Raw genomic sequence first — 57,671 nt, forward strand, 5'->3', positions numbered from 1 at the left:
AGCCGTCAGCCTGCCGAACGCGGCGTGACCTCGTGCTCATCACCACGAGCCGTCACGATCCGCAAGCTCGGCCCTTCAAGGTCGAGAAGCTGACCTACCACCGGTTCTGCGCGCAGCGATGTCGCCATGGCGCACGCCGACTACGGCAACCCGTTCCCGAACGGCTAACAGCACCCCTGGTGTGGGCGGCGTGCCCCGCCCACCCCGGGGTCCGGCCGGGTCCGGGGGAACGACGGGACCCGGCCGGCGCACGGCCTGACACCCCCGGTCAGGCCCGGCCATCCGGCCAACGCAGCGGATCGGCCGGCCCGCCCCCACCGCCCGGACTGGAGGCTGTCGCGAAAAAGCCCAGAAATTTGGGCCGTCACGGGATCACACCGAAGACGGTGACGGAGTAACGTACGTCACCGGAGAGGCCGCTCCCCCCGTGGCGGCCTCTCCACTTTTTTGCCCGCCAACGCACTGCCCGCGCGGGTCATCCGGGCGGCGCGGCAGGGTCCCCGGTTACCGGGTGACGCAAGCCCGGGTGCCCGGGCGGCAGCGACCGGCGCAGCAACACCCAGCTCACCGCCAGCGCCGCCGCGACCAGCGGCCAGGTCAGCGAGACCCGGGCCACGACCAGTGCGAGCACCTGCCCGCTCAGGTACAGCGGCACGAACACCGCAACCCGGAGCACATAGGTCGCCGTCCACACCCAGCTCGCCCGGGCGTACCCGCGCAGCAGCGCCGGGTCGCGCCGCCACCGGGAGCGCTGGCCCAGCGCCGCGCCGACCAGCACCCCGAGCAGCGGCCAGCGCACCACGATGCTGACCGCCCAGGCCAGCGCGCTGGCGGCGTTGGAGAGCAGCTGGATCAGGAAGAAGTTCTCGGCCCGGCCGGTGCGTACCGCGATCAGCGCGGCGACGCAGACGGCGAGCAGTCCGATGAGCACTGAGCGGGGCCGGTCACCGCGACGCAGCCGGACGCCGGCCACCACCGCGCCGACGGCCAGCGCCGCGCCGACCCCGGCCCAGATCGACTCTCCGCCGAGCAGCCAGCCGGCGGCGAACGCCAGCGGTGGCAGGGTGGCGTCGATGGCGCCGCCCCGCCCGCCGAGCAGGTCCGTCAGCGATTCGGCCCGGGCCGGCCGATCGGGGCCCGTGTCGATCCCGCCGTGCCGGTCGGGGTCGGGCGCGGCCTGGCCGGCGTCGCGCTCCGGTGTGCCGCCCACCGTCACCTCCTCGCCTCCGCTCCAACCTAACCGCCGGCCCCCGGTGGGCCACCGGCCGCCCGGCGGACGCCGGCCGCTACGGTGTGCGGATGCGCGCGACGGCAAGGGGTTGGACCGCGGTCTGGTTGGTCGTCATGGCCGTCGTCCAGGCGGCTGCCTTCCTCGTCGTCTGGCGGGTGGCTGTGCACTCCGAGATCGGTCAGTGGATCGACACGGTCGCGTTGACCGGCAACCGGATCGGTCAGGATCGCATCGACGGACCGGTCGACAAGCTCCTCAACGCGATGTCGGTGGTCTCCCTGCTGGCCGCTACCGCGACGATCGGGTTCATCGCGCTGATGCGGGGGCGGATCGCCCTCGCGATCACCGCGACCCTGCTGATCGCCGGCGCGAATGTCTCCACCCAGCTGCTGAAGTACGGGCTGAACCGGCCGGACTACGGCCTCGACCCGGAACGCGCGGGGGTGGGCAACAGCCTCCCCAGTGGGCACACCGCGGTGGCCGCGTCGGTGGCGGTCGCGCTGATGCTCGTGCTGCCGCCCAAGGTGCGGGCGGTCGGCGCCTTCCTCGGCGCCGGCTACGCGGCCGTCGCCGGGGTGGCCACCCTCTCCGCCGGCTGGCACCGGCCCAGCGACGCCGTCGCCGCGTACCTGGTGGTGGGCGTCTGGGCGGCGCTGGCCGGGCTGGTTCTGCTGGTCACCCAGCGGGAGCGGGCGAAGGTCGCCCCCGGCGACGCGCACCGGCTCGCCGCCCTGCTGCTCGGCGCCGTCGGCGTGCTCGCCCTGATCGGCTGCGTGCTGGCCCTGTCCTGGCTGGTCGAGCTGCGCGACACCGGGCCGGACGAGCTGACCCGGCGGCCGCTCTTCGTCGGGTACGCGGGCAGCGCCGCCGGCATCGCCGGCACGATGGCGGTGGTGATGGCGCTGGTGCTCATCGTCGTGCACCGGCTGGTGCCACGGGTCAAGGGCTAGAGCTGCCGGTGGATCCCGTCCGCGTGGCGTTCCGCGCCGAGTGCGCCCGACTCACCGAGATCCTGGCCGAGCTGGACGACGCCGACCTCGACCGGCCGACCGGCTGCCCGCCGTGGACCGTCCGCGAGCTGATCGCGCACGTGCGTACCGGCGCCGGCCGGCTGACCGACATGCTCGCCGCGCCGGCCCCGCCGCGCGCCGAGGTGGACGCCGCCGAGTACTTCGGCGCGGCGAAGTTCACCCCGGAGGTGGACGCCGACCGGATCGCCGGCGGCCGGCGGGACGCGCTACAGGTGGACCGGGCGGCGCTGGCGACCGAGTTGGACCGGGCTTGGCGGGCCACCGACGCCGCGGTCGCCGCGGCCCCGCCCGAGCGGCTGGTCCGGACCCGGCACGGCGACGCGATGCGCCTCACCGAGTTCCTGCGGACCCGGGTCCTCGAGGTGGGCGTGCACGGGCTGGACCTGGCCGCCGCGCTGGACCGCCCCCCATGGCTCACCGCCCAGGCGGCAGCGGTGATCGTCGACCTGCTCACCGACGGACGGCCGGCGCCGGCCGAGTTGCGCTGGGACCGGCTGACGCTGATCCGCAAGACCACCGGGCGGGTGGCACTGACCGGCCCGGAGCGGGCCACGGTCGACGCCGCCGGGTTCCGCTGGCTCGCCTTCGGGAGCTGACCCGGGTCAGCTCGCGGAGCGGGGCGCGGGCACGTGCGGGGCGACGCCGCGCAGGTGCGTCAGCACCACCGGGTCGATCCGCCCCGGCACCAGCCGCTCTTCGAGGTTCTCCAGCCCGGCCCAGGAGATCAACGCGCCCTCCGGCCCGTCGTCGGCCACCGGGTGACCCAGAGCCCTGAGCAACGCCGCCACCTCGTCGGCCACCGCGCCGCTGAGATCCAGCAGCGTGGCCGGGTCGGGCCGGCTGAACAGCAGGGTGTGCACGGCGAGCAGCCGACCCAGCTCGGCCACCGGATCGGGGTGGTCGTCGACCCGCAGGTCGATCAGCACGTCGCTCCTACCGCCGTACCCGCCGTCGCGCTCGACCACCAGCAGACCGGCGCTCTGCCGGCCCCGCCGGTCGCCGCCGGCGTCGTCACCGGCGCGCAAAGCGGCCACCAGCCGCTCGGCGAACGGCAGCGCCGAACCGGCCAGCCAGGCCTCGCCCAGCGCGTCGACAACCTCCGGGCCGGTGAGCACGTTGCCCTGTGCGGCCCAGCCGTCGCCGGTGCGCCCACCGGCCCACGGGTGGCAGGCCGGCCCGGTCCAGCTGGCACCCGGACCACTGACCCCGACCACGCCGAGCTGGCGGTGCTCCCGCTCGGCGTCGGCGGCGATCAGGCCGGCCACCACATCGGCGGCCGGCACCCCGGTGCGCAGCAGGGTCAGCCCCTGCGGGCGGTAGGCGAGGTTGACGTGCGCCTGGGTGGCCAGCGCGCCGACCTGGGCCTCCGCGGCCGGCACGAGCGCCCCGGCGGCGAGGAACTTGCTGGCCACGACGACGCCGTGCAACCGGCTGTCGGCAGAGCGGGCCACGAGGGAGAAGGTCACCTGCCGAGATTAACCTGCCGCGCCGCCATCATATCGGCGTACCCCGATGGCTCAGAACGGCGTCTTCGGCGCCTCCGGTGGGGCGCCGCGCGCCCGCCGGGCGTCGGCGACCGCGACGGCGGCCAGCACCAGCACCACGACGGCGGTCGTCGCCACACCGGGCAGGAGCAGCAGCGGCGCCGCCACCACCGCCAGCGCCAGGAGGGCGATCCACCGCGACGGCGAGACCCGTCCGAACACCTCGTACTCGAAGCGGGCCCGGCCGGCCAGGAACAGCGCCGGCCCGCCGAGCACCATGGCCAGCCACGGCCCGGGCATCCGGTCCAGCGGATGCTCGATGATCAGCTCATAGCCGACCGCGGTGCCGGCCAGCCCGATCACCATCAACCGGTGGGTGTCCGCCGCCGAGCGGCCGATGTTGGCCGGGTGCCGGGCCTGCGCCACGGCCTCGCCCAGGATCTGCCCGGCGCGCTGGAAGTAGATCCGCCACAGCGTGATCGTGGTGGCCAGCGCCAACGCGAACGCCAGCGCGTGCCCCGACCGGTACGGCCCCTTGCTGTACGCCAGACCGGCCACCAGGATCGTCTCGCCCAGCGCGATCAGAAAGAACTGCTGGTAGCGCTCGGCCAGGTGCTTACCGGCGATGTCCCACTTCGAGATCGTCGACCGGCCCAGCCCCGGCACCGGCCAGCCAGCCCGGTTGGCCGCGTACTCGATGACCAACGCCGCCGACCACGCCACCACCTGCTGGTTGGTGGTCAGCATCGCCCCACCGATCCAGAACACCCCGCTGGTGGCGTACACGATCGCCATCCGCACCTTCAGCCGGCGGGTACGGATGCGGCCCCAGCGCGATCGACAGGATCAGCGGCCGGGACACCTGCGCGACGACGTACGCCACCGCGAACATCAGCGCCGTCTCGGTGAACGCCCGCGGGATCGCCACCCCCATGACCATGCTGCAGACCAGCGCGGTCATCACGACGGCCTGCAGCGGCACCCGGTACGGGTCGTAGCGGCTGGTCGTCCACGCGGTGCCCTGCCAGAGCGCCCAGAGCGCCAGCAGCAACAGCAGCGTCTTGCCGCCTCCGGTGACCGCCGCCCAGCCGTGCTCCCGACCCGGATCTTGGGCCAGGTCCTCGAAGACACGGGTGGAGATCCGGGTGAGCGCGAAGACGTAGACCAGGTCGTAGAAGAGCTCCAGGAAGGTGGCCCGGTTCGGAGCGGCCCCCGCCGATACCGGCTCCAGGCGACCCGCTGCCCTGGAACCCACGGTCAGCCGCCCGCGCGGTCGGTCCGGTCCACCTGGCAGTCGTAACACCGCCGGACCGGTCGGGCGGACCGATGCCGGCAAATCCGCCCGGTTCGGGGATCTTGCTCGCGGACCCGGTCAACGGGCACGATCGATCGGTGACGAATCGATGGGGCATGACGGTCCCGCTGGGCGGGATCCCGCTGGCCGACCACGCCGCGGTCTACGCGACGCTCGACCGGGCCGGGTTCACCGACGTCTGGTCGTCCGAGGTCGCCGGGACCGACGCGTTCACCCCGCTGGCGCTCGCCGCCGCCTGGCAGCCCCGGCTACGGCTGGGCACCGCGATCACCCCGGTCTTCACCCGGGGACCCGGGCTGCTGGCGATGAGCGCGGCGGCGCTGGCCGAGGCCGCGCCGGGCCGGTTCGCGCTCGGCATCGGCGCGTCCTCGCCGGTGCTGGTCCGCGACTGGAACGCCGTGCGGTTCGACGAACCGTTCCGGCGCACCCGGGACGTCCTGCGCTTCCTGCGCGCCGCGCTGCGCGGCGAGACCGTGGACGAGGTCTACGACACCTTCACCGTGCGCCGGTTCACCCTGGAACGGCCGCCAGCCGTACCGCCGCCGATCCTGCTCGCCGCGCTGCGCCCCGGCATGCTCCGGCTGGCCGGCGCGGAGGCCGACGGGGTCATTCTCAACTGGCTCGGCGCCGACGACGTGCCACGCGCCCTCGCCGAGCTCGGCGAGCGCCGCGCCGGCTTCGAGGTCGCCGCCCGGATCTTCGTCTGCCCCACCGAGGACGCCGGGTACGCCCGCAAGCTCGGTCGCCGGCTGATCACCAGCTACCTCACCGTCCCGGCGTACGCCGAGTTCCACCGCTGGCTCGGCCGTGAAGAGGCGCTGGCGCCGATGTGGGAGGCGTGGGCCGCCGGTGACCGGCGCGGCGCCAGCGCGGCGGTGCCGGACGAGGTGGTCGACGCGCTCGTGCTGCACGGCTCGCCGGAGCACTGCCGCGCCGAGGTGCGCCGCTACGCCGACGCCGGCGTGGACGTGCCCGTCCTCGCGCTGCTGCCCACCCCCGAGGTGACCGCCGGCGGTGCGGCCGCACTGACCACCCTCATCGCCCAGCTGGGCACCGACCCCGTAGGAGCGTCGACGTGAACCTCACCGACCGGATCGTGGTGGTCACCGGCGGCGCCGGCGGCATCGGGGCGGCACTGTCCCGCAGGTTCGCCGCCGAGGGTGCCGCCGCCGTGGTGATCGCCGACCTGGACGGCGACGCGGCCCGCGCCGTGGCCGAGGGCATCGGCCCGCTCGCGCACGCCAAGGCACTCGACGTCACCGACGAGGATCAGGTCCGCGCGCTGGTCGACGACACCGAGCGGCGGTACGGCCGGATCGACCTGTTCTGCGCCAACGCGGGCGTGACCACCGGCGGGGGAGTGGAGGTCGACGACGCCGGCTGGGACCGCGCGTGGCGGGTCAACGTCCTCGCCCACGTCTACTCCGCCCGCGCGGTGCTGCCCGGGATGCTCGCCCGGGGCGGCGGCCACCTGCTGCACACCTGCTCGGCGGCGGGCGTGCTGACCGCGGTGGGCGACGCCGCGTACACCGCGACGAAGCACGCGTCGGTGGGCTTCGCGGAGTGGCTGGCCATCACCTACCGGGACCGGGGCATCCGGGTCAGCGCGCTCTGCCCGCAGGGCGTCGACACCCCGATGCTCGCCGACGGAATCGTCGAGGGCCACCTGGGCGCCCGGGTGATCGCCGCCTCCGGTGCGGTGCTCACCCCGGACCAGGTCGCCGACGCGACCATCGCCGGGCTGGCCGAGGAGCGCTTCCTGATCCTGCCGCACCCCGAGGTCGCCGACTACGCGCGCCGCCGCGCCGAGGACCCGGACGGCTGGCAGGCAGGCCTCCGCAAGCTCATCCGCCGCCTGACCGCCTGACCCCTCAACCCCTGAACCAAGCGCAAGGGCCATCCCCCAGCTGCGGGACTGCATTCACTTCTGCTGGGGAGGAGGAGTGCGTCCATCGCCGCAGATCATTGGTTCATGAGTGTCGCTGTGTGGTCGCCAGGTTCCGGTGTGCCGACACGGCGCTGCGCGTAGGGGGCGACATGTCAGACCGTTCCGCTCGTACTCACCGATCCGCAGCGAACGACGCGGCCAGACCGTGGGCGATGGCATGCGTCGTCTTCGTCGTCGGTGAGGTGGCTCTGCGTCTGTACTGGATCGCGGGTGGCCGGTGGGGGTACACCGCCTGCGACCGCACTGATCTGGTCGATCCGGCGGGTGGATGCGGCGCGGACCGCGTGGAGACGCTGCCGTTCTGGGCGGGACGGGGAGCGGTGGGAGTCGGTGTCGCTCTCGCAATGATTGTTGTGTGCGCCATCCGGTTCCCGGGCCGCGCCGCGGCCGCCGGGAGTTGGGCGGCGAGCGCGCTGCTCCTGGTCGTCGCGTTCCCGCTGCATCTGCTCTTCGAGGTCCCGGCGGCGTTGGCGGGGCGTCCCTCGGACTGGCGTGACCTCGGCGCCCGACTCGCGTTGGTAGCGGGTGGCGTCCTGTTCGCCGGGCTTGCGAACGCATCCGGTCCCCAGCGCGGAGCGGTGAGTTCCGGCTACCAGCCGGTGCCGCGGTGGACGCGCCTCTGGGCGTACGCGGCTGTCGCGCTGCCGGTGGTCGGCTGGGCCGTGCCGCACGCGCTCTGGGTGCTCGGCGTTCCGTTCGGCATATCCGAGCGGGAACTGAATGACATCCACCTGAATCTCTCGACGCCGACGGGCGTGGCGATCACTCTCGTCCCGCCGCTCGCCGGCCTGCTCGTTCTCGGGTTGGTACAGCCGTGGGGGCAGCAGTTCCCGCACTGGGTGCCGGGGCTGCACGGTCGACGGGTTCCCCGGCTGCTGGCGGTGATCCCGGCCGGGGTGGTGGCGCTCGCGCTGGTCACCTACGGCGTGTTGAGCGTCGCGGTGTTCGTCGGCCAACTACTCGCGGGTGACCTGCGTTGGTCGGACGTGTGGGAGGGGTGGGCGGTAGCCACCACGCTGCTGGTGTTCCTCGGCTGGGGAGTGTCGCTGGGCGTCACGACCACCGGCTATGCCCTCGCCACCTGGCCGCGTCAGGAGCAGACAGACGCCGCCAGAGTCCCAACGGCTCTGGCCCTCGAAGATCGGAGCACCGATGGGCCCCACTGACTCTCACCGCGCCTGGGCCGCCGCCCCGCCACCCTGGGCCGTCTGGGCCGCCTACGCCGTCCCGCTCTGCGTCCTGCCGTCCGCGGTCTGGCGACTGTCCCTCGTGTTCACCGACGATGCCGTCACCCCGTGGTACATGATCTTCTTGTCCGCCCTGTCGATGGGGCTGGCGCTGTTGACACTCGGGCTGGTGCAACGCTGGGGACAACGACTTCCGCACTGGGTACCGCTGCTCGGGGGCCGTCCGATTCCGGCGCGCCCAGTCGTGCTCGTCGCGCTGATCGGCGGTTCGGTGCTCGCCGCCATCTGCGTGTATCTCTTCTTGAACAGCAGGTTCCATTTTGTGGAGCGCGGTTGGGTGGGGATAGGCCGCGACGAACCGGCACATCAGGCTCCGGGCTGGGAGGTGCTGTGGTTCTACGCCCCGATGGTCGCATGGGGGCCCCTCGTCATCGCCGTGGCCGCCGACTATGGTCGGCGCGTCGGCCGGGTTCGATCACCGGCTCGATAGCGTCTTTCGACGCGCAAGCAGATTGCGTCCGAGGACCGGTGATGCGTCCTCCAGCGCTTGGACATGACCCCCGCCCCCGGACCTGCCTCCGGTGATCAAGAGGTTTGCGTCAGGAATGGGTCCGCAGGCGACGCAAAGTTCTTGATCACCGCGGGGACCGGCGGGCGCGGTGCAGGGGGGATGGGTGGACGGACCAGAGCAGGCGGCGCCACCAGGGTCGGGCGGAGCGCAGGGTCGCTGTGTAGACGGTGGCCAGCTCGGCGGCGCGAGCCGCTTGGTCGGCCGTTGCGGCGCCGGGGGCGAAGCCCACCTGATTGAGCAGGGCCGCCAGCTCGTCGACGGCCGGAACGTCGCCGGTTGTGCCGTCGCCGGTCGCGCCCGGTCGGGCGTCGGCGAGGGCCTGGCGGGCCCGCCCGGCCACCTCGGTGGCCGCCAGGTCGGCGCCGACCGGTCGACCGGCCAGCCGCAGCGCGTCGGTGACCTCCCGCCAGGCGCCGGCGATGCGCTCGCCGGGGTCGCCCCGGCCGAGCCGGGCGCGGGTGAGTGAGCGGCGCATCGCCAGCAGAGTGAGCAGCAGGGCGCCCACCACCAGCAGCAGGCCACCACCGCCGCCCGCGACCAGCACCGGGGTGGACACGCCACCCTGGCCGGCCGGCCCGTCGGCGACGGACACCGGCTCCGGGGAGGCGGTGGGCTCCACGGTGGGCTCCGGCGCCTCCGACGGCGGCGGATCCTCCGGCGTCGGGCGGAAGTCCTCCTCCACCGGCCTCGGCTCGTTGTCCGGGCGGGGCAGCGGGTCGAACGACACCCAGCCCAACCCGTCGAAGAGCACCTCCGGCCAGGCGTACGCGTCGCCGGCCCGCACCGGCCCCTGCCCGGTGGACCCGAAGCCCACCACCACCCGGGTGGGCAGCCCGGAGAGCCGGCCGAGCACCGCGAACGCCGCGGCGAACTGCTCCGAGGTGCCCCGCTGCCCGCCGCCGTTGCGCGGGCCGAAAAGGAAGAAGCCCAGGTTCGGGTACGCGTGCCCGCTCGGCGCGTCCGCCACCACCCGGTAGTGCTCGACCAGGAACTGCTCGATCGCCGCGGCCCGCGCGTACGGGGCGCCGTTCTCCTCGGCGAGCTGCGCGGCCAGCCGGCGCATCGGGTCGGGCACCCCGTCGGCGACCCGCAGCACCCGAGCCACCTCCGCACCGGCGGGCACGTTCGCGGTGGCCAGGAGGTTGCTGTCCGGGCGTTCGCGGGCCGAGGTCACCGTGTACCGCAGCCCCGGGGTCAGCCCCTCCGGCCGGATCAGCGTCCCCGTCGCCGGGTCGTACGCCACCCGCGCGCCGCTGACCTCGCTCGGGGTCGCCACGGCCGGCAGCAGCCGGCCGCTGAGGTCGGCCACGGTGATCTGCTGCCGGACCGTCTCCACCGTGCTGTCCCGGGCCGGCGTCGCGGCCGGCAGGATCCGACCGGCGTTGCGGTAGTTGGCGCCGACCCGCCAGGTCACCCCGTCGTAGTCGCTGAGCACCGCGAGGCGGATCCGCACACTGTCACCGGCGTCGTCCGCCGGCTCGTCGTCGGTGCCGCCATCCGGCCCACCGCTCGCGGTGCCGCCGTCCGGGGGCGTCACGCCGCCGGGACGGACCGTGCTCACCTCGAGCAGCTTCTGCTCGGGGTGCAGGGCCCACCCGGAGATCCGGATCAGCGGGTTCTCGTCCAGCGTCTGCACCTGCGGCGGCTCCACGTACCGCCGAGGGTCCACCGGCCGACCGTCGACCTGACCGGCGACGACCGGGCCGAGCAGCGCCACCAGCCCGACCACCAGGGCCACCCCGAGCGCCGCGGTGGCGGCGAGCCGGACCCGCACCGCCGCGCGGACCCGGGGGGCGAGGCCGGCGGCCGGATCACCGCCGGTCGACGGTGACCCGGCGGGCGCCGCCAGACCCACCGCGGCGATCGCGACGAACGCGAGCGTCGCCCCGATCGCCGGTTCGGCGTTCGGCCCGACCACATAGAGGGCGGCGGCGAAGAGCCCCGCCGCCGGCAGGTAACCCAACAGCACCCGGCCGGTGCGCAGCGCCACCTCGGCGCCGGCCAGCCCGGCCAGCCACGCGGCGACCACCGGCATCAGCACCGTGTCCGGCGTGGGCTCGACCGGAATCATCGCGGTGAGCAGCCGGGGGATGCCGTTGCGCGCGGCGTCCGCGGTCACCTCCAGCAGGCTGCCCGGCAGCTCGGCGCGGGCGGCGGCCAGCCGCAGCGACCAGAGTGTCCAACCGGCCATCGCGGCCACCGACACCGGCGCCACGAGCCACGAGGGCAGCCGCCGGGCGGCCACGCTGACCAGCACCGAACCGGCTGCGGCGCCGATGACCAACCGGGTCAGCAGGTCGCCGGCGTACACCCGGCCGAGCACCACCCCGGCGAGCGCGGTCAACCCGATCAACGCGAGCGGGACGACGGCGGCCCGCAGTGCCCGCCACACCCGCCCGGGCCAGTCCCGCTGTGCCGAGCCGTCGATCGGCGGCGTGCCCGGACTCGTCCCGGATCCCGCCGCGCCGGCGGTGGTCGCAGGGCCCGGTCGCTGCTGGTCGACGCCCGTCACCACCGGCGCACCCCGTCCCACTCGGCGGCGAACTGCGCGCCGTCCGCCGCGTCGACCACCACCAGGCCCGCCGTACCGGCCGGCGTGGGCTCGGCCGGGCCGAACACCCCGACGACCACCGACGGGTACGCGCCGCGCAGCGCACCCACGTGCCCCAGGTCGGCGCGGCCACCCGGCCCGGTCAGGAAGATCAGCGTGTCGCCGAGCCGGTCCTGGCGCAGTCGGGTGGTGGCGGCGCGCAGCGCGTCGTCGTCGCCGGAGAGTTCGGCGGCGGCGAGCCGGTCCAGCGGCCCGAGCGGGTGGCCTTCGCCGTCCACCGCACCGTCGGCCCGGTCGCCGCGCCCCCGCTCGACCGACGTGGCGGGCTCCGCGGCGACCAGTACCAACAGCACCGGCAGGTCCGCGCGGTGCGCGGCGGTGACGATCGACGCCGCCGCCTCGCAGCCCGACTCGAACGACTCCGCCACCCCTCGCACCCGTGCGGGGTGCGCGGCGGCGCGGTTGTCCAGCAGCACCACCAGGCGGGGGAGGCTGGTGTCCACGTTCTCCCGCACCATCAGCTCGCCGACCCGGGCGCTGGTGCGCCAGTGCACCCGGCGCAGCTCGTCGCCCACCACGTACTCCCGCAGCGAGTCGAAGGTGATCGACCCGTGCGGCACCCCGTCCACCCGGCCGTCGAGGCTGCGCCCCGCGCCGGTGGGCACCGCCGTCAGCGGGTGGACCCGGGGGTGCACCCACACCGGTGTGCTCGCACCGTACGGGCGGGTCAGCGCCACCAGGCCCAGCGGGTCCCGCCGGGTCACCCGCAGCGGCCCGACCGGCACCACCCCACGCCGATGGGTCGGCACGTCGTAGCGGACCTCGGTGTCCCGGCCGGGCCGCAGGCGCAGCAGCGGCACCGGCACCGTGCGGTCCCCACACCGGTCCTCGGCCAGCAGGTTCGCCGAGCGCAGCCGGCCGGTGTTGCGGACGGTCAACGTCATGCTCGCCGGCTCGCCGCGGGCCACCCGGTCCGGGTCGGCGCGGCGGGCCACCACCAGCCGGGGCCGCCAGGCCGCGGTCAGCGCGGCGTATCCGACGGCCGCGCCGGCCGCCGCCCCCAGCAGCGTCAACTCGGGGTACGCGAACCGGAAGCCCACCCCGAGCAGAACGACGGCGGCGACGAGCAGCCCGACCCCGCGGGCGGTGATCCCCATGCGCTGCTGCCGGTCAGCCCTGCACCGGCGCCGGCTGCCCCGACGGCAGCGGCACCGGCACCGAGGCGATGGCCTGGCGCAGCACCTCCGCCGCGGTCATCCCGCGCACCTGGGCGTCCGGGGTGAGCAGCAGCCGGTGGGCGAACACCGGTTCGGCGAGCGCCTTCAGGTCCTCCGGCATGATCCAACCCCGCCCGTCGATCAGCGCGTACGCGCACGCGGCGCGGGTCAGCGCGATGACACCCCGAGGGCTGACTCCGACGCGTACGTGCTGGTGGGTGCGGGTGGCGGCGGCCAACCGAACCGCGTACGCGTAGAGCGGCTCGGCGATGTGCACCCGACGGGCCATCCGGACCATCTCGCCCACGGTGGCGGTGTCGGTGACCGGGGTGAGCGCCTCGGGGGAGCGGACGGTGGCGCCACGCAGCACCTCCACCTCGACCGCCTCGTCCGGGTAGCCGACGGAGAGCTTGACCAGGAAGCGGTCCAGCTGCGCCTCGGGGAGCCGGTAGGTGCCGTCCATCTCCACCGGGTTCTGCGTGGCGACCACCAGGAACGGCGCGGGCACGGGATGTCGGACCCCGTCCACGGTGACGGTGCGTTCCTCCATCACCTCCAGCAGCGCCGACTGGGTCTTCGGCGACGCCCGGTTGATCTCGTCGGCGATGACGATGTTGGCGAAGACCGGCCCGGGATGGAACTCGAAGTCCCGGGTCGCCTGGTTGAAGATCGTCACACCGGACACGTCGGAGGGGAGCAGGTCGGGGGTGAACTGGATACGCCGCCACTCACCCTTCACGGTGGCGGCGATGGCCCGGGCCAGGGTCGTCTTGCCGACCCCGGGCACGTCCTCCAGGAGCACGTGACCCTGCGCGAAGAGCGCGGTCAGCGCCAGCCGGACCACCTGCGGTTTGCCGAGCACGACCGCGTTGACGTTCTCGGCCAGCCGGGCGGCCAGTGCGGCGAAGCCCTGCACCTCCGGCTGGGTGAGCGGCTCGTGGGTGTTCACGGTCGGTGGTGCTCCTTGCCTGGGTGCTTCAGCAGGTGGGCAGGACGTTGATGTTGTCGCCGCCCTCCAGGTTGAGCCAGGCCCAGGGGATGTAGTTCTTCCCGCTGTACTCGACCTGCACCCACCAGGTGCTCTGCTTGTTGTTGTTGTAGATCCACGAGTCGACGTTCCCGCCGGACTTCTTGCAGTACGCCTTCAGCCGGGTGCCGGGCTTCGCCCAGCCCACCTGCTGGTCGTTGTCCTGCCGGGCGACGGAAAAGATCTCGTTGCCGTTGCGGCCGTCGACCTCTTTGTTGCAGTAGGTCCGCTGGTCGCCGTCCGGCCCGTTGTTGCACGTCGCGATGCCGTAGAGCACCTCGGTGGTCTGGGCCCGCGTCGCGGTGCCCTTGCCGGCGGCGTTGGTGGCGGTCACCGTGAACGTGTACTTCGTGCCCGGCGTCAGACCCGGCACCGTGATGCTGGAGCACGGCCCGGCCTTCGCCGGCTCGCCCGGCGTGTTCACCGAGCAGGTGGCCTTGCCGCCGCCGGCGTCCACGGTGAACGTGACGGTCGCCGAGGTGGCGGTCGCCGACGAGCCGGTGACCGTGACCCGTGGCTCGGCGACGGTGCGGGCGGTGGTGGTGGCCTCCGGGCCGGGCCCGGCCTCGTTGACCGCCTTCACCTTCACGGTGACGTTCTCGCCGTTGCCCAACCCGGTGACGGTCGTGCGGGTGTCGGTCACCTCGCTGCTGCGCCCGCCGACGTCCACCAGGTACTTCGTCACCGGCCGGCCGTTCGCCTCGGCCGGCGCCCACTGCACGGTGATCGCGCCGGGCTGGTCGGCGACCGTGCCGGCCCGCAGGTCGACCGGTCGGCCGGGCGCCGCGAACGGCACCACCGTGTTGCTGACCGGCGAGGCCGCCGAGCCGGCGCCCTTGTCGTTGACCGCGACCACGGTGAACGCGTACTGGGTGCCGAACTCCAGCTCCCCGGCGGGCACCACCAGCTCCGTCTTCGTCGACTCGCCGGCCGGCGCGTTCGTCCCCGCCGAGCTGGCCGTCACCGCGTACTTCGCGATCTTGTTGCCCTGCCCGTTCGCCGCCGGCCACTTCACCAGCACCGTGCCGTCCGGCCGCTCCTGAGCGGTGACGCTCGCGGGCGGATCGGGCACGGCGGCGGTCGGGGTGACCGGGTTGCTGCTGCGCGACGGGCCGTCGCCCTTGGCGTTCACGGCGTGCACCGCGAACCGGTACGTCTCGCCGTTGGTCAGCCCCTTGACCTCCACCGCACGCTGGTTGGCACCGACCTCCAGGCGCTGGCCGGCGCCCTGCACCACGTACTTCATGATCTCGGCGCCGTTCGCGGCGGCCGGCCGCCAGCTCACCCGGGCCTGGGCGTTGCCGGCGGCGGCGGTGACGCTGCGCGGCGCGCTCGGCTTGCCCACCCGGGGCTTCTTCGGCGGGGGCGGCGGCGGGGGAGTCGGCGGCGGGTCGCCGCCGAGCACGTCGTTGGCGTACTTGTTGACCTCGCGCACCTGGTGCTTGTCGTCCACCACCCGGGCGGTCGCCGAGTCGGGGGAGTTGATGAAGAGGTGGTTTTCCCGCACCTCCAGCTCCAGCGGCCCGTTCGCCCGGCCGCGGATGGTGTCGACCAACTGGCCGCCGGTGTCGAAGGAGTAGATGGCGCCGGTGGCCTCGTCGGCGCAGTAGAACCTGTCCGCCCAGGCCACCGCCGGGCTGAGCCGGTCGCCGTTGCCCGGCACGGTGAACGCCCGCTCCTCGCCGGCGTCACCCACCACCAGCACCCGCCGCTCGGCCGACACGGTCACCGGGACGCGCGGACCGCTGGTGCGGGCCGGCAGCGCCGCCGGGCCGGTCAACTTCAGGGGCGTCGGGTGCACCTCGCCGCGCTGCACCCGCACCAGCTTCCCGGCGGTGCGGTCGAGCACCGCGACCCCGTCGTCCAGCGTGGAGACCACCAGCTCGTGGCTGGCCTCGGCGACGTCGTACGTCTCGACCCGCTCGGGGCTGAGCCCGCCACCGGCGGGCGCGGCCGAGGCCGGCGCGGACGGCAGCTTCGCGGCGGTGACCGCCGACACTGTGCCCTCGCTGGGCACCGCGACCCAGAGCCGGCCCTCGCCGTCGAAGGTGCCGCCGGTGATGCCCGGCGGGTAGCGGACCGGCTCGCCGACCGGGGTCAGCGACCGCGGGTCGAGCTGGCGCACGATGCCCTGCGCGGCGTCGACGACGAACGCCGCGTCCTCGTGCAGGGCGACGCTCACGCCGAGCCCGGGGGTGGTCCGCGTGGTCGCGGTGAGCTGCAGGGTGGCCAGGTCCAGTGAGCTGACCTGCCCGGTCTGCAGGTCGCGCAGGATCAGCAGCCGGTCGGTCTGGGTGACCTGCATCAGGTGGCGGCGAGCGTTGGGAACCTCGGTGCGGGTGTCGACGCGGGCGGTGACCCCGTTGACCCGGGCTAGCTCGCTGCGCGCCGCGCTCCACAGCCAGGAACTCGCGTCGTAGTTGGCCACCGCGTTGTCCGCCGCGCCCAACCCGAGGACGGTCAGCCCCATGGCCGCCAGCAGCGCGGTCACCGTGCCGACGGTCACCAGCCCGCCGCGCAGCCGGGACCGCGAACGGGGGGCTTCGGTGCGTGCGGCGTCCTCGATGCTGGCCACAGCCGGCTGCCTCCCCTGAGTCGTGGCAGGTGGCGCGCCTCGCGGCGACCCCTCCCCTAAGCCGGGTGCCATCATATGGCTCGGCAGGTGGCGGGGGAACCCGCACGGTCACCCCTGTGGATACCGAGCGTGTGCGGTGTGGACGAGCAGCTCAGCTCGGTGGGGTGCTGCGCTCCCGCTCGGTGCAGACCTGCCCCGAGGTGGCGAAGCTGTCCGTCGAGTAGACCGCCAGCACGGTGAAGCAGTAGTCCACTCGGGAGTTCAGGCCGTTGACCGTGTAGCTGGTCCGGCCAGGGTCCACGGTGGCCATCACTCCCAGCGCCTGCCCGGCCCGGCCACCGGCGACCATGAACGGCACCGCACCCTCGGACGGGTCGGTCCAGGTCAGCGTGATCGTGACCGAGTCGTCCCGCAGCTTCAGATCACCCGGCGGCGGGCCGGCCGCCGTCGGCGCCGCCGCGGTCGGCGCGGTCCCGGTCGCCGGTGGCGCGTCGTCGCGGTTCAGCAGCACCGCGCCCAGGCCGCCCACCGCCACCACGGCCACCCCGGCGGCCACCACCGCGCCGATCAGCGTCGCCCGGCCGCGGCCCGTCGACCTCTCATCGGTGTACGCCGGCCGATACCCGTCCTGGCCCGGGTGGTACTGCTGGCCCGGGTACACCTGCTGACCCGGTTGGTACTGCTGGGCCGGGTACCGCTCCTGGACCGGATACTGCTCGGGAGCGCCCGGCGGGTAGGTCGGGGCTGCGGTCGCAGGTGACGCGAAGGGACCCGGAGCAGCCGCTTCCGGCAGGGTCGACTCGGGGTACCCGCTGGAGATTTGCGTGGTCGGAGCCGGGTCAACACCCGGTGACCAGGCGGACGGTGCTGTCTCAAGCGGCGCCGCGACGGGGCTCGACGGTCGGGCAGTCAGGTCCGGCTGGGTGAGGCCCGAGTCAGGCCTTGCCGGAGCTCCGCCTGCCGGCCCGACGGGCGGGAACACCTCCGTCGAAGCGGGCGGCGTCACACCTGTCGAATGCGCTGGCGCGTCCGGCGGCATCGCCGTGGCACCGAGCTCACCCAACTCGACCTCGGCGTGTGCTTCACCCCCGCGCCCGTCCACCTGAGACCCACCCGCCGGGTCGTTGCCCGCCGTCGGTGACGGCGGCGGCGAGGTGCGGCTCCACGGCGGCGCGGTCAACCCCCACGGAGGTACGGGCGGCGCGCTCACCGGCGGCGCGGAGGTGGGTGGGCCGGACACCGGGTAGTCGTGGCCCGGTGGTGCGGAGACGGGCTGGTGGTAACCCGGCGGCCCGGACACCGGGTACGGCTGGCCCGGTGGTGCCGAGACAGGTTGGCCGTAGCCGGGTGGCCCCGACACCGGGTAGGGCTGGCTCGGTGGTCCGGACACGGGGTAGGGCTGGCTCGGTGGGCCGGATACCGGGTACGGGTGGCCGGGCACTCCGGACACCGGCTGGGGGTAGCCGGGCGGTCCGGAGACGGGATAGGGGTGGCCGGGTGACCCCGACACGGGGTAGGGGAGCCCCGGTTCTCCTGACATGGGGCGGTTGTGGCCGGGCGGTCCGGACACGGGGAGGTTGCGGCCGGGGGGTGCGCTCACCGGGTGCGCCTGTTCGGGAGGTGCGGTGGCGGCGGAGGGCCCGCCCGCCGCGCCGCCGGCCACGTTGGGTGAACCGCTCGCCTCGGCCGGCGTGGCCGCAGCCCGGGCCGTCTCCTCGGCCAGGAGCGGCTCGATCTGCTGAACCTGGATCGTCGGGTTGTCCCATTGGGGCGCCGGAGACGGCGGGACCGCCGGGGCTGTCGGCGCGGCGGCTGGCACCGGGGTGGATGGCGTCGGCGGGGGCGGCGCGTCGACCGCTGGGTGCTGCGGTTGGTCGCCCACGCGCTGGCGTGGCGGTACGGGTGATTCGGACAGGGGCCGGGGTGGCTGCTGCGGTCCGACCAGCAGCTGCGGCTGCGCCGGCTGGCTCGCCGGCCGTGGGCGAGGCGACAGGTCGACCGGCGGTCGGGCTGGTCCCGGCTGCTGCTCGGTGCGCTGGCGCGGCGGCACGGGTGGTGAGGCGGGAGGTGCTGGCGGCGGCGCGAGAGTTGCTGACGGCGGCGCGGGAGGTGCTGGTGGCGGCGGTCCGGGCTGCGGTGACCCCGGCGTGACGGAGGTCGGTGTCGATCGAGCTGCCGGCGGGGCCGGCGTCACCCGGGGGGCGGGAGCCGGTCCCGGCGGTGGACCGGTATCGGTGGGCGGGGGTGGTGCGGCGGGTGCGCGTACCGCCGAAGGGGTCGGCTGAGGAGGGGCCGGCGGTGGCGGCGGAGCCCAGGGCGACGCGGCGGCCGGCGGTTCGCCCGCCGACGGTCGCATCGCGGCCAGGGTCGCCAGGGACAGCGTCGGACCGGACAGCGCCGAGCGCGTCCCTGCATCGTCTGCCGGGGCGGGATCGGCGGACCGGTTGTCAGGGGCCTGCCGGGGTGCCGGCGTCGACACGTGCCGCTCGGCCGGCGCGGCCGGGCCGGGAGCGGCATCGCCGAGGTAGTGGCGGGCGGCGCGTACCACCGGGTGGTGCACCCCGAGCACGGCGGGCCCGGCGGTGGCGACGCGGGTGTAGTTGCGGCGGGCCTCGTGCCGGTTGCCCAGTTCCTCGGCGACCTCCGCGAGTTCGAAGGCGAGCGCGAGCATCACCGGGTCCGAGTGCTCCCAGCGCCGCTCGCCCGCGGCGAACGCCTCCTCCAGCACCCGGCGGGCGGCGAGCGGGTTGTCCGCCTCCCGGTGCAGCCGGGCCAGGAGGTGCGCGGTGTGCAGCACCTCGGGGTGGTCTTCCCCGTACGGCGGGCGGGCGGATCCGACGGCCTCCGCGAGCAGTTGCTGGGCGGCGCTGAGGTCGCCCGCGGCGCGCAGGGCGAGGGCCCGGTGCTGGGCGGCAGCCAGAGGAGAGGGATGGGGCACGTGGCAATGCTGCCGTCAGAGGGCCGCCGGACGCTACCCGGACACGTCTTCGGCCGTGCGTCGGTGAGCCCTCGTGAGGCGGTCTGAGCAGCGGTGGAAACGCCTCGACGGGGGGCTCGGATGGCGATGTGCATGATCCACGAGTGGCGTGTACAGTAACTCCCCGTGCGGCCCGCCGGGCCGACCTTCGGGTGTCAAGATCATCCAGGTCGGCGAGGTAGGCTGAACGAGCAGGTCCGGGTGGCGGAATGGCAGACGCGCTAGCTTGAGGTGCTAGTGCCCGTATAGGGCGTGGGGGTTCAAGTCCCCCCTCGGACACGATCTTGAGAACGAAGGCAAAAGGCCGTTGACCTGGCTTTATTCAGGTCAGCGGCCTTAGTTGTTTCTCGGGCTGTTGCCGCCGTGGGATCACCGTGGGATCACGGCCCTAGATGAGGAGCGTCAAGGGTGTGATCTTGCCTCCGTCGAGTGAGACGGTTACGGTCCCACTGCTGCGCATATAGGCGTGGCTGGCGGCAGAGCTCGCGTAGCTGGGAGGCCGCCTGTTCACGTGGAGGAACAGTGGCGCAGGTCGAGAAGAGACAGACGAAGGACGGCAAGACCACCCGGTGGCGGGTGAAGTGGCGCGACGGCGGCGGCCGTGATGGTGACTGGGATGGGGAGACGTTCGACTACCAGGCTGACGCGAAGCGCTTCAAGGCGCTCGTCGACGCCTGCGGCAACCGGCGGCCATCGCCGGAGCAGCTGGTGGAGCACGGCTTCGGCTACCTGGTGCCCGGCGGCGTCACGTCGGCGCCGCAGCCGGCCGAGGAGAAGCTGGCCTTCCAGGCGTACGCCGAGGAGTGGCTGGGCCAGCTGGTGAAGCCGCACCCGGAGACCGTGCGCAAGTACCGGGAGCGCCTGGAGAAGCACGTCTACCCGCGGATCGGCGGCCGGCCGATCGCCGAAATCACCCGGCGAGAGATGCGCGAGTGGCAGCAGGGCCTGCGCGACGCCGGGCTGTCGGCGAAGACGATCGCCAACATCCGGGGCGAGACGGTGGTGCCGATCTTCAAGGCGGCGTGCCGGCCGGGCGAGGACGGCGAGCCCGCCGTGCGGACGTCGAACCCGATGGACGGGCTGCCGCTGCCGGAGGGCCCGCGCGCCGAGCGGGACATCCTGGAGAGCCCGGACGAGGCCCGGCTGTTCCTCGAGGCGGCGTACGCGGTCGACCCGGAGGCGGCGGATCTGCTGCTGTGCAAGCTGTCGACGGGGCTGCGCTGGGGCGAGGTGTCGGCGCTGCCGCCCCGGGCCGTCAACATCGCGCGGGGCACGGCGTCCATCGTGCAGGTCCTGCGCAAGGTGAACCGGCGGTGGGTGGTCGAGCCCAAGCCGAAGACGAAGCAGGGCTACCGGGAGGTGCCGCTGACCGCCGAGGTGATGCGGGTGGTCGCCGAGCGGGTGGCTGCGGCAAGCCGGGAGCCGGGGCGGCAGTTCGTGTTCGTGGCGCCGCGCGGCAACCACTGGCGGTACGAGGACTTCTACACGGACCGGTGGGTGAAGATCCGCGACCTGGCGCGGGAGAAGGGCCTGCCGCGCCGGATGACGATGCACGGGCTGCGGCACTCGCTGCTGACGCTGCTGGCGACCGAAGGCGTCGACCTGGCGGCGTTGCGGACGATGGCCGGGCACGCGAGCGTGACCACGACGATGAACGTCTACGTGCACGCGACGCGTCGGCACCACGAGCCGGTGCGGCGGATCGTCGGGGACTTCCTCGGCGTCGATGCGTTGACCACGGGTTCACCCGTCGGGTAGCGAGGCCCCCGACAGGAAACGGGCGGCGGGTCACCCGCCGCCCGATCGGGGCGCCATCGACCAGCGTGCGGCACTGGCATCGGGCAGGCAAACGAGCGCCCACCTACCGACCCAAGGTTGCGGCGGTGGGGCACCATGCCCAGCGTGGAACCGTACCCCGAGGACAGCGACCGAAAGCAAGGGCTTGCGAAGTCCGCCGAGATGGCCATTTCGTTCGTGCCAGTCGCGGGCAGCGCCCTCCAGGTCGCCTTCAACGAACTCGCTGGCCGGCGCCTTGCCGACCGACGCACCCGATGGCTGAACGACCTCGCCGCGAAAATGCACGAGCTCGAGGAGCAGGTCGGTGACTTCGCACGGCTCACCGGCGAAGACGCGTTCATGGACGCGCTGACCACGGCCGCGCAGATCGCCGACCGCACCTCACGGGCCGAGAAGCTCGAGGTGCTGCGCAATGCAGTCGTCAACTCCGTGATGCCCGACGCGCCGGACGTCGACACGCAGCAGCTTTTCTTCGACATGATCGACCGGTTCACCCCGACTCACATGCGAATGCTGCAGCTGCTCTCCGATCCGCCTGGCTGGTTCGACCGCCAGGGTATCGCTCGGCCGAACATCTACATGGGCCCGAAGATCGGCATCATCGAGGCAGGCATGCCGGAGCTTTCCGGCCGTCGCGATCTGATCGACCGGTACGCCGGGGCACTCACCACCGCTGGCCTGATCAACCAGTCGCTCGCCGCGGTGATGACGGAGAACGGACTGTGGGTGCCAGCGACGACTCCGCTCGGTACCGAGTTCCTAGCGTTCATCGCCGACCCCGAGAGCAAGGTCGACTAATCCTTGGGCCGCCGCGGGCCGTTCACGGGTTCGTCGCGCGCGGCTATGGCCACTGCTGCTGGAGGATCGTGATCGGGCACGCCGCGCAGCGACCCGCGCAGGCGAGAGCATGGAGGAGACACAGGTGACGAGTGCAGCCTCGAATAGAGGGGCGGCGGAGGATCCAATTGACCCCTCGTGGTGGGCTCCCGCACTGGTAGATGGGAACGGCCGCTCACGCGGGACCGAATGCCCCGAGGTGCTTTCGCTCGACCTCGCCCGCCTGAGGGCTGAAGCCCAGGTAGATGCAGGAGAGGACAGCCTCAGGACACGCGTGCTGGACGTGCTGGCGAAGGCCGCGTCCCCCATGCTGGTTCCCGACAACTGGACGGAGCCGTACGCGCCCGCCATGCAGATCGGGAATCGTCGATCGGTTGTCCCCGACGACTTGAGCGAGCCGGAGCTCGAGTTGCTGGCCCGCCTCGTGCCCCTCATCGAGGAGCCGGTCCTGAAGGCCAGGGTCGCTGACATCGCATGGGCCTACGGCGACCGGCGCAACATGGACCTGCTGTCCGCTGCGGTGAACGCTTACCGGTCCGTGCCGCTGGAGCGGGACGCCTGGCTTCGTGCAGGTCGTGACGGCTGGCGACGGGCGATTGAGCTCTCGCTGCGTCGGGGCAATGCCGGCCGTCAGACCGTCAAGGAGATGACGACCGAGCTAACCGAGTTTCTGCTTGCCAAGGATGGCTCGGCGGGATTCATGCTGACTCAGATTTCGGACCTGCTGCGCGATGCCAGGTCCGTTGATCAGGCGGGCACTCGGGATCTGGCCAACCACTTCGTGTCGCTTGCCGCTGCTGTCGCGGGGAACCACCGGCTCAGGCGCGCGTACGAGCGCCACGCCTGTACCTGGTTCTCGCGGGCGGGCGAAACAGACCTTGCCAATGAGTGCATCGAGCGCGTCGGCCAGACGTACCTCGACGAGGCGGACGAGCGACTAGCGCAGGACAGGCCCGCGCTCGTTGTCGGCACGTTTATCGAGAAGGCCATCGCGACCATACGCGGTCTTCCCCGGAAGTACCGCTCGGCGCGAGGTCTCGACGGGCAACTCCAGCAGCTGCGTGACCGGCTCGCTGACATCCGAGAGCTTTCGCTGGAGGAGATGATGCTCATCCAGTCGGACCCGATCGACATCACTCAGTATGTGGAGGACGCGCGCAAGGTGGTGTCCGGGAAGGAGGCACTCGAAGCGCTCGTGAGTCTCGCAGGAATCGTGCCGCTGATCGACGCCACGAAGGCGATGGCCGACGAACGAGAGCGCATGCAGGGGAGCCTGTCGGGTCTGTTCGGAATCTCGACGTTCAGCACGGACGCACGCAAGGTCGCTGCTCGGGCGGGACTCGGTGTGGGCCAGCCGCCTGACGAGGCCGTCTTCGCCGAGGTGGTCCGGTCGTTCACGTTGAGGATCGACCTCCAGGTCAAGGCACTCATCTACCCTGCTCTCGAGGTGCTGATGCTCGAACACCGCTTCAACACCGGATTCCTCGCAGGCATCTGCTACGAATCGCCGGTCGTCCCTGCGGGACATGCCGGTCTGTGGGCTCGCGGGTTGTGGCATGGACTTTCCGGTGACTTCCCGTCGGCTATCTCCGTGCTCGTGCCACAAGTGGAGCAGATGGTGCGCGGCTACCTGAAGGCCCACGGGATCTTCACGCTCTTCGTGGACGAGAACGGCGTCGAGACCGAGAAGGGGCTCAACACACTGCTTGAGATGCCGGAGTCGTCTCAGCTGTTGGGGCCTGATCTCACACTCGAACTGCGTGCCCTGCTGTGCGAACAGCTCGGCCCAAACTTGCGTAACGACCTGGCGCACGGGCTGCTCAACGACCCCCAGTCGTGGAGTGTCGGAGCGGTCTACGCGTGGTGGCTGTGCCTGCGACTGGTGGTCCTGCCCTACTACGGCATGCTCATGGAGGCCCAGGCCGAGAACGGCTCCGCGGGTGAGACAACGGACGTGGAGCGATCGAGCTGAGGGCCACTGCGGGAGCGATCAGTTCAGGGTGTCGCATGGACCGCAGCAGCACCACCTAGCAGCGCGGGCGGCGTGCCAGGTGCAGTGCCGGCCCCCAGCTTGGGACCGATCCTCCTAGGACGGTCTAGGGGTGGTGTGGGGGGCCTCCGGGTGCCGGCATCGGGCCGGCGCGAGAATCGATGAGTGCGATGTAGCGATCGCTGCTCCGGAGGCCCCCACGATCAGCGGCGCCCGGCCAGGGCGGGGAACGCCTTGTAGGCGGCGGCTAGGTCCTCGTCGGTGAAGCGGACGAGCCGGCCGAGCCGGTGGCACGGCACGCGGCCCTTGGACACCCAGCGCCGCAGGGTGGTCTCCGCGACGCGCAGCTTCACCGCGGCTTCGGCGTAGGTGTACTCCTGGCCCACCGGCCTGCCTCCCGTTCATCGGCGCTTGGTGTCCGGTCACGATAGTCCATTGCGGCCCTATAGGTCTACGGTGGGCTACGCCAGGCCACGCAGCGATCGGATGCCCCCGGGCACTCTCGCCACCGGCCTGGTGTACGGCTACCATCTGGCACTGCGTGCTTGTCACGCGTTGCGCTGGAAGTGCTGCTTGGTGGCACACCGCCCTACCGGGGCGGAGGCCCAGGTTCAAATCCTGGCCGGCGCTCGACGCCCGGCCACAGGGGAAGGTGGTGAGAGGCGCGTGTTCCACGGCAGCATCCCGGCCGACCTGCGCTCGATCATCTACGAGCACGCCGAGTCCTGGCCCGACACCGACCTGTACGTCGGCTGCTCGGGCAACTTCACGATTGAGCGGACGCTGCACAGCCGGCCCGGCGAGCAGCGCGCGATCCACGGCAACGACGTCCAGTCCTACTCGAGCGCGCTCGGCTGGTGGCTCGCCGGCCGGGAGCTGGACTACCGGCTCAAGGACGAGCACCGCGAGGAGCTGGCCTGGCTGGAGCCGTACCTGACGACCTCCACGGACACCCTCGCCTCGCTGATGCTCGGCACGCGGTTCCTCCAGTACGTCGGGCGGCCCGGCGTCTACTACGAGCGGATGGTCCGGGCGACCGTCGACCAGTTCCCGACGATGCACGCCAAGACGGTCGCCAAGCTGAACGCGCTGACGCTACGCCTGGACTCGTACTACTGCGGCGACGTGCGGGACTACCTGCGCGACGTCGTGCCCGACGACGCCCCGGTGGCGATGTTCCCGCCGTTCTACGCCGGGGACTACGAGGCACAGTTCGCCGGCATCGACGAGTTCTTCGACTGGCCGGCGCCGACGTACGACACGCTCGACGAGGACGGCAAGGAAGAGATCATCGGGGCGGTCCTCGACCGGCCCCACTGGATCCTCGGCCTCCACATCGCACGCGAGGAGCTGCGCCCGTGGCTGCGCGGCGTCGTCCAGACCTCCAACCGCGGTATGCCGATCTACGTCTACGCGTCGTCCGGAGCGCGGCGCGTCGTCGCGCCCGCCCAGCAGGTCGCCCCGATCCTCATGCCGAAGATCGGGCCCGCCGAGGACCTCGGCGACCGCATGGCCATCCACGTGCTCAACGGCGGCCAGTTCGCCGCCGTCCGCTCGCAGTTCATGAGCAAGACGATCCTGCCCGGGTCGCCGCTGCTCGCCTGCGGCGTCAGCGTCGACGGCAAGCTCGTCGGCGCGTTCGCGTACCTGCCGCCGAAGTTCGACCCGGCCTGCGCCTACCTGATGAGCGACTTCCCGGTGTCGTGGACCCGGTACCGGCGGCTGGCGAAGCTGATCGTCATGGCGGCCGCCAGCCGCGAGGCGCAGCTGCTGCTCCAGCGGTCCCTGTCGAAGCGGCTGACCGCCTGGTCGACGACCGCCTTCACCGACCGGCCGAACAGCGCCAAGTACGGCCGGGGGATCCCCGGCGTGAAGCTGCAAAAGCGCAGCGAGCCGGCCGCCGACGGCATCCACCGGTACCAGCTCCAGTACGGCGGCCCCCTGGGCGACTGGACGCTGGCTGAGGCGCTGGCGGAGTGGAAGCGCCGCCACGGGAAGGACAAGCGATGAGCGACGACCACCGCAGCGGCGAGCAGCCGGCCGCCGAGCCGGCCGGGTGCCCGAAGCAGGAGTGGGACGGCCCGTTCAGCTACCGGTGCGGCCTCGGCGCCGACGTCGGCGTCTGCGCGAAGCACGGCCAGTTCCGGCACGATCCGGCCGACCCGGACAAGCCGTGCCCGCACACCGATATGCACCTGGACGCCGACGTGCAGCGGCTGACCGTCTCCGGCGACGACCCCACGGTGGTGGCGTACATCGCGGAGCTCTCGATCCGCTGCGCCGCTCCGGGCTGTGGTGAGCGGTTCCGCTGGACGGGCGTGCCGGCCGGCATGATGCCGAACCGGCCCGCCTGCACCCCGGACGAGTTCGTGCTGCACGCGCCCATCCGGCCGGCGACTGCCGACCCGGACTTCGGTCTCGGCATCCCCGGTTTCGCCATCCAGTACCGGGGAGACGGCCGGTGAGCGACGCCGACGAGCCGCTGAACCTGCGCCGGGAGACGGTCGACCCGGCCAGCCTGACGCTGCTGGAGGTCAACGCGCGGTACATGCGCAAGGAGACGTTCGACCGCCTGGTGGCCAACGTGCGCCGAGACGGCGCACTGACCAGCACGCCGCTCGTCTGGCACGACGCGGCCACCGAGCGGATGGTGGTGCTCTCCGGCAACCACCGCATCATGGCCGCCCGCGAGGTCGGCCTGACCGCCGTCGACGTCATCGTGGTCGACCAGGAACTTTCGCGCGCCCGACAGGTCGCGCTCCAGCTGTCGCACAACGCCATCGAGGGCGAGGACGACCCGGCCACGTTGAAGCACCTCTACGAGGAGCTGGACGATGTGGACTGGCGGGCCTACTCGGGCCTGGACGACAAGCAGCTCGACCTGCTCGCGCAGGTCGACCTGGAGGGCCTGTCCGAAGCGAACCTCGACTTCGCCACGGTGCAGCTGGTGTTCCTGCCGATGGAGCTGGACGCCGCCCGCGCCTCCTTCGACGAGGCCCGCAAGCTCGTCCAGGCCGACGCCCGCTGGCTCGCCGGGTACGGCGACTACGAAGCCACCCTGGACGCGCTCGCGACGACCCACGGCGCCCACAACGTCGGCAACGTGGCCACCGCGCTCGGCCTGATCCTCCAGGTGTTCGAGCGGCACCTCGGCGAGCTGCGCGACGGCGTGTGGTTCGACCCCGAGTCCGGGGAGCCCATCGGCAACGTCAACCGCCTGGTGCCGATCGAGACGGTGCTGGAGACGCGCTCCATGCCCGCCGACGCAGCCGCCGTGGTGGCCCGCGCCGTCGACCAGCTCGTGCGCAAGGGCGAGGTGCCAGCCCACCAGCGGTGGAGAGCCCTGGAGCTGCTGGCCGCCGACTACCTCGCCGGGTGAGCCCCGGTGCGGATGCCGTACGCCCTGACCGCCTTCGTGGTGGTGGTCATCGTCGGCGGCCTGCTCGCCGGCTGCATCCACCTGTGGCCCGCCTGACCCCCGACCCGGCCCGGTACGCACCGCGGCCGAACCCATGAGGAGGAGCAAGATGCCCGACCGCCCCGACGACCCATACGCCGGCCTGGACGAGCGCCAGCGCTACGAGCTGGACCGCCGCTGCGACCACCACCCGCCGAAGAACCTGGAGCAGGCCGAGCGTCACCTGGCGTGGCGTACCGCCGTGAAGGTGCTGATGGCCGAGGCGATGCGAACCCTGCCCGCCGGCCGGGAGACGTCCCTCGTGCTGACCAGCCTCGACGACGCCCTGATGTACGGCAACGCGGCGATCGCCCGACCCCCCATGCCCGGCGGACGAGCCCCCGGACACCGCTGAGACAGGGCGGCCCGGCCTGACTTCCCCGCAGACCGGGCCGCCCGCACCACGCACCACAGCACGAGAAGGTGACCATGAGCGAGCCGGAGATCCTGCCCTGGGACAGGCAGCGCCGAGAGCCCGAGAAGGCGTACGGGTACTTCGTGCTGTACCGCGACCTGGGCCGCACCCGCACCGTCGCCAAGGTCGCCACCGAGGTCCACAAGAGCCGGGATTACCTCCACAAGCTGGCGAGCACCTGGAAGTGGGTGCAGCGGGCGCAGACGTGGGACCGCGAAGAGGACCGGCTGTACGCCGAGGGCCTGGCCGAGCAGCGGCGCGACATGGCCAGGCGGCACGCCCGGATCGCGTCGGCGCTGCTTGGGAAGCTCGTCGGCCGGTTGCAGACCCTCGACGCGTCGAAGCTCGGCCCCGGGGACATCGCCCGCTGGCTGGAGGTGGCGACCCGCGTCGAGCGCCTGGCCCTGGGCCTGCCGGACTCGACCACCGCACACACCGGTCCGGACGGCGGCCCGATCCGCGCCGAGGTCGACCAGATGAGCGAGCAGCAGCGCGCCGACTTCTTCCGAGCGCTGATGGCGGAGGCGGCGGCCCGTGCCGGCCAGGCCGGACCCGCAGGCGATGCCGACGACCCCGACGGCGACGAGGACGAGGACGAGGACGAGGAGGAGACGGCCGGTGAGCCAGCGGCGCAGGGTTGACGGCGAGGTGTGGTTCGCGCTGGAGGTGCGGGCACCGCGCTGGACGGTGTGGTGCATCGCCGTCGGCGGGCTGCTGCTCGCCTCGTCCAGCGTGGCCACCGTGGTGGTGGTCGCGGTGGCGCTGTGAGGCGGGGCCTGCGGTCGACGCGGCTGCTGGCCGGGCACCGCGCGCCGGCCGCCGCGCAGCCGGCGTACCGACCCGGCGGGCCCGTTGTCGGCCCGCAGACGTGGGCGGCGCTGAACGTGCAGCCGCGCCAGCGGGCTGTCGGCCGCGCCCGTGTCGGCCCGACCCGGGCGCAGCGGCGGACGCTGACCCGCCGGGTGTGGGCGTGGCGGCTGCTGCTGTCCGGCTGGTTCGGGCTGACCGCCCTGACGCTGTGGGCGGCGGTCCGCTGGGCCGGCCTCGCCGGCCTCGGCTGCCCGGCGCTGATGCTGTGCCCGTTGCTGCTGCTCGCCTGGTGCGCCGTTGTCGACCTGCGCGACCGCGAGGCCGAGATGCGGAACGGGCGCTGACCGATGCTACTGGCCTACCCGGACCCGGCGATGATGACCGACGCCGAGCTGGCCGCCTACCTGCGCGAGGTGTCCGAGGTCCAGGGCCTCGTCCGGTACGACTGGCCCCGGCACGCCCGGTCCGAGCAGCTGGAGCCCAACAGGGCGTACCGGATCTGGATGCTGCTCGCCGGCCGTGGCTTCGGCAAGACCCGCACCGGCGCCGAGACGGTCCGGAAGTGGGCTACGGCGAAGCCCGGCGGGCACTACGCGGTGATCGCGAAGACTCACCGCGAGGTGTACAACGTCTGCTTCACGGCCCGACGTGCCGGCCTGCTGGCCGTGGTGCCGCCGAAGGACGTGAAGACGTTCAACAAGAGCGAGCCGTACCTGGAGCTGCGCAACGGCGCGATCATCCGCGGCTTCGGCGCGCAGGACCCCGACATCCTCCGCGGCTACGACTTCGACGGCGTGTGGTGCGACGAGTACGCCGCCTGGCCGGTGCAGACGGCGCAGGGCGTGTTCGACATGCTCTGGTTCTGCATGCGCGAGGCCGAGAGCCCGCACATGGTCATCAGCACGACCCCGAAGCCCCTGCCGCACGTGAAGAAGCTGCTGACCCGGGCGGCGAAGCAGAAGGCGCGCAGCCGCCGGCCCCGGGTGGTCATCACCCGAGGCAAGACGCTGGACAACGCGGCGAACCTCAGCGCCGAGGCGCTGGAGGAGCTGCTGGAGCAGTACGGCGGCACCCGGCTCGGTCGGCAGGAGCTGGACGCCGAGCTGCTGACCGACGTCGACGGCGCACTGTGGAAGAGCGCGTGGATCGAGGCCGGCCGCGTCGACAAGGACGACCTGCCGAAGCTGGTCCGGACCGTCGTCAGCGTCGACCCGGCGGACACCGTGTCGGAGACGAGCGACGAGACGGGCATCGTGGCCGTCGGCCGGGGCGAGGACGGCGAGCACTACGTGCTGGCCGACCGGAGCATGAAGATCGCCGGCATGGCCGCCGCCCGGCGGATCTGGCAGTGCTACCTGGACGTCGACGCCGACGTAGTGATCTACGAGGGCTCGTCGGCGTGGATGCGGGACATCCTCGTCGACGCGTGGGTTGCCATGCAGAAGGAGGGCCTGCTGCCTGGCGGCGACCCGCCGCTGGACGTCGTGCAGGCCCGCGTGAGCAAGCGGGTGCGCGCCGAGCCGGTGGCCGCCCGCTACGAGGTCGACCCACCGCGGGTGCACCACGTCGGCGCGTTCCCGGTGATGGAGGACCAGCTGACGACCTGGACGCCGGAGTCCGGCGACTCTCCGGACCGGCTGGACGCCCTGGTGCACGGCGTGACGTACCTCCGGTCGAAGGAGTCCCGTCGTGCTGTGGTGGCGTCGCCGCTGCGAGCCAAAACCGCAGGTCAGGGCCGGTAACGATTAGACGGTGATGATCTTGAATGATACAATGAGTATGTACAGCCCGAGCTGTACGCCTGTTCACGTGGAGTAGGAAGGACCCAAGAGTGACCGCACCGACCAAGGCGCGAACCCGGGCCAAGAAGGCCCCGTACCTCGCCCAGATCGACCCGCGCGACCTGCTCGCGCACCCGAGCAACCTGCGCAACCAGCTCGGCGACCTGACCGAGCTGCGCGACTCGATCGCCGCCAGCGGCGTTCTGCAGGCGCTGACCGTCGTCCCCGAGGACGACGGCCACCGGATCGTCGCCGGCCACCGCCGGGCCGCAGCCGCCGCCGAGGCGCTCGAAGCCGGCGAATGGCCCGACGGCCTGACCCAGACGGTGCCGTGCCTCGTGCGGCCCGACCTGGTGGGCATGGCCCCGGCGCAGATCGTGGCGATGCTCGTCGAGAACGACCAGCGCGTCGACCTGACCGAGAGCGAGCGCGCAGCCGGGTACGCCCAGCTGGAGCTCTTCGGCCTGGACGTCGCCGAGATCGCCCGCCGGACCGGCCGGGCGCAGAAGCACGTCCAGTCCGCGCTCAAGCTGACGAAGCTCGGCGAGGCCGCCACCGCGGCGGCCGACGCCGGGAAACTGTCCCTGGAGGACGTCGCCGAGCTGGAGGAGTTCGAGGACGACCCGAAGACGATGGAGAAGATCCTCAAGGACGTCGTAAGCAGCTGGGGGATCAAGCACAAGGTCCAGGAGGAGCGCCGCAAGCGGCAGGTCAAGGACGCCATCGCGGCGGTCACCGCCGAGCTGGAAGCGGCCGGCGTGAAGATCGTGAAGAAGCCGAAGGAGTGGCCGTACAACTGCGCGATGGCGCGCGTCGACCAGCTCCAGACGGCCGACGGCGAGGAGATCGACCCCGAGGCCGTGAAGACGCTCGACGGGTACGCCGCCGTCATCGAGGAGCGGTGGGACTCGGCCAGCGCGCTCATCGTCTGCCTCGACCCCGAGGCGCACGACTACAAGCGGACCGGGCACAGCTACTACAAGAGCCCGGCCGAGGTCGCCGCGAAGGAGGCCGCCGACAAGGCCCGCGAGGAGCGGGCGGCTCGGCTCAAGGAGTCCGGGGCCGTGCGGCGCCGGTTCCTCGTCGAGAAGTACGGCAGCGCGAAGGGCGCGAAGGCGCTGCTGGTCGAGGCGATGCGGTTCGCCGTGGTGTGGCCCGACTTCCTCCAGTACCGCGTCGATCGGGAGTTCATCAAGGCGCTGGCCGGCGGCGAGCTGGTCGAGGGCGCGACCGCCGGGCAGGACCGGCTGAACCGGCTGCTCGTCGCCCGGCTGGTCGGCGCGCAGGAGCACAACGTCGAGCAGGTCGCCGAGGGTCGGTGGGTCGCGCACAAGGACCTGATCGTGCTGTGGCTGAACAGGTTGGAGGAGGACGGCTACGAGCTGTCCGAGGGCGAGGCGGACATGCGCGCCGCCCTCATCGCCGAGGAGGAGGAGCGGAAGCGCGCCGAGGCCGAGGAGGAAGCCGAGCGCCTGGCGTACGAGGCCGAGGAGGACGCCGAGGAGGACGCCGAGGAGGACGGCGAGGACCAGGAGGTCGTCTACGTGGACCTGCCGGAGCGCGACGTCGAGCCCGAGCCCGAGCCCGATGCCGAGGACGTCGAGCCGGACCCGTGCGCCGAGGCCGACCTGGACGCGGGCGAGCCCGCAGCCGAAGGCGACGAGTGAGTCTGACCCCACGGGTCGGCAGCCGGCGGCGCGCACCCACACGGTGCGCGCCGCCGGCGCGACGGCCCGACCGACCAGCACGGAGGAACCCGTGGACCACGACCTGCTGCGCGGCACCTGCCCCGCCTGCCAGGTGACCATCGGCGAGACGCACGCGGACGACTGCGACGTGGCCGAGTGCCTGGTGCGCGGCTTGAAGCGCATGTACTGCCGGGCCCTGGCCGACACCGCGGGCCACGACTGCGGCGCGTCGACGTGGACCGGCGACTGGCCGGGCCACCGCGAGGCCCGCGAGTTCGGCTGGCACGTCCGCTGGGACGCCGAGGCCCGGACGTGGGCGCGGTGCGCCCCGGAGGTGCCCGGCTCGGGGCCCGACCTCAACCGGCTGTACGAGCACGCGCGGTGGGACGCCGAGGCCCGCCGCTGGGTGCGGCGCCGGGCCGTGGTGTTCTTGCGGGCCGTACGCGGCGGCCGGGCCACCATCGAGGAGCTGACGAAGACGGCGCAGCGCTGGTGCACCGAGCAGGGCTACGAGGTGGTCGGCGAGCACGTCAGCGCGAAGGGCTGGCGGGAGACGGTCGCCGACGTCGGCGACGGCCTGGCCGACACCGTGGTGGTGCCGTCGGTGGAGCGGCTGGGGTTCGGCAAGCAGGTGTTCGAGAGGATCGCGGCCGTGCGCCGGGCTGGCGGCGACGTGCGCGGCCCCGGCGTGCGCGTCGACGCGGACGGCCGGGTCGTCGCGACGGCGACCGTTGAGATGTGAGGAAGATTCACGATGGAGCGAGAGAAGCGGCTGATGCTGGCGTGTCCGCCGACGAACATAAACGAGCTGCTGGAGGGCATGGGCGTCCCGCCGTACGTGCCGACGATCGACCATACGGTGACGCAGTGCGTGGACTGCGGCACGGACATGTGGATCGGCCCGAACCAGCAGGCGGCGGCGACCCGGGCGCCGGGGGCGTGCCTGCTGCTGTGCATGGCGTGCTCGGTGATCGAGCAGAAGAAGCGCGGCGGTGGCATCGTCGGGCACCTCGGCGGCCACGGGAGGCCGCGGCTGCCGGGCTAGTCCGCTGAGCGGACCAGCGCTGGTCCGCGTCGTGCCCCAGCTTCCTCCGCAGCGGTAAGGTCCGCGGTGGGGGCGTACCGGCCCGGTCGGCGGGTATCCGCGCCCGTCCAGCGACGAGAAGATTGGTGGTACGGAGTGGGGACGACGGAGATCCGGGTGCACGGCGTGGCCGAGCCGGGCCCGGAGAGTCTCCTTGGCCGCCCGGTCGTTGACCGGGTGGCCGGTGACCGGGAGGCACCGCGCTGGAGCACGCCAGGGTCGAAGTGACTGCGCTGTCCGCCGGCTACGCGGAGGCGCTGGCTCCGCTGCGCCGCGGGCAGGCCGGCCACGATCCGGGCCGGGTCGCGACCCCGGCGGTGATGCTCCGGCGATAGCGCCCCGGCGCCGACCGCCGCGTCAAGCCCGGCGTATGCACAGGTCAAGGTCGGTGTGCTGTGCGCGCAGGTCGAAGCGACCGTGGTGGCCGACGACCTCGCCACCCTCACTTGCCGCCCCTTCGGAAGGGCCGACGCTGGCGGTGGGCAGATTGTCCCGTGTCCGGCTAACACTCCGATGCGGAAGCCGTGGTGTAACCACACCTAGAAGGGTAACCACCACCCCACAGGCACCGGACTGGCCAGCGGCGGCGGCTCGTGTGGCCAGAGCGGAGGGGCAGCGTGCGGCTCGACCAGATCAATATCCTGCAGGGAGACGCCTTCGTTGTAAGCGACCGGCAGGGTGACATCAACCCGGCCGCTAATTTCCCCGACGGGCTGTTCTATCGCGACATGCGGCACTTATCGCGGTGGCAGCTGCGCCTCAACGGCCACCAACTGGAGGCGCTGAGCGCGGACAACCTCGAGTACGACGAAGTTGTTTTCTTTCTGATCGAGCCGACCGGAACGATCTACCGGAACCCGTCGCTGTCTGTCACCCGCCGCCGTGCCGTGGCGACTGGCATGCAGGAGCGCATCACGGTCCACAACTTCGGCAACACGCCGGTCGCGTTCGAACTCACGATGATATTCGACGCCGACTTCGCCGACATCTTCGACGTCAAGGACCAGATGTCAAAAACCGGCCATCTGTACCGCCATCGGCGCGACGGCGGGATCACGTTGGGCTACAGCCGCGCCGACTTCTGCCGGGAAACGCACATCGACGCCCCCGGCGCGTTCGTTACCGAAGAATCGCTCACCTTCCGACATGAGCTACCACCTGCGCAAGAGTGGGACGTCGACATCAACATCCGGGTCGGGGTGGAAGTGGACGTGGCGTTAGAGCGCCACCACCGCTGCCCGGACATGCCTTGCACCATTCGGGAATGGCTGGACGCGTCACCCATCTTGGACACGGATTGGGACGACTTGCTGCACATTTACCACCGCAGTCTTCTCGACCTCGCCGCGCTGAGGTTCTACCCATTCCCTGGAGACAAAGCCTCTCTGCCCGCCGCCGGGCTGCCCTGGTTCATGGCGGTGTTCGGCCGCGATAGCCTCCTAGTCAGCTATCAGATGCTGCCGTTCCACCCCGAACTTGCCTATACGACTTTGCGGGCCCTCGCCGAGCGGCAGGCGATCCATGAGGACGACCACCGCGATGCCGAACCAGGCAAGATCCTGCACGAACTGCGCAACGGGGAGCGTGCCCATTTCGGCGAACGTCCGCAGTCCCCGTACTTCGGCGCCGCTGACACGACGCCGCTGTTCCTGATCGTCCTAGACGAGTACGAACGGTGGACCGGTGACACGCAGACTGTCCAGGACCTCGAGCCCGCGGCCCGCGCGGCGTTGCGGTGGCTGGAGACGTACGGCGATCCCGACGGCGACGGCTACATCGAATACCAGACTCGCAACCCGGGCAGCGGTCTGGTCAACCAATGCTGGAAGGACTCCTGGAACTCGGTGGTCCACCCCGACGGCAGCCTCGCCAAGCTTCCCCGGGCTACCTGCGAAATTCAGGGCTATGCCTACGACGCGCGCCGCCGAACGGCGCGGCTCGCGCGGGAGATTTGGAACGACCCCGGCCTCGCCGAGCGTCTGGAACGCGACGCCGAGGAACTCTATCGCCGGTTCAACACCGACTTTTGGCTACCCGACCTCGGCTATTACGCCCTCGCGTTGGACGGGGACAAGAAGCCGGTGACCACGTTGACCTCCAACATCGGACACCTGCTGTGGAGCGGGATCGTGCCGCCCGAACGCGTTGACGCGCTCGCCGCGCTGCTCTGCGGACCCCGGATGTTTACGGGATGGGGCGTGCGCACCCTCGCCGACGGGCAGCCAGCCTACAACCCGCTTGAGTACCACAACGGCACCGTTTGGCCGCACGACACCGCGATCGCCGCAGCCGGGCTTGCCCGGTACGGACACCGCGATGAGGCCAACCAACTCGCGATGGGGCTGTTGCAGGCCGGCCATCATCTGGGCCATCGACTGCCCGAGGCACTCGCAGGCTACCCACGAAAGAACACTTTGGTGCCCGTGCTCTACCCCACCGCCTGCTCCCCGCAGGCATGGGCCGCTGGTGCGCCGATGATGCTGCTCCGCATGATGCTCGGCATCGATCCGGAGCCCGATACTCTGGCCGTGCGCCCACACCTACCTGAGGATCTCCGCCGCCTGGCACTGCACGGAGTGCGCTTCCGCGGCACGCGGGTCGAGGCCCTCGCGGGCACCGCTGCACATGACCTAGATCGGTTGAAGCCGATACCGGGCGCCCGGGAGCTTCAGTGAAGAACGCACCATTCGGTCGAGATCACCGTTGGACGGTAGCGGCCGGACACTGTGCTGGGAGATCCTGCGCGACGACGACGGCGCCGTCCCGCAGATTGACCGATACCTCGTCCCGCCATCGCCCGCCTCAACAACACCGCGTCACCGGTTGCTACACGTCCCCGCCCGCCTCACCCGTTCCGCCCGACGACCCGTTCCCCGAGGAACCCGCCACTCGCCGGGTAACCGCCATGCCCATATGCCGGACGAACCACACGGAAAGATCAACCAGCGGTCGGCCACCCTTGGTAACACTTAGCGACAGGCCGAGGCTAGTGATCCGTCGCGGTCCCGCCGGCGCCCTGCCTGCGCCGGGTAGCGATCACGGTGGTGGCGACGAGGGTGGCGAGGAGCAGAGCGGTCAGGCGCGCCGGTGCCGGCGTGAACGGTGTCAGCAGTACGAGCGCCGTCGTGGCCAAGTACGGCACGGTCGTCTTGAGCTGTTGATAGGGGCGGATGTGCAGCGTCCAGACTGCGAGTAGGTAGATTGCGACCGGCGTGGCCACCGCGTATCCGGCAGCCATGCGCCCAAGGTGCGCCGCGCCGGTCTGGTAGTCCACGTCGACGGCGATGCCCGCACCGAGCGCGGCGGCGGAAGCGAAGATCAGGTATTGGCCGTATCCCCAGAGCAGCGCCACGCGCGGCGTGCTAGCCAGTTGGTAAACGGGGCGGTCGAAGTACAGCCACCACATCGCGAAGACGATCACGACGGCGGCGCCTGCGATCGACAGCAGAGTGCTTGTCTTGATCCCTCTGTCGAACGCGGTCTGGACGGCGAGGCTAGCCGCGAGTATCGACTCGCCGAGCACGATGATGGTGAATAGCCCGTACCGCTCGGTTATGTGGCGTGGGTGCCAGATGATCGGAGCGGGGCGCCTGGCCCAGAACGGCAGGAGCAGTTCGGCGAGGACGATCACGAGGAAGCCGCGTAGGAGCCACCGGTCGGGCAGTGCCAGCCGGGCGATCCAGGCCGCCTGCAGCACGGTGATCCCCACGGCGTAGCGCAGTGCGGTGGCCCGCCGCTCCGGGTCGCTGCGGGCGACGCGCAACCATTGCCCGACCATCGCCAGCCGCATGATCACGTACCCGTAGGTGATGACGGAGAAGTCGCCGTGATCGAAGGCGCGAGGTACGCCACCGGCGATCACCAGCGCCCCGGCGATCTGGACCAGGGTGGTGAGGCGGTAGACGTCGTCCTCGGGGTCGTACGCGGAAGCGAACGTGGTGAAGTTCATCCACGCCCACCAGATCGCGAAGAACACCGCCGGATAGAGGCCGATCCCGTGGCCGATGTCGGCCTCGCCCAGGTTGTGGTGCAGCCGGTCGGCGGCCTGCCTCACCGCGGCCACGAAGCACAGATCGAAGAGCAACTCCAGCGGAGTCACCGTCCGGTACGGCTCGTCGGTGGGGCGGGCGACCATCGGCCGGTACCAGGTGCGCGAGAGACCCGCTGGATGAGTCACTGTGTCGGACATGGCAGCACCTCGGACGGCTCGCGAAGACGATTCCTGCCGCTGATCATTCCGACCGCGGCCCGTCCCGTACCGACGCTCACCAAAGTTCACGTGAACGGGCCTGGAAGTCGACTCCACCGGCCGCATGCGAGGCGCCCCAGACCGAACCAAGGGACGACGGTGACTGCTACCCGTTCGCTGCTCCGACCTCCGAGGCCGCTATGCGGTAGCGAGAACTCGTTCGCCTATTTCGTGGCCGATCCGTTCGAGCTTGCCCGCGCTGCCTTCCTTCTGGATGAGGTTAGCCAGCAGGCTCTGCGTACACCCGCTCTCGCCTGCAGCGGGACGCGGACCTCGCCGCCCGCGACGTCATCCTCAACACCGCCCTACGGCTGTACAAGCCGACGCAATGGTCTGCGCGGGACTGGCTCGTCGACCTCATCGACAAGTACGTCCAGGCCCAAGCCACTGGGTTGGTCTACGACCGCATGCTGAACCCCGCGCGGCGGTCGTAGGTCCCGTGTCGGGCGGTCACCACGTGCGTCGCCAGTGGGGCCATTCAGAGCGGGCGCTGGTCCGCCAGGCGGACTAGCCGCCGCCGGCGCGGTGGTCGTGGGCGTCGCAGTCCGCGCCGACCGGCGGCTCCACCTGGACGTCGGGGCACATGCGGCAGCGGATGACCAGGTGCCCGCCGCAGCGGCACGGCCACCAGTCGCGCATCGGCGTGGTCGCCGAGCCGCCGGCGTAGCCGTGCCCGTTGTGGCACTCGTTCGGCTCGTGGCCGACTAGCTCGCGGACCTGGCGGTAGGGGAGGGCGACCACGTGCGGGTCAGCGCGTGCCCGGTCGACCAGGTAGCGCAGCTCGGCGGGGGAGTCCACGACGCGCCCGATGACGGTCACGCCGGCCGGGCTGTTGCCGGCCCGGTCCCAGCGGATCGTGAGGTACCACCGGTTGCGCCACTCCACGCCCGCAGGCTACTCGCACAGGTGTTCGATGATGTCGGACCCGCGGGCCATACTGGCGGGATGTCCAGTGAGATCAATGTGACGTACCGGGTGACCCGGGCCTTGCCGGCCGCTCAGCAGGCCACCTGCCGCTTGGTGGTGGACGAGATGGCCGGCGAGGTGCCGGAGCCGGAGAACGCCGACGTCATCGTCACCGACGAGTTCGACAAGGTGGTCGCGGAGTATCTGGCGACCGAGGTTGACCTGGCGTTCGACCCGGCCCTGGCCAACCAGTACCGGGCGGACCGGGCCGACGGCGCCCGCGCCGCCGCCAGGACGTCGCCGCAGCCGGGCGGCAAAGTGGTGGTGATCGTCGGCAGCGCCCAATTCGCTCGCGGGCTGCGGTCCGTGCGGCACTGCCTGCTCCACGAGGCCCAGCATGTGCGCCTGCACCAGCGGGGCGACGTCGCCCACGCCGTGCACCGCCGGCTGCCGTTCACGCTGCCGGAGGACGAGTTCATCTGGGAGTTCCTGTGGCGAGCCGAGAACGCGATCGACGAGTTCCGGTGTGAGCGGACCGTGCACGAGCGGGGGTGGACCGACCCGACCAACACCCATGGGCCTCGCGACCTCGACGGTGTGCTCGGCACCTTCCGGGCGGTTCAGGCTGAGTTCCACCGCACGGGGGACCGGGAGCGTGCGTACGAGGGGGCGTTTGGCGCGCTCGACCGCCTGTCGACGGTCCTCGGGTACGGGGCGGCTGCTCTGGTCACCGGCGTGACCGCGCCGGTGACCTGGGCGCAGTCGCCGGCGATGGGACGGGTCCTCGACGTCCTGGAGGACCTGCCCGGTGCCCACGTGCCGGTGCCCCGAGAGACGGTGCTCGCCACCGCGGCGGAGGTCGCCAAGAGGCTGCGGCGGATCTTTCAGGAGCTGGGCTTCGACTGCTACTTCGAGGGCGACGACGGCGGCAGGTGGTTTGTGGTAGCGAGCTGAGCCGGGCTCGCTGGGGCCCGGCCAGCGAGCTTCGCGGCTTCGTTCTGTCCGGCCGCAATGGCATTGCCCATGCTCATAGCCGTGATGGGCTGATCGAGCTCGCGGTGGCGGTGCTCTCCGTCGCCTATCGGCTGGTGACCCAGCCGCCGCAGCGGATGAGCATGGACACGCTGATCGCCTTGTGTGACATCTTCGAGTGCACGCCCAACGACCTGATCAAGCCGGCCGTGGTCAACGCGCAGACGAAGAAGACCGCAGACGGGGCTACCGGCCCGGTGGTGCCTCTTGCCGGGCGACGGACTGTGATCCGCCGACCCGGCCAGTGAGGAAGCCGACGCCGGATCAGTTGCGGCTACGCGCCGAGCTCGCCGAGGCGCAGGACACGATCCTCGAGCATCTGCGCAGGACGCTGGGTTGCGAGCTGACCGGTGCCCAGGCGCAGTCGCTGCTGGAGCAGGTAAGTGCGTGGAAGGGTGCGCAGGCGCACGCGCTTGCCCGCCACCTCGGTCGCAGCCCGCAGGCGCTGGTCACGCCCGGCGCTGATGCTCCGAGGTCGCTAGTGAGGCTGTTGCCGTTGCTCGTCGCGGCCGGATTCGCCGACAAGATCAGGCCGCTGGGGTGCGTCGAGTGCGGCCGAACTGATCCGCCGCCGTTCACGAAAGTCCCGGCCGGGAGGTTATGCGACCGCTGCACGACCCGGCACCGTCGCCGGCCGTGTGCGCGCTGCGCAGAGGTCCGTGTCATCCGGGCCCGCCGCCCGGAGGGTGGTATCTGTGGGCGGTGCCGCGAGCAGGAGCCTGACGCGCGCGAGCCATGCGCGGACTGCGGCCGGAGTATGTTGCCTGGTCGGCGCCTACCGGACGGGACGGCGCTGTGTCAGCGGTGCGCGCCGAAGAAGCTGGAGCCGTGCTGCCGCTGCGGCCGGGACAAGCGGGTCAACGCGCGAACACCGCACGGGCCGGTCTGCAGCGCGTGCTACTCCAGCGCCCCGCGCCTTTGCGGAATTTGTGGGACGGTCGCGCCCATCCAGGCACGGGCAACGGAAAGTCGGCCGGACACGTGCCGCCGATGCCTGGGTCGCCGGGTGAAGCAGTGCAGCGTCGGCGGGGAGCACCGTCGCGGCCGCCACATTCTGGGCGGGGCAGGGCAGTTCCATTGCGACAGTTGCGTTCCCCAGCCGGTCCAGGACTGCGGAGTCTGTGGTCTGCACAAGCCGGTGAAGACGTTCTTGCCGCTCGGCCCGGTCTGCAACACCTGTTACCGACGCAGTCTCACCACACCGGGAACATGCATCTCGTGCAAGCGCCGACGCCTGATTGTGGGCCGCACCGCCGACGGGGATGCCCTCTGCGCCACCTGCTCCGCACCCGACGAGCCAGCCCAGATCTGCAGCAGATGTCACCAGCCGGGTGATCTGCTGGCGGGCGGGGTCTGCCCGCGTTGCACTCTTGAGGCCCGCGTGGCCGATCTGCTGCACACCGGTCGCGCGCTGGGCCCGAGCCCGCTCGGCCCGCTGGTGGCCGTGCTCCGCGAGGCCGACAACCCCTACCAGATGCTCATCTGGTTGCGGCGCAGCCCGGCGGCGCGACTGCTCGGACGACTCGCCGCTCAGCCGGGCGACCTCACCCACCAAGCCCTCGACGTGCTGCCCCAAGGCGAGTCAACCGCCTATGTCCGTGGCCTGCTCGTCAGCGCCGGCATCCTTGCCGCACGCGACGAGAACCTCGCCTTGCTCACCCGGTGGCTGGCACGAACGCTCGCTAAACTCCCGCCGGGTCACGCGACCCTGATCCGGGCGTTCGCCGAGTGGCACGTGCTGCGCGACGCGCGTCGCCGGTCCGCACGCGGCCGCTACACCTACGCCGCCTACAAGGGAGACTCCGGCAACATTCGGGCCGCTACTCGAGTCCTGGCCTGGCTCGACGAACGGCACCTGACGCTGATGACCCTGCGACAGGCACACCTCGACACCTGGGCGTCAGGAAACCTGACCCTGCGGGCCTGCAGCATCCCCTTTATCCGGTGGGCCGTCGCACGCGGCCTGACCACCGCTCTGAGCATCGCTCACCCACCAAACCGGCCCCCACGCCACTTCCAGGTCGACGACATCCAGCACGAAGAACTGCGGCAGTGCCTCACCGACACCTCCTTGCCAAGAGACGTGCGCATCGCAGGTGCTCTGACCCGGCTCTACGCCCTCGCGCTCACCCGCATCGTCGAGCTCACCGCCGGCCACCTGCACCGCGACGCGAACAACGCCTACCTAACGATCAGCCGCCGACCGGTGATCCTGCCACCGCCCCTGGCCCGGCTCATCGAAGAGCAGATCGCCGCGGCCACGCCACAGCATCTGCTGGCCGACGCAAACGGCTATCTGCTTCCTGGCCGAAGCCCCGGCCGGGCACGCAATCCCGCAGGGCTGGCCGACACCATGCGCCAGCACGGCCTCCCCGTCCGCGCCGCCCGCAACACCGCCATGATGCAGTCACTGACCGATCTGCCACCGATCGTGATCGCCGACCTGTTCGGGATCAATCCCGGCACCGCTCACCGGTGGGCACAGTTCGCCAGCAGTAGCTGGGCTGACTACCTCGCCGCCCTGAGCGACACTGCATCCACCGCCCGGCCAAGCTGATCTCTACCCCGTCAGCGATGGCCTGCCGCGGCCGCGATCCGGATGGGCCTACCGGCGGCGTCTTAGCTTGCTTCGTCTTGCTTTGCAGGTGGGAAGAGGGCGCTGACCGCACGGACGACGGCGGCTCGGCGTGCGCCCGTGCTCGTGTCCGCCGCGACTCGCCGAGCCAGGTCGGCCAGTTCGGGCTGACCGGCGTTGGTGAAGGCGATCTGGCTCACCAGGGCGAGTACGTCGACCGGGTCCCAACTGGGGTCCAGGTGACCGGCCTGCTGGGCCTGACGCAGCTTCTCCACCTTGGCGATCATGGACTTGCCGTAGGGGTCCGACGGCCCTGCCGCAGCAGTGCCGGGCCCACCGGCAGCATCCTCGGCGCCGTCACCGGTGGGGTCGAAGGTCAGGTCCGCGGTGTCGGCCTCGGGGGTCAGCTCCAGCCGTCCCCAGCTGAGGAAGCGGAGGCGGTCGGAGTGGGTGGTGAAGTAGTCGAACAGGGCGCCGGCGTAGGTGGGCAGGTCGCGGGGGTCCAGGGGTGCGGCTTCGGCAGCCAGGGTGAGCTGGTGCCGGGCGACGACGGAGTAGAGCTCTTCCTTGCTGTGGAAGTAGGCGTAGACCCGTTCCTTGCTGGTGCGTGCGGCCTTGGCGATGCGGTCCACCCGTGCTCCTGCGATGCCGTGGCGGGCGAACTCGCTCTGGGCCGCGCTGAGGATTCGCTCCTGGGTGCCTTCGCGGGTCTGGGGGCGGGCGGGCTTGGCGTCAGGCATGAGATCGATCATAGCCCAACCGAACCGTTTGGTTTGACGGTGTGCCCTGCCTGACCTACCGTTAACGTCAGAACCGAACAGTTCGGTTTGCTGAGGAAGGAAGCATCGTGCAGCAACGCAGTCTCGGGAACCAGGGTCTGACCACCTCCGCCATCGGCTTCGGCTCGATGGGTATCTCCGTGGCCTACGGGCCCAGCGACGAAGCCACCGGCATCGCCACCATCAAGCGCGCCCACGAGCTGGGTGTGACGTTCTTCGACACCGCCGAGGTCTACGGCTGGGGGGCGAACGAGAAGGTCGTCGGCAAGGCCCTGGCCCCGGTGCGTGATGAGGTCGTCATCGCCACGAAGTTCGGCTTCACCCAGGAGTACGGGTTCGACTCCCGCCCCGAGCACATCCGCGAGGTCGTCGAGAACAGCTTGCGCTACCTGGACACCGACCGCATCGACGTGCTCTACCAGCACCGGGTGGACCCCCAGGTGCCGATCGAGGACGTCGCCGGCGCGGTCAAGGAGCTCATCACCGCGGGGAAGGTGAAGTACTTCGGTCTGTCCGAAGCCGGCCCGCAGACCATCCGGGCGGCCCACGCGGTCCAGCCCGTCTCGGTCCTGCAGAGCGAGTACTCCCTGTTCGAGCGTGACGTCGAGGCCCTGCTGCCAGTGCTGCGCGAACTCGGCATCGGCCTGGTGCCCTACTCCCCGCTGGGGCGCGGCTTCCTGACCGGGACAGCGAAGCCGGCCGGCAGCTACGACGCCACCGACATGCGCAACACCGACCCCCGCTGGCAGCCGGGCAACTTCGAGAAGAACGTCACCGCCGTCGACCAGCTCCGGCAGCTGGCCACCGCCAAGGACGCCACTGTCACCCAGCTGGCCCTGGCCTGGCTGCTGGCCCAGGGCCAGGACATCGTGCCCATCCCCGGCACCCGCAGCCCCGAGCGCGTGCAGGAGAACACCGGTGCCGCCGACCTCACCTTGAGCGCCGACGACCTGGCCGCCATCGCCCAGATCCTGCCCGGCGGCGGCTTCGGTGCCCGCTACGCAGACGGTCAGGTGCCCACCTGGAACTGACCTGAAGCCCATCCGCGTGCAGCGATGACCTGGGGAACACGACGTCGTGTTCCCCAGGTCATCGCTGCATAGGCCCACCGGTAGACGCCGGCCCAAAGCCGATGAATCCCATCGGGCGGCCGAATACCGCAGGTTCGGAATACCAGCTCTTCACCAGCACGCTCGTGCCAGCACGGAGGCGATCATCGGCGGCGTCACCGGCAGCATCCGCAACCCCGACACGCTTCTCCTCGGCCGATTCGACCGGCGTGGCCGGCTGCGGTACACCGGCCGCACGCACTCGCTGGCCGCGCCCCAGCGCCAGGAGCTGGCGAGACTGCTGTCCCCGCCACGCCCGGCTGACCGCGGTGTTGTCATCCTCCACCCCTGGCCCGACCCGTTACCGGCCGCCTGGTCCGGCCAGTTCGAACGGCCGGAGCCGCTGCGCTACGCCCAGGTCGAGCCGACCGTGGTCGCTGAGATTCAGGTAGACACGGCCTACGAGCACCACCGGTGGCGTCACCGCGTCCGGTACGCGCGCCCCCGGCCGGACCTGTCGGTGTACGACGTGCCGCTGATCCTCGACGAAGGCGAAGACCCCTTCCCGACTATGTGCGCAGCGCCTGACTGACCTCAGCCCAATTCCCCCTAGAGAAGGGCACCGCAGCTGCCGTGCTCATGCAGCGGGCAGACCCAGCAGGGGACAACCAGGTGCCTGCCGCCCCGGCACGGCCACCAGTCCCGTATCGGCGTGGTCGCCGAGCGCGGGTGTTAGCCGTGCCCGTTGTGGCACTGCTGAGGCTCGTCGCCGGCCAGCTCGTGGACCGGCCGGTACGGGAAGGCGACCACGTGCGGGTCGGTGCGGGCCCGCTCGATCAGGCGGTGCAGGTCGGCCGGGTGGTCGACCACGCGCTCGACGGCCACCAGGCGGTCGGGCTGTTGTCGGATTCGAGATCGTGGCCAATGTGCTAACCGAGTCTGGGCCTGCTGGCGCGAAGCGTGTTGACGGGTCGGCCACCCAAACTGGGATGCGGTGGCGCGGGTGGGGCAGGCACGATGGCGACGCGCCGGCTCTGAGATGAGGTTGCTGTGACGCGACGCGATCCCACCGATGACTTCCTCATGCGGGCGAGCCGATTCTGCAGGGAGCAGGCCGACGATCTGCAGGGGCTCCTCGGGCCAATCCTGGATTTTGCCGCGCCGACCGGCGCGCCGGCCACCCGCGACCATAAGGAGTTGCTGTCGGCGGTGCGCAGCGCCGACCGGCAGGAGCTGTGGAGCCGGGCCGCGTTCGCCTGCATGCATATGGCGGTGCACGTGACTGACCATGTGCGCGCTCTCGGGGTGTTGCTCGCTCAGCCGCAGGCTGGGGCGCCCGTTTACGCGCATGCGAGTCTGGCCCGTTCGGCGGTGGAGGCTGCGGCGCTGCTGATGCACGTGCTTGCCGAGGGACAGCCGTTTGAGGTGCGGTTCTCCAGGGGTGTCGCGTTGCTGATTGCGGACTCGGGTATGGCGGCGAAGTCGGCGGCGCGGGTGCCGGGCAATGCATACATGGCCTCTCCCGAGGCTGCGGTCGCCAAGGAGAAGGAACAGTTGCTGACGCTCATCAAGCGTGCCCGCATTGAACTGGTGCGCAACCGCAGCGGTGACCGTGCCAAGGGGGTGCGGGTCACTGCCGGCGCCCCGGAGACGCCCATCGAGGTAAAAGCGACGGACTTGGTGCAGCGGGCATTCGCGGATCTGCCAGAGATCTACGGGATCTTGTCCGGGGTGGTGCACGGGCTACCGTGGCGGCTGGGCGACAGCGCCCACGTGTATGGGCGACAGGCGGTATGGCAGCCCCACCCGATGGAAATCGGCGGTTCGGTACTCGCGGCAGTGACCGCGGCCGGGCGAGCTGGTGCGTCCTTCGCCGGGTATCGCGGGTTCGGCGATGAGCCGGCCGTGGCCGGAATGCGGGCGCGAGCAAAGGCATCCGACGAAGCGTTGCGGCTGTACGGGGAGAGGCGAGGCGTCCTGGCGGGGCAGGGGCCGTCGATCGCGCGGTTCCTGACTCCGCAGTGACCGCTTGCCGGGGCGGTCGACCATAGCGGGGCGACCACCTCGCCCCCGCTCAATGGAGCTCGCGAGTGACTGGCCGTATGGTGCCCTGATGGCGACCGATGACGAGTACCCGGTACCCGGGGTTGACCAGACGCGCGCTGAGCTGGAGGCGCACGAGGAAGGCCCGGCCGGCTACGGCATGGTGTGGGTCGAGTGCGTGCTGGCCGGTGACCTGCTCAGCGCGTGGGCGTTACTGGACGACCCGTTTCGCTTGGCATTGGCGCAGCAGTGGATCCACGCCAACCGGGAGAACGCCGACGTTGCCCGGTTCGACCGCAACGACCTGGCGCACGATCTGTCGAACCCGCACTGTGTGCAGCATCCGCTGTGGCCGCGTGTGCATGACGCGGTGCTCGCCGAGCTGCAGCGGGATCTGGCCGGGTGGGACGCGGAACGGCTCGGCTTCCTGAGCCGGCCTCGCCCGGTCAGCCCCGGCTATGAGGTGGTGGTGCTGGGGCAGGGCACGGAGGTCAGGGTGATTGATCATTCGGGGCCCATGGTGGCGTACCCAATGCTGATGCACCTCACCGAGCGAGGCTGGCTGATTGCCCGCGCTGGCGTCGACACCGCCCCGGTTCCCGGCTGGCCGCCCACCTTTCCGCCCGGTCGGATCATTACACGGGTCGACTCCTGACACCGTGATGCAGGGCGTGACCACGACGATCACGCCCTGCATCAGCGGGTGATGCTGGATGCTGCCCGCGCATTCGTCAGTCAACGAGGTAGTGGGCTTCGATGTAGGCGACGGTGGAGTCATACGGCTCCCCCACCGGCTTCAACATGTAGCGGCGGAAGACCGCGGCGGTGGCGCGGCGGACGCCTCGGTTGCGAGCGTCTGCGTTGTCCCATGATTGGGCGAGGGTTCGGGTGACCACCTGGTCGATCTCCTCGGCCAGGTTCCGCTCCGTGACTGTGAGGCCGGACGGTGCGTGGTCGTGGATGATCCGTGACAGGACGCCTACGTGGTCGTCGTCCAGTACGACGACGGCTTCGTCGGGGTGCTTCTCGGCGTTCACGATGGCGCGGGCGACCCGGAGTGCTTCGGACAGGAACTCCAGGGCGTCCTGGGCGTTCTGGATGATCCGGTCCCGCAGCAGCCTGATCCGTTCCGCTAGGGCGGTGTACTTCGCGGACCCTGGTTCGACGCCCTTTTCGAGGGCGGCCTTGATGCGGTCCAGGATCTCCGCCGCGGACGGCGGCGTCTTGTCCTCGCCGTCGTCCTTGTCGGGCTTGGGGCGGACGAGGGCCATCAGCTCCTTGAGGACGGCGATGCCCTGGGCGTCCAGGACGAGGGCTTCCTCCTGGGACGCGACCACGGAGAAGGAGTGGACGTGGGCGTTGATGATCTCCAGGACCATCGGCCCCAGCTCGCCCAGCCGTTCCTTCCTCTCCTCATCGGAGGACTTCTTGAACAGGGTCGTGTACACGGACCCGAACAGCCCGAAGCCGTCCCGGTACTTGGCGACCCGCTTGTCGGTGTTGATGAGCGGGTACAGGCGGGCCAGGAGCCGGTAGTCCTTGGAGAACACCTCGGCGGCGCCGGGGTTGGCGTCCAGGAAGACGTTGATGGCCCGCACGGACTCGTATCCGTGGACCGTGAGGTCCAGGCCGTCGACGTCCGCGAGGAGGTCTTCGATGCGGGCGAAGGTGGTGCGGAACTCGGCGACTAGCTCGGACAGGTCGGTGACGAACCCGCCGCCTTTCTTGCCTGCCCCCTCCGAGGTGGGGTCGACGACGGCCCGCTGGACCTCTTCGGCCAGGCCGATGTAGTCCACGACCACGCCGGAAGTCTTCACGAACCCGGTCGGGGACACCCAGGTGCGGTTCGGGCGGGTGATCGTCTGGAACAAGGTGTGGGCCTTCAGCGGCTTGTCCAGGTAGAGGACGCCTTCGTTGGGGGCGTCGAACCCGGTCATCAGCTTCGCGGTCACCACCAGGAAGCACAGCGGGTCGTCCGGGGTGAGGAACCGCCGCTTCTGTTCCTCCTCCTCGGTCTCCGAGAGGTGGAACGGCCGCATGGCGGGCTCTTCGTCCTTGGAGTCCGAGACGGAGATGTTCACCTCGGCGGTGATCCGGTCATGCTTCCCGACCTCGGCGAGCACCTGTGACGCCTCGAAGCCGGCCAGCAGCTCGTTGATCTTGTCCGTGTAGGCCACGGCCAGCTCGCGGTTGTAGGCGACGACCTGGGCCTTGAGGCCGTTGCGGTAGGCGCCGGCCAGGTAGTGGTCCACGATGTCCTGGCAGACCGTATGGATGCGGTCGGGGTTGGCGAACACCGAGGTGAGGCGTCCGAACTTGCGGGACAGGGTCTCGCGGTCGGGGTCGTCGAGGTCGAAGTCGTCGGCGAACTGGTCGAACTCAGCCTGCAACTCCTGGTCGTTCATCTCGAAGGAGACCGGGTGCGGGTCCAGCATGACTGGGACGGTCGCCTCGTCTCGCAGAGACCGGGACACCGAGTACCGGTGCAGCACCCTGCCCGGGTCGGTCTCCTCGCCGAAGAGGGCGAAGGTGTCGGTGGCGAGGTTCCTGAGGGGGGTGCCGGTCATGCCGAAGAACTTCGCGTGCGGCAATGCTGCGCGCATCTGCCCGGCCAGGGACTTCGACTTGGCGGACTGGGTGCGGTGTGCCTCGTCGACCAGCACGATGATGTTCTCCCGGGTCGACAGGTTCTTGCCGGCGTCGGCGAACTTGTGGACGGTAGTGGAGATGACGCCGCGCACGTCGTCGGCCAGCAGGGAACGCAGCTCCTGGCTGGTGGCGGGCTGGTGGAAGTAGGCGTGCCCCATCGCGGAGGTGAACACCCCGGAGGTCTGCCGGACGAGCTGGGTCCGGTCCGAGAGCAGGATGATCGTGGGCGAATCGGTACGGGTGTCGGCCAGCAGCAGCGAGGCGGCGAACACCATCAGTAGCGTCTTCCCGCTACCTTGGTGGTGCCAGATCAGGCCCTTCTGGCCGCCGGCTAAGACTCGCTCGTGGATCAGGTGGGCGGATTCCATCTGCGGGTAGCGGGGCAGGTACTTCTTGTCCACCCCGCCTCCGGAGGTATCAAATAGGGCGAAGTTGGCGAGCATGTCCAGGACGGTGGCCGGGTTGAGCAGCAGCTCCACGGAGCGCTGCACGTCAGCCTGCCCGGACAGGTTCTCGTCGTCGGCGGTGGACCGGAACGGCTGCCACAGGTTCAGGGGCGCGCCAACGGCACCGAATCGCAGTTTCAGCCCGTCGGAGGCGACGGCGAAGACGTTGGGGGTGAAGAACCACGGGTACTCGGTGGCGTACACGTCGTTGATTTCGCGGGCGGCGTTAGCCCACCCGGACTTCGCGGTCGGTGACTTCACCTCGACCACGACCAGTGGCAGCCCGTTGACCCAGTACACGAGGTCGAACCGGCGGGAGGTCTTGCCGGGGACGGTGATGGTCACCTCGTCCGAGACGACCAGCGTGTTGGCGGTCGGGTGCTCGACGTCGATGACCTTCAGGGCGTGCCACACGCCGTCGGCGTCCCGGAACTCCTTATGCCCGCGCAGCAGGCGTAGTACCTGCTCGTTGGCCCGCACCAGCCCGCCTTCAACAGCGTTGACCGTGGCGATGATCTCCTCGACCACTGCGTCCACGTCGAACCCGTCGATCACCCCAGGGTTGAGCCGGACGATGGCGTCCCGCAGCTGGCCGGCGACCACCGTCTGCGTCGTCTCACGCGGCAGCGACCTGCCCGCTGTGAAACGCCAGCTCATCGGCAGGGACCACTGAATCATCAGGTTCTGGAACTCGCGCTCTCGAATGCCCATCGCCACGGCTCAGACCCCCAGCTCGGCTGACTAAATCTCGATGGTGCGGTCCAGCAGGCCCGACAGCAGCCCCGCCCGGACCTTACGAAGACGGTCCTCCTCAGCACGGGTGGCCATGATTCCCCTAACCACGGCGTCGCACCGCCGTACGTACTCACCCTGTTCAGGGGGCGGCGGAATGGGCACCCGAACAGCAGCAAAACCGCGCTTGTTGATCTTGACCATCGACTTGCTCGTTCCACCGGACGCGCCAGAGATACGGGTCCGCAGTTCGCGTGATGACAAAGCGTGCTCAAGGTAGTCCGTGGAAACACGAGATTCGTCCACGCGAAGGCGCCAGATCAGATCAGGCATGAACGTCCCCACAGGCACATTCTTTGCGACGGCAACGAATCCAACACGCTCCGGTGTGTTTGCTCGCGTAATGAGGAGGTCTCCGTTCTTCACCACATGACTGGGCGAGAAAGCGGTGTCCTCTGTCAGCGCCTTTGCCTCAGAAGGCTTGAACCAGCCACGCTGCACCGCGCTGAGCTTCAGGATTCGGTACTCGTCCTCGGCAGAGGCTTCTTCCCCAGCCTGGACGCTTTTGCCGCTGTTGATCCCCACCAGTACGTCACCGATGGGAGTATGGTCCGTCTCTGGCAAGTCTGAGCGCAGAGACTCCAGGATCCCCTCCAGCGCCTCGGATTCGGTGCCGAGTGCTGCGATCTGGTCGTCGACCGCGGCGATGACCTCGACGATCCGCTTCTGCACGGGCAACGGCGGGATGTCCATGACGATGTTAAGGAAGTCTGCGGGTTTTACCCGCTCGCGCCTGCCGCCCATCCCCTTCGACGCACCTTGGAGTGCATCCCACATGCTCTGCGTCGTGGCGAGGATGCGGAAAAAGTCGGGGTTCGCATCGGGCGCGAAGGCGAAGGTAGGGAACTCCTGGGACGCGAAGGATTCAGGCAGGTCGTCAGGGGTAACCGTGATCGCGCCTTCGAACGCCTTGAGCCGGCTGTACACGAGCACGGCGGGGCCGATCCGGTTGAGCGTCTTGTAGGCCGTAGAGCTTCCTGCGACGGGATCGCGGTAGAGAAGGCCTCTCCCTCTGTTCAGGACTCCCACGATCGGATAAGTCTGATCCGGGTCCACATCGACGACCTCCACGTCCGGTGTGAGGAACCGCGAGAGAGGTGTGCGAACCCACTCCTCCTGCGCGTCAGCTGCCAGGTTGCTGTTCGTCGGCTCACTCATCGAATCCCTTAATCCCGGCATCCGCAAGGATGGCGAGCATGTGCTGCTCGGCCTTCTGCCGTTCGGCTCGCGCGATGTTGTAGGCGTCGATGAGGGTGCCGAGGTCTTCGGCCTCAGCGGCAGCCTGCTTGATGTAGCGGCCGATGTTGAGGTCGTACGCGTTCGCCATGATCTCCGTGCTGGGAACAAAGCGCGCCGAAAGGCCGCCTTCTCCGTCAGGGTCCGCCGGGTTGCCGTCGGCGTCGAAGCTGGAGTGGTAGGCGGTCACGACGTCGGCGATGTCGACGTCAGTGAGGATGTTGCGATTCTTGACCTTGGTGAACCGCTTGGAGGCGTCGATGAACAGCACGCCATCCTGCCGTTCCGGGGCCTTGGTGCCGGGTGCACGGAACACCAGGATCGCCGTGGGGATAGGGGTGTTGTAGAAGAGGTTGGCAGGCAGGCCGATGACCGCTTCGAGTAGGTCGTCGTCCAGGACGCGCTGGCGGATGACTGCTTCCTGGCCACCGCGGAAGAGGACGCCGTGCGGCAAGACGACGCCAGCGCGCCCCTTCTTCGGGTCCATGCTGGCGATCATGTGCTGCACGAACGCCCAATCCGCCGACGACTGCGGGGCGACACCGCCGAGGGCGCGCGGGTCCTTGGTCCAGGGCTTCCACTTCAGGCTGTAGGGCGGGTTGGCAACGATCACATCGAACTGTGCGATGGACCCGTCCGGCTTCTTGAAGCGCGGGTCCTTCAGGGTGTCGCCGACCTCGACCTGGAACTGGGTGAGGTTGTGCATGAAGAGGTTCATGCGTGCCACACCTGCGGTGTCCGGCACGGCCTCCTGCCCGTACAGGCGAAGCGTGTAGCCACGCCCGCCGCGAGCCTTCAGCAGGTTCGCGGAGGCGATGAGCATGCCGCCCGACCCGCAGGTCGGGTCGTACACCGACTCGAAGCCCTTCGGGGCCAAGACCTCGACGATCAGCTCGACGACCTCGCGCGGGGTGAAGAACTGGCCAGCGCGGGTGCCAGACCCGTCAGAGAAACGCTTCAGCAGGTACTCGTACGCCCCACCGAGCACGTCGTGGGACATGTTGCCCTCGTGCATCTTTGGGGTGCGGTCCATAGCCTGCATGACCGCTGCCAACACCTCCCCCGACAGCACCTCTTCTGAGGTCCAGGCCATGGTCCCGAACAGGCGGGAGAACTTGTCAGGGTTGGCCGTCTCGATGGCTTGCAGGGAGGCGCGGACCCGCTGGCCGAGGCTGGGCTGGGTGATGGTGGCGAGGATGGACGACCAGGAGGCGCGACGCTGCTGGACGGTGCCGGGGTGGATGAACGGGATCTCGAACGATTGGTAGTCGCGGTACTCGATCTCGTGGGCTTCCTCGGCGGAGAGGTCGTCCAGGCCCTCGTTGTCGGCCAGGAACTCCTGGTGGTGGTGCTCCCAGGTGTCCGACAGGTACTTCCAGAACATCAGTGGGAAGACGACCGAGGAGTATTGCGCTTCGGGCATCGCCACGCGCAGCTCGTCGGCGGCGTCCCACAACCGGTTCTCGATCTCCTGCCGGGTCACTGCCATCAGTCGGGGTGTCCTTGCTCGTCAAAGGGTGGCGACCCGAAGGGGATCGTCGGCCGATGGCGACGTTACAGCCGCGCCGATGAGACCGCCGTCCCGCAGTCGTCGTTCCCCTTGAGCTGCTTCGATTTGCGTAGGTTGCGGCAACGGGTGGCGCGACAGGTATGCGGGCCGCATTGCCATTGCTTATGCTCGTATCCGTTACCCGATACGACTGCCGATCCGCCGCGCCGCGCTCATGCGGCGGCCCTACCAACGGCGGTCGTCGCCTCGCTGCCCTCAGCAACCTTCAGGAACGGATCAGCGAGCTACTGGTACTGGTAAACCTCGATGTCATCGTGCCTGCCGGCATGGAGGTAGACGTGTTCAACCGCAGGCGTTGCTACGTCGGCTGCCCCGACGTAGGAGCCAGTCTGAGGTAGCTTGACTACGGCTGGCGGGCTGCCGTCGGAGGCGACCTCCACGGGCATCAGTCGTCCGTCGACCGGTCCACCGAGAAACCACGCTTCTGTCGGCGCCATCCCGCCATCGTGCCGCCCCGCGCCTGCCGTGGCGCTGTGGTTGAGTTAATCGGTGCCGATCCCGTCGTACAAGAGGCCGATCCTGCGATCCGGGTGGAAGTCGAACCCGTTCGATCGAACCACTGAGCGGCGTCGGCTGAGGGTGCTGCTCGACCTGCCACTGATGGCCGGTGACGCCGACGGGCAGGGTGAGTTCGCCGGTTACCCGTTCTTGCCGGGCGGCTCGACCGGGTTCCCCGACGCCGCGGCGGTCCTGCGCTCATATGGTCAGCACGAGGCCGTCGAGCTGCTGTTCGTCACTGATGATCCGGGCGCTACCGGAGGTGTCGTCCTAGACGACCCGGATCTTGAGCGCGACGAGGTGTGCTTCACGGTGCACGACAAGATGTGGACGGGAGTTGACGGCTACCGCGAGTCCCTCGCCGAGGCGCGGGGGCTGGCCGACCGTCACGGACTGCAGGTCACGGAGGCGTTGGCCGGTGTGCTGCTTCCGCACATCGGAAACCAAATCGAGTGCGACGCCATTGTCACGTCCCGTCCGTGGTTGCTGGCACGGCGGACAGGTCCCCACGCGCGGCACCTGGCGAACGTGCTGTCGCCCGAGGAAGCTCTCGCCCTGGTTGGTCTGTTCCTGCGGTGGCACGGGGATCCGGTGATCATCGGTGGCGGACGGATCCGCTGGAGCCCCGTGCCGATGCGACGAGCAGCGGCATACGCGATGCTGCCAGGCTATGGGGAGTGGGCGGCTGCGGCACCCAGAGACCACCCTGGGGAGCAGCCCCACAGCTCTCTCGTGGCGTCGTGTCTCACGAGGGTGGCGCGGGCGCTGGCGTTTCGGGACGCGATCCACGGCCTCTCTGTGCACGATGCCCGCGGCAACGCCGATGAGGTGCTGGCTGAGCTGGATTCGCTGCTGTACAGCCTGGTCGGCGCGTTCGACATCACGGCTCGTGTCGCCGACCTCTACCTCGGCCTGAACACGCCGAAGTTCCAGGTTGGCTGGCAGAAGCAGGCTTGGCGGGCTCAGCTGGACGACCGCGCCCCGGAGCTGGCCACCTTCACCGGCGTGGGCGAGACCGCTCATCGGGTCATGAAGGTCGCGGCCGTGCTGCGGAACACCGTGCATAGCGCCGCTCTGCATTTCACCGGGCACCAGTCAATCGGCGGCGAGGAAAACATCCTGGTGACGGTGCCGCCCGACGAGGAGCAGGCTCTGCTGCGCTGGCTGGACGCCGACGCGGACGCCTGGGGCATGCTGACCTTGCCGAGCGGCCGAGTCGCCCTCAATGCTTGCAAGTTCGTGGAACGGCTAGTACCCGCGGCATTGGTGGCGCTGGACGGGACCATGTCCCATACGCCCCTGGACGGGCTGCCCGCCCGCACGCCTACCAACCCTCAGCAGAACTGGAGGTTCTGCGACACCACCGGGCACCGACTCCGCCTGCTCTATGGCGTACCTGACCTATCCTCCCAGACGCCAAACCGCGCGTAACGGGCCGTTATCTGACAGCCGAACCCGGCAGGGTTGCTCCCGTCAGCTGGGGTCGCCGGACCCATTCAACGAGGAAGTCGTGGGCTTCGGCGGGCAACGCCCAGGAGTTGACGACGTCGACGGCCGCCTCGTGGTAGCCGCCCTCCACAGCGGTCATGAACTGGTCAAGCTGATGATCGTCGCGTCGGTTCCTCGCAACCCGCATGATCGGGAGCAACAGCAGGATCAGGGCTGCGCGGCTGTGCTTGCGCATCTCGCGCAGTGCTGCCTCGTCGAACCCCACCAGCGCCTCCTCCCACACGTTCCGCGGCAACGCGGCGCGGGAGAGCCAGTCACGGTTGGCAATGATCTGGGGGTAGTACCCTTCAAGGGTGTCATCCCACCGGCAAGGGACGGCTGCTGCCGTCCGGTCCCAGTGCGGGGCGACAGTTCCCTCCAGGATTTCCATGAAAACAGGCAGTATGGTAGCGCCGCCTACGTAAGTCAGCTCGTAGAGGATCGAGAGGCCGTGCTCGGCCAGGTCATCGGCGGTGGGCTGCTGAACAATCCGGTGCCACACCCGGGCCGTCTCGGGTACGGCGCGCTGGGACAAGTCATCCGCGACCAGCCCCTTGATCAACTCGCCGGTGCGGTGTCTGCCGTCGAGTGGGTGGTTTAGCAGCATGTCGTAGAGCAATCCGGCAGAACTGCTCAGGGACATAACCCTGGCATAGTGCTCGACGGCGTCAGCCATCGCACGGGCTATGCGGGTGGCATTGTCCGGCGCGGTGACCGCCAGCAGCGCCGAAAGTGGAATGTCGTCTTCCGGGTCGTTCTCCAGTTGCGTCCACCGGCGGTCGGCCGCTGGTGCTGCACACGATCGGGCCACCACACGGGTGACCACATCCCGGAGCGTGGTGTTGTTCGGGGCGATGTTCTCCATGCACCGGCCGGCAAAGGTCAGGTGGCTGAGCGAGGCGTTGGCGACCTCGTCGACGCGGGCCAGCGCGACGCGCAATACGCGGTCGGCGCCGTCGTCGCAATGACGATCCAGAATCTGCACTGCCAGCTGGCCGACAACGTCCCAGGTGCTGTCGAGGAGGTGCGGCTCCAACTGCTCCCATACCACCTCGGGATCGGGCTGGTGCTTAACGAGTTGGGAGGCGGCGAAGAACTCGAGGAACGTGCGGTGCACGAACCCGTAGTGCGGTTGCAGGGCGTCGGAGCCCACGTCGGTGAGTACCCAGGCGCGGCCGGCGCAGAAGTCAAGGAAGTCAGCTGCGGCCTGAGCCGCTTCGTCTGGGTCCTCGAACCGCTTGGTCTTCATGTATTCGGCGAGGAACGCGATCAGCTCCGCGCGTGGCAGCGCTTGGCGGCCCTGCGGGTCGGTGAAGAGCCGCCAGGCGAGGCGTTGCACTGCTGGGCGGATGTGTGCCCCGTACCGGTGTGTGACCTCGATGCCCCGTGTCCGGTCCCAGGTCTCGAATAGCAGCTCGGCGCACTTTTCGTAAATCTCGGGCTTGTTACGTGGGATGTAATGAACGGTCGAGTACAGGCCGCACAGCAGCGACAGCACCAGCGGGTTGACTCGCAGGTCGCGGGCCACCTCGCTTTCCCGCATGAAAGCCTCGGTCAGCTGTCGACGCTGGTCCTCGTCCAAGGAGGTATCGAGCCTGAACCATCGGCTGGCGTACTGGTTGACCTGGGCCTCGTTGAAGGGGGCGATGTCGACGGTCGGAAACAGGTCAGAGTCGAGGGGGGCGTCTGGATAGCCGACGACTCGGGAGGTGACGATGACGCGGGCAAGCGGGTAGCGGTGGGCGAAGCCATCGACGAGTTGGGCGAATGATTGCCGGTAGGAGCTGTCACCGAGTTCGTCGATGCCGTCGATGATGACCGTGGCGCGGCCGTTAAGCAGTAGATACTCGAGCGCATCAGGTGGGGGGTTGACGTTGCCAGGACGCCGGCAGGCCGCCTCCAGGTAGTGCAGCAGGGTGTGGTGATCAGTGCGCAGTGACTGAGTGTGTGCACGCACGACGAGCAGGATCGGCACCTGCCCTTCCAGGCCGCCGATCTTGTCGGCTGCCAGGTCGTGGGCGAGCTTTGCGGCCAGCGTGGACTTTCCCGCGCCCGGGTCACCGAGGATGACGAAGCGAACCACGTTGTTCATGCCGTCGGCCAGCGTGAACGTCTCTGAGGCCGATGAGTCCCACAAGGGAGAGGCTGACGCCGGGCGCAGCACTGGGGTGACGTACAGCTGGGCGTAGTCGACCTGGCGGTTCAAGTCGTGCGCGGCCATGCGCAGCTTCGCGTGGCCGGCCTTGGTCGCAGATCGAACCGCCTTGGCGAACTGGTGGACTTCGTCGAGCGTCTTGAGGCGGTTTAGCAGCTCGCTGTTGAGCACCCCGGCAGCGGCCACCCTGGCCGCCATCGCCACGGCGCGGCCGCTGTCGAGCGTTCCTGGTGCCGCAGTCTGCCGCACCGCATGCACCGCGGCGTCCACCAGTTCGTGTAGTACGTCGGTGGCCTGTAGCAGGTCTGCCTCGGCGAACTCGCCGTGGTGGCGCAAGCCGTGCCGCAGCTGCTCACGGATCGCGCTCCGCGTGTCGTCGGTTGTCGAGGCGAGGGAGGAGATCATGGCCTGGCGAACCAGGTGATCGAACTGAGCGGACTCGGCGAACTCCCGAAACCGACGGAGCTGCTGAGGGTTCAGGTGCTCGATGAACCGTTCAATCTTCCCGGCGACCAGGATGCCGGCGGCCTCGGTGGCGATCTTGTTCCGCTGGTACCTGGTCAGCAGCTTCCGACCGATGATGGTGCTGCAGTTGACGGCCGCCTTGGTGGCCAACGGGCCGAGTGTCGCCATGTCCATGGGCGATCCTTCCCTCTGCCGCCGCCATAGAGTGCGGCTCGACGTCACACACGCGGTCAATGCCATTGCGAACAGCCTTCGATCCCCAAACGCCCTCGCCGCGGCCTGCAAACGACTCTTGAACACAGGACACTAGGTGGGTCAGCCGCCAGAGGGCGAGCCTGAGACTCGCCACCACGCGTCGCTTCAGGCCCGGCCCCTGAGTGGACCGGAGATCGCTCCGAGCCAGAAGGACGCCAGCCACCGGGGCGTCAGATCACATGCGTCGGGTCCTGGGGGGCGACGTGCCTCTTGAATGCTTCGCGCAGCAATGTTGTCAGATGGCCTTTTTGCCTGGTACCCGGTAGAACTCCGAACTCGCACACGGCGTTCGGCGTGGCGGCAAGCGTTTGGCACACCATGGCCGAGCGCTGGTTGGAGACGAAGTATCCAACGACGTTGTTACCGCGGTCGTGGCACAGTTGGGCGAACTCCCGCGCCAGCGAGACAGGAAGCGGGCCAGGGTAGAACTTGCATTCAATGACGGCCAGGCACTTCGATGCCGGCGGTGACTTGCTCCTGTACCTGCTGCTCGCTGCGGCGTGGTGGTCCA

46 protein-coding genes, 2 tRNA genes and 1 pseudogene (1 of these 49 running past the window's edge) are annotated in these 57,671 nt (G+C 70.5%); 30 read left to right on the forward strand and 19 right to left on the reverse strand.

Annotation, left to right across the window (positions count from 1 at the left end; all coding sequences use genetic code 11):
- Positions 1–475 precede the first annotated feature (475 nt).
- Positions 476–1,147, reverse strand: coding sequence for a DUF3159 domain-containing protein (locus tag ACWD6N_RS11685; RefSeq protein WP_387329853.1), 672 nt, complete (start codon positions 1,145–1,147; stop codon positions 476–478).
- 146 nt (positions 1,148–1,293) lie between these two features.
- Here ACWD6N_RS11685 and ACWD6N_RS11690 point away from each other — a divergent pair, with 146 nt between their 5' ends.
- Positions 1,294–2,181: a phosphatase PAP2 family protein gene (locus ACWD6N_RS11690; RefSeq protein ID WP_354966356.1), complete on the forward strand. Its 888-nt coding sequence runs from the start codon at positions 1,294–1,296 to the stop codon at positions 2,179–2,181.
- A gap of 8 nt (positions 2,182–2,189) precedes the next feature.
- Positions 2,190–2,858 carry a maleylpyruvate isomerase N-terminal domain-containing protein gene (locus ACWD6N_RS11695; protein WP_354966355.1) on the forward strand — a complete coding sequence of 223 codons (669 nt, stop codon included), beginning with the start codon at positions 2,190–2,192 and terminating at the stop codon, positions 2,856–2,858.
- Positions 2,859–2,864: 6 nt separating this feature from the next.
- Here ACWD6N_RS11695 and ACWD6N_RS11700 read toward each other — a convergent pair whose 3' ends face one another.
- The 3 genes and pseudogenes from ACWD6N_RS11700 to ACWD6N_RS11710 all read right to left on the reverse strand — a co-directional run.
- Entirely contained in the window at positions 2,865–3,728 is an 864-nt protein-coding gene (locus ACWD6N_RS11700) for a DUF1028 domain-containing protein (RefSeq protein ID WP_387329768.1), read from the reverse strand.
- Positions 3,729–3,779: 51 nt separating this feature from the next.
- Positions 3,780–4,541: a low temperature requirement protein A gene (locus tag ACWD6N_RS11705; protein WP_450004688.1), complete on the reverse strand. Its 762-nt coding sequence runs from the start codon at positions 4,539–4,541 to the stop codon at positions 3,780–3,782.
- Positions 4,542–4,623: 82 nt separating this feature from the next.
- Positions 4,624–5,049: pseudogene (locus tag ACWD6N_RS11710) on the reverse strand (low temperature requirement protein A); the annotation flags it as partial.
- 107 nt (positions 5,050–5,156) lie between these two features.
- Here ACWD6N_RS11710 and ACWD6N_RS11715 point away from each other — a divergent pair.
- From ACWD6N_RS11715 to ACWD6N_RS11730, 4 genes are all read left to right on the forward strand, one after another.
- On the forward strand, positions 5,157–6,140 hold the full coding sequence (locus ACWD6N_RS11715; RefSeq protein ID WP_387329857.1) for an LLM class F420-dependent oxidoreductase: 984 nt from the start codon (positions 5,157–5,159) through the stop codon (positions 6,138–6,140).
- Positions 6,137–6,928, forward strand: coding sequence for an SDR family oxidoreductase (locus ACWD6N_RS11720; protein WP_387329773.1), 792 nt, complete (start codon positions 6,137–6,139; stop codon positions 6,926–6,928). The genes ACWD6N_RS11715 and ACWD6N_RS11720 overlap by 4 nt, the downstream gene beginning before the upstream one ends.
- A gap of 233 nt (positions 6,929–7,161) precedes the next feature.
- The gene (locus ACWD6N_RS11725; protein WP_387329776.1) at positions 7,162–8,175 is read left to right on the forward strand and encodes a hypothetical protein; all 1,014 of its coding nucleotides are present in this window, start codon (positions 7,162–7,164) and stop codon (positions 8,173–8,175) included.
- Between the two features lie 103 nt (positions 8,176–8,278).
- Positions 8,279–8,686 (forward strand): hypothetical protein, encoded by a 408-nt coding sequence (locus ACWD6N_RS11730; RefSeq protein WP_387329779.1) that lies wholly within the window; start codon positions 8,279–8,281, stop codon positions 8,684–8,686.
- Between the two features lie 145 nt (positions 8,687–8,831).
- On the opposite strand, the gene ACWD6N_RS11735 is transcribed toward ACWD6N_RS11730, so the two are convergent.
- The 5 genes from ACWD6N_RS11735 to ACWD6N_RS11755 all read right to left on the reverse strand — a co-directional run bounded on the left by ACWD6N_RS11735 (position 8,832) and on the right by ACWD6N_RS11755 (position 19,075).
- Positions 8,832–11,300, reverse strand: a complete 2,469-nt coding sequence (locus ACWD6N_RS11735; RefSeq protein ID WP_387329781.1) for a transglutaminaseTgpA domain-containing protein — start codon at positions 11,298–11,300, stop codon at positions 8,832–8,834.
- Positions 11,276–12,475, reverse strand: coding sequence for a DUF58 domain-containing protein (locus tag ACWD6N_RS11740; RefSeq protein WP_387329784.1), 1,200 nt, complete (start codon positions 12,473–12,475; stop codon positions 11,276–11,278). The genes ACWD6N_RS11735 and ACWD6N_RS11740 overlap by 25 nt, the downstream gene beginning before the upstream one ends.
- Positions 12,476–12,488: 13 nt before the next feature.
- The gene (locus ACWD6N_RS11745; RefSeq protein WP_387329787.1) at positions 12,489–13,484 is read right to left on the reverse strand and encodes an AAA family ATPase; all 996 of its coding nucleotides are present in this window, start codon (positions 13,482–13,484) and stop codon (positions 12,489–12,491) included.
- Between the two features lie 28 nt (positions 13,485–13,512).
- Entirely contained in the window at positions 13,513–16,137 is a 2,625-nt protein-coding gene (locus ACWD6N_RS11750) for a fibronectin type III domain-containing protein (RefSeq protein WP_450004689.1), read from the reverse strand.
- A gap of 151 nt (positions 16,138–16,288) precedes the next feature.
- Positions 16,289–19,075 (reverse strand): tetratricopeptide repeat protein, encoded by a 2,787-nt coding sequence (locus ACWD6N_RS11755; protein ID WP_387329792.1) that lies wholly within the window; start codon positions 19,073–19,075, stop codon positions 16,289–16,291.
- 234 nt (positions 19,076–19,309) lie between these two features.
- On the opposite strand from ACWD6N_RS11755, the gene ACWD6N_RS11760 reads away from it, so the two are divergent.
- The 4 genes from ACWD6N_RS11760 (at position 19,310) to ACWD6N_RS11775 (ending at position 23,720) form a co-directional block, all read left to right on the forward strand.
- Positions 19,310–19,393: transfer RNA gene (locus ACWD6N_RS11760), tRNA-Leu, on the forward strand.
- Positions 19,394–19,636: 243 nt separating this feature from the next.
- The gene (locus ACWD6N_RS11765; RefSeq protein ID WP_450004690.1) at positions 19,637–20,872 is read left to right on the forward strand and encodes a tyrosine-type recombinase/integrase; all 1,236 of its coding nucleotides are present in this window, start codon (positions 19,637–19,639) and stop codon (positions 20,870–20,872) included.
- 144 nt (positions 20,873–21,016) lie between these two features.
- Positions 21,017–21,709: a hypothetical protein gene (locus ACWD6N_RS11770; RefSeq protein ID WP_450004691.1), complete on the forward strand. Its 693-nt coding sequence runs from the start codon at positions 21,017–21,019 to the stop codon at positions 21,707–21,709.
- 109 nt (positions 21,710–21,818) lie between these two features.
- Positions 21,819–23,720 carry a DUF4209 domain-containing protein gene (locus ACWD6N_RS11775; protein ID WP_450004692.1) on the forward strand — a complete coding sequence of 634 codons (1,902 nt, stop codon included), beginning with the start codon at positions 21,819–21,821 and terminating at the stop codon, positions 23,718–23,720.
- Between the two features lie 221 nt (positions 23,721–23,941).
- Here ACWD6N_RS11775 and ACWD6N_RS11780 read toward each other — a convergent pair whose 3' ends face one another.
- Entirely contained in the window at positions 23,942–24,124 is a 183-nt protein-coding gene (locus ACWD6N_RS11780) for a helix-turn-helix domain-containing protein (protein WP_450004693.1), read from the reverse strand.
- 171 nt (positions 24,125–24,295) lie between these two features.
- On the opposite strand from ACWD6N_RS11780, the gene ACWD6N_RS11785 reads away from it, so the two are divergent.
- The 13 genes from ACWD6N_RS11785 to ACWD6N_RS11845 all read left to right on the forward strand — a co-directional run bounded on the left by ACWD6N_RS11785 (position 24,296) and on the right by ACWD6N_RS11845 (position 35,648).
- Positions 24,296–24,368 (forward strand) — tRNA-Gly (locus ACWD6N_RS11785).
- A 36-nt stretch (positions 24,369–24,404) separates the two neighbouring features.
- Positions 24,405–25,748, forward strand: coding sequence for a putative antirestriction adenine methyltransferase (locus ACWD6N_RS11790; protein ID WP_450004694.1), 1,344 nt, complete (start codon positions 24,405–24,407; stop codon positions 25,746–25,748).
- The gene (locus ACWD6N_RS11795) at positions 25,745–26,203 is read left to right on the forward strand and encodes a hypothetical protein (protein WP_450004695.1); all 459 of its coding nucleotides are present in this window, start codon (positions 25,745–25,747) and stop codon (positions 26,201–26,203) included. The genes ACWD6N_RS11790 and ACWD6N_RS11795 overlap by 4 nt, the downstream gene beginning before the upstream one ends.
- Positions 26,200–27,117 (forward strand): ParB N-terminal domain-containing protein, encoded by a 918-nt coding sequence (locus ACWD6N_RS11800; protein WP_354966338.1) that lies wholly within the window; start codon positions 26,200–26,202, stop codon positions 27,115–27,117. The genes ACWD6N_RS11795 and ACWD6N_RS11800 overlap by 4 nt, the downstream gene beginning before the upstream one ends.
- Positions 27,118–27,265: 148 nt before the next feature.
- Positions 27,266–27,550: an Acb2/Tad1 domain-containing protein gene (locus tag ACWD6N_RS11805; protein ID WP_354966337.1), complete on the forward strand. Its 285-nt coding sequence runs from the start codon at positions 27,266–27,268 to the stop codon at positions 27,548–27,550.
- A gap of 74 nt (positions 27,551–27,624) precedes the next feature.
- Positions 27,625–28,251 carry a hypothetical protein gene (locus ACWD6N_RS11810; protein WP_450004696.1) on the forward strand — a complete coding sequence of 209 codons (627 nt, stop codon included), beginning with the start codon at positions 27,625–27,627 and terminating at the stop codon, positions 28,249–28,251.
- Positions 28,229–28,378 carry a hypothetical protein gene (locus ACWD6N_RS11815; protein ID WP_354966335.1) on the forward strand — a complete coding sequence of 50 codons (150 nt, stop codon included), beginning with the start codon at positions 28,229–28,231 and terminating at the stop codon, positions 28,376–28,378. Before ACWD6N_RS11810 ends, ACWD6N_RS11815 begins: the two co-directional genes overlap by 23 nt.
- Complete coding sequence (locus tag ACWD6N_RS11820) at positions 28,375–28,764, forward strand: hypothetical protein (protein ID WP_450004697.1); 390 nt, start codon at positions 28,375–28,377, stop codon at positions 28,762–28,764. Before ACWD6N_RS11815 ends, ACWD6N_RS11820 begins: the two co-directional genes overlap by 4 nt.
- 3 nt (positions 28,765–28,767) lie before the next feature.
- Positions 28,768–30,162: a terminase large subunit domain-containing protein gene (locus ACWD6N_RS11825; RefSeq protein WP_354966333.1), complete on the forward strand. Its 1,395-nt coding sequence runs from the start codon at positions 28,768–28,770 to the stop codon at positions 30,160–30,162.
- Between the two features lie 89 nt (positions 30,163–30,251).
- On the forward strand, positions 30,252–31,868 hold the full coding sequence (locus ACWD6N_RS11830) for a ParB/RepB/Spo0J family partition protein (RefSeq protein WP_450004698.1): 1,617 nt from the start codon (positions 30,252–30,254) through the stop codon (positions 31,866–31,868).
- 91 nt (positions 31,869–31,959) lie between these two features.
- Positions 31,960–32,631, forward strand: a complete 672-nt coding sequence (locus ACWD6N_RS11835) for a recombinase family protein (RefSeq protein ID WP_354966331.1) — start codon at positions 31,960–31,962, stop codon at positions 32,629–32,631.
- Positions 32,632–32,643: 12 nt separating this feature from the next.
- Positions 32,644–32,934: a hypothetical protein gene (locus ACWD6N_RS11840; protein WP_354966330.1), complete on the forward strand. Its 291-nt coding sequence runs from the start codon at positions 32,644–32,646 to the stop codon at positions 32,932–32,934.
- Between the two features lie 656 nt (positions 32,935–33,590).
- Positions 33,591–35,648, forward strand: a complete 2,058-nt coding sequence (locus ACWD6N_RS11845; RefSeq protein ID WP_354966329.1) for an amylo-alpha-1,6-glucosidase — start codon at positions 33,591–33,593, stop codon at positions 35,646–35,648.
- A gap of 311 nt (positions 35,649–35,959) precedes the next feature.
- Here ACWD6N_RS11845 and ACWD6N_RS11850 read toward each other — a convergent pair whose 3' ends face one another.
- Positions 35,960–37,162 carry a low temperature requirement protein A gene (locus ACWD6N_RS11850; protein ID WP_354966328.1) on the reverse strand — a complete coding sequence of 401 codons (1,203 nt, stop codon included), beginning with the start codon at positions 37,160–37,162 and terminating at the stop codon, positions 35,960–35,962.
- A 567-nt stretch (positions 37,163–37,729) separates the two neighbouring features.
- Positions 37,730–38,107, reverse strand: a complete 378-nt coding sequence (locus ACWD6N_RS11855; RefSeq protein WP_354966327.1) for a hypothetical protein — start codon at positions 38,105–38,107, stop codon at positions 37,730–37,732.
- A gap of 60 nt (positions 38,108–38,167) precedes the next feature.
- Here ACWD6N_RS11855 and ACWD6N_RS11860 point away from each other — a divergent pair, with 60 nt between their 5' ends.
- From ACWD6N_RS11860 to ACWD6N_RS11870, 3 genes are all read left to right on the forward strand, one after another.
- Positions 38,168–39,082, forward strand: a complete 915-nt coding sequence (locus tag ACWD6N_RS11860) for a hypothetical protein (RefSeq protein WP_354966326.1) — start codon at positions 38,168–38,170, stop codon at positions 39,080–39,082.
- Between the two features lie 104 nt (positions 39,083–39,186).
- Positions 39,187–39,408 carry a helix-turn-helix domain-containing protein gene (locus ACWD6N_RS11865; RefSeq protein WP_354966325.1) on the forward strand — a complete coding sequence of 74 codons (222 nt, stop codon included), beginning with the start codon at positions 39,187–39,189 and terminating at the stop codon, positions 39,406–39,408.
- Positions 39,409–40,166: 758 nt separating this feature from the next.
- Complete coding sequence (locus tag ACWD6N_RS11870) at positions 40,167–41,717, forward strand: hypothetical protein (protein WP_450004699.1); 1,551 nt, start codon at positions 40,167–40,169, stop codon at positions 41,715–41,717.
- Between the two features lie 62 nt (positions 41,718–41,779).
- Here the strand turns inward: ACWD6N_RS11870 and ACWD6N_RS11875 are convergent, their stop codons facing one another.
- Entirely contained in the window at positions 41,780–42,475 is a 696-nt protein-coding gene (locus tag ACWD6N_RS11875; protein ID WP_354966322.1) for a TetR family transcriptional regulator, read from the reverse strand.
- 107 nt (positions 42,476–42,582) lie between these two features.
- Here ACWD6N_RS11875 and ACWD6N_RS11880 point away from each other — a divergent pair, with 107 nt between their 5' ends.
- Positions 42,583–43,545 carry an aldo/keto reductase gene (locus ACWD6N_RS11880; protein ID WP_450004700.1) on the forward strand — a complete coding sequence of 321 codons (963 nt, stop codon included), beginning with the start codon at positions 42,583–42,585 and terminating at the stop codon, positions 43,543–43,545.
- Between the two features lie 750 nt (positions 43,546–44,295).
- On the opposite strand, the gene ACWD6N_RS11885 is transcribed toward ACWD6N_RS11880, so the two are convergent.
- On the reverse strand, positions 44,296–44,448 hold the full coding sequence (locus tag ACWD6N_RS11885; RefSeq protein WP_450004701.1) for a hypothetical protein: 153 nt from the start codon (positions 44,446–44,448) through the stop codon (positions 44,296–44,298).
- A 165-nt stretch (positions 44,449–44,613) separates the two neighbouring features.
- Here ACWD6N_RS11885 and ACWD6N_RS11890 point away from each other — a divergent pair, with 165 nt between their 5' ends.
- Together ACWD6N_RS11890 and ACWD6N_RS11895 are read left to right on the forward strand one after the other, a co-directional pair.
- Positions 44,614–45,588, forward strand: a complete 975-nt coding sequence (locus tag ACWD6N_RS11890; RefSeq protein WP_450004702.1) for a hypothetical protein — start codon at positions 44,614–44,616, stop codon at positions 45,586–45,588.
- Between the two features lie 88 nt (positions 45,589–45,676).
- Entirely contained in the window at positions 45,677–46,261 is a 585-nt protein-coding gene (locus tag ACWD6N_RS11895; protein ID WP_450004703.1) for a hypothetical protein, read from the forward strand.
- A gap of 76 nt (positions 46,262–46,337) precedes the next feature.
- On the opposite strand, the gene ACWD6N_RS11900 is transcribed toward ACWD6N_RS11895, so the two are convergent.
- The 3 genes from ACWD6N_RS11900 to ACWD6N_RS11910 are packed head-to-tail and all read right to left on the reverse strand — an operon-like array spanning position 46,338 to position 52,218.
- Complete coding sequence (locus tag ACWD6N_RS11900) at positions 46,338–49,412, reverse strand: type I restriction endonuclease subunit R (RefSeq protein WP_450004704.1); 3,075 nt, start codon at positions 49,410–49,412, stop codon at positions 46,338–46,340.
- 30 nt (positions 49,413–49,442) lie between these two features.
- Positions 49,443–50,651 (reverse strand): hypothetical protein, encoded by a 1,209-nt coding sequence (locus tag ACWD6N_RS11905; RefSeq protein WP_450004705.1) that lies wholly within the window; start codon positions 50,649–50,651, stop codon positions 49,443–49,445.
- The gene (locus tag ACWD6N_RS11910; protein WP_450004706.1) at positions 50,644–52,218 is read right to left on the reverse strand and encodes an N-6 DNA methylase; all 1,575 of its coding nucleotides are present in this window, start codon (positions 52,216–52,218) and stop codon (positions 50,644–50,646) included. The genes ACWD6N_RS11905 and ACWD6N_RS11910 overlap by 8 nt, the downstream gene beginning before the upstream one ends.
- Before the next feature lie 660 nt (positions 52,219–52,878).
- Between ACWD6N_RS11910 and ACWD6N_RS11915 the strand changes: the two genes are divergently transcribed.
- Positions 52,879–54,228, forward strand: a complete 1,350-nt coding sequence (locus ACWD6N_RS11915; RefSeq protein ID WP_450004707.1) for a hypothetical protein — start codon at positions 52,879–52,881, stop codon at positions 54,226–54,228.
- Between the two features lie 7 nt (positions 54,229–54,235).
- Here ACWD6N_RS11915 and ACWD6N_RS11920 read toward each other — a convergent pair whose 3' ends face one another.
- Positions 54,236–57,079 carry an NACHT domain-containing protein gene (locus tag ACWD6N_RS11920; RefSeq protein ID WP_450004708.1) on the reverse strand — a complete coding sequence of 948 codons (2,844 nt, stop codon included), beginning with the start codon at positions 57,077–57,079 and terminating at the stop codon, positions 54,236–54,238.
- 251 nt (positions 57,080–57,330) lie between these two features.
- Positions 57,331–57,671, reverse strand: the end of a protein-coding gene (locus tag ACWD6N_RS11925) for a hypothetical protein (RefSeq protein ID WP_450004709.1). The gene runs 352 nt beyond the window's last position; 341 of the gene's 693 nt are visible here — the last part of the coding sequence; its start codon lies off the right edge, out of view — the gene reads right to left on this strand; its stop codon occupies positions 57,331–57,333.

It is taken from the genome of Micromonospora sp. NPDC005163 (genome assembly GCF_053599835.1).

Bases quoted from the DNA above. Each gene is read 5' to 3' on its own strand.
- ACWD6N_RS11840 (WP_354966330.1), top strand. From the start codon at position 32,644: ATGGAGCGAGAGAAGCGGCTGATGCTGGCGTGTCCGCCGACGAACATA.
- ACWD6N_RS11805 (WP_354966337.1), top strand. From the start codon at position 27,266: ATGCCCGACCGCCCCGACGACCCATACGCCGGCCTGGACGAGCGCCAG.
- ACWD6N_RS11875 (WP_354966322.1), bottom strand. From the start codon at position 42,475: ATGCCTGACGCCAAGCCCGCCCGCCCCCAGACCCGCGAAGGCACCCAG.
- ACWD6N_RS11850 (WP_354966328.1), bottom strand. From the start codon at position 37,162: ATGTCCGACACAGTGACTCATCCAGCGGGTCTCTCGCGCACCTGGTAC.
- ACWD6N_RS11825 (WP_354966333.1), top strand. From the start codon at position 28,768: ATGCTACTGGCCTACCCGGACCCGGCGATGATGACCGACGCCGAGCTG.
- ACWD6N_RS11910 (WP_450004706.1), bottom strand. From the start codon at position 52,218: ATGGCAGTGACCCGGCAGGAGATCGAGAACCGGTTGTGGGACGCCGCC.
- ACWD6N_RS11705 (WP_450004688.1), bottom strand. From the start codon at position 4,541: ATGGCGATCGTGTACGCCACCAGCGGGGTGTTCTGGATCGGTGGGGCG.
- ACWD6N_RS11795 (WP_450004695.1), top strand. From the start codon at position 25,745: ATGAGCGACGACCACCGCAGCGGCGAGCAGCCGGCCGCCGAGCCGGCC.
- ACWD6N_RS11810 (WP_450004696.1), top strand. From the start codon at position 27,625: ATGAGCGAGCCGGAGATCCTGCCCTGGGACAGGCAGCGCCGAGAGCCC.
- ACWD6N_RS11895 (WP_450004703.1), top strand. From the start codon at position 45,677: ATGGCGACCGATGACGAGTACCCGGTACCCGGGGTTGACCAGACGCGC.
- ACWD6N_RS11905 (WP_450004705.1), bottom strand. From the start codon at position 50,651: ATGAGTGAGCCGACGAACAGCAACCTGGCAGCTGACGCGCAGGAGGAG.
- ACWD6N_RS11860 (WP_354966326.1), top strand. From the start codon at position 38,168: ATGTCCAGTGAGATCAATGTGACGTACCGGGTGACCCGGGCCTTGCCG.
- ACWD6N_RS11725 (WP_387329776.1), top strand. From the start codon at position 7,162: ATGGCATGCGTCGTCTTCGTCGTCGGTGAGGTGGCTCTGCGTCTGTAC.
- ACWD6N_RS11740 (WP_387329784.1), bottom strand. From the start codon at position 12,475: ATGGGGATCACCGCCCGCGGGGTCGGGCTGCTCGTCGCCGCCGTCGTT.
- ACWD6N_RS11900 (WP_450004704.1), bottom strand. From the start codon at position 49,412: ATGGGCATTCGAGAGCGCGAGTTCCAGAACCTGATGATTCAGTGGTCC.
- ACWD6N_RS11920 (WP_450004708.1), bottom strand. From the start codon at position 57,079: ATGGACATGGCGACACTCGGCCCGTTGGCCACCAAGGCGGCCGTCAAC.
- ACWD6N_RS11715 (WP_387329857.1), top strand. From the start codon at position 5,157: ATGACGGTCCCGCTGGGCGGGATCCCGCTGGCCGACCACGCCGCGGTC.
- ACWD6N_RS11775 (WP_450004692.1), top strand. From the start codon at position 21,819: ATGGAGGAGACACAGGTGACGAGTGCAGCCTCGAATAGAGGGGCGGCG.